The organism is Streptomyces sp. NPDC085946, from assembly GCF_044540485.1.
GTDB lineage: Bacteria > Actinomycetota > Actinomycetes > Streptomycetales > Streptomycetaceae > Streptomyces.
Window position 1 is genome coordinate 1 of sequence record NZ_JBITSF010000027.1, and the last position, 57671, is coordinate 57671.

Sequence of the window (57671 nt, forward strand, 5' to 3'; positions counted from 1 at the left end):
AGCCCCTCCTGGCCGAATACGGCTGCACCATTCCATCTTCGACAGCCAGATTCCGAACACCCGCTGACGTCACCGCGTTCCTCGCCAACAGCAGCACCATGAAGATCAAACCAACATGTTGATTCTCTGCGAGCCCTTAGCCCCGCAAGCCCCGGCCGCTCCGCCCGGGGCGGGAGTGTGTTGCCGGGTGTTTAGGGGTGGCGGACCATGCGCTGGTCGGTGTACTGGTCCGGGTCGGACGTGAACCCGTGACGGGCGTACCGGTCGCAGAGAGCGGAGGTCGGCAGTCCCGGCGGGCGCGGCCGGCCCTTTCAGGTGCGGCCGGTCGGCCGCCCCGCTCACGGCGTGGCCGGTCCCACTGAGGTGGGTGGCTGAGGAGCGGAAGGGCTCGCCGCCTATCCTCGTGTGGTGCAGCTGCCTCGGGATCCGTCGAGCGCCGCCCACGTCCTGGCGGCAGCGTTTCCGGCCTGTCTCGCCGATGACGTGCAGCGTGTTCTGGCCGTCATGCCAGACGCCAGTACCGCGCCGCTGCTGCCGTTCGAGGTCGAGGTCCAGGGCGAAACGGTCGCCATTCCCTCGCGCATCTACAACGACGAGCTGGACGCCGGCCTGGAAGCGCCTTTGACCGGAACTCAGCGGCTGGTCTTGCACTGTCTGTACTCCCGGCACAGTGACGGCCTGGTCCGTCAGCGCCACCTCGAGCAGCTCGTGGCGTCGAGCGAGCCGTGGGTGGTGCCGTTTGTAGTGCAGCTGGCCGGCGAATACGTGCTGGAGATCCTCGAGGCCATCAGTCGAGGGCTTTGCGAGCTTTCCAGCCCGGGCTCGGCCCAGCGCCAGCTCTACGGGGAGTTCATCGCCCGCAATCCGGCCTTCTTCGCACGCACAGAGCGACGCGTGGTCAGCTACTGGTCGTGCTACTACCGCTGGAAGTACGAAGCGTTCGGCACATATCCCGGATCCGTCCTGCTGGAAGCGTTCCGGGCAGCTGTGGCGGAACAGGTGGACCGGCCGTGGCCGCGGCACACACCGCCCCCGCTGGCCGACGCGCAGGAACGCGGCGCGGGGCGGTAGGCCAGCGCCCTTGCCCAAGGGGTACGGGCTGCTGGGAAGCGGGCGACAGGGCGGCCACCGGTGCTCTCGCCGCTGACCGGGGATGAAAGACGCGACGGGCAACCACGCGGCACGGGCGCGGCCCGGCCGCGAACTCCTCGGCACGCATGATGCGCCCGCCGTCCCGGCCGGCGGTAATCATCTGGCGATCGGCCGGGGGCGGCTGATCATGCCGGACACGGTGAGCGTGGCCTGGGGGCGTGCCGCTGCGCATTGTGTGATCCACGTGGTGGACTTGGCGGCCGCGTAAGCCCCAGCGGTCCACAGGCGGCACAGGGGCCAGAGCGGCAAACCGAAGGAGTGGATGGGGAGCTTCCGTGGTGGGTCTTTCGCCGGATCCTGGAGCCCTACGTGTGCCGGAGCGCTCTGAAGGCGTGGCCGCTCGGCTCGGGGAGGGGGCGGAGGGCGGCCCTCTTGACGCTCACCACGATGAGGCATGTGGCCAGGCAGTACAGGAAGGCCACTCCGGAGGCGGCCAGGCTGCCCAGGAGTGAGTTGGCGTTGGGTGCGGCGGACGCCGCGATGGCCGCGACCGCGTTGCTGCGTCGCAGGAAGAACATGGGTTTTCCGGTGTAGACGTGCAGCGGTTCGTTGCCCTCGTGGTGGCTGCCGTCCCGGGAGACGTCGACCAGTACCCCGATCGAGGCGAGGACGGTGCCGACGATGGAGACGAGCGTGATGTCGAGGAAGAGCAGGAGCAGGGCCAGCGCGGAGAGCAGCATGCACAGGTACGCGGTTCTCAGGGCGTCCTTGAACTCGCGGTCCGGCAGGCGGTAGCCGAGGTCGACCAGGATGCGGGCCATGCCCTCGTCCTCGCCGTCGTCGTCCGTCGGCCGGGCCGTCTCGATGGCGAACTGCTGTGTGGTGGAGGCGGTTCGCTCGTTCCGCACGCGTACGAGTTCGGTTCCTTCCCGGCCCTGGACATCCGCGGGGACGAGTCCCTCGGGGGTAACGAACTCCAACCGGTTCGTCAGCGCGCGGGGAAGGGCCAGGTCCAGGGAGATGACGACACGGCCCCAGCCGTCGCGGTGCGTGACGCAGTCCTCCTCGTACTGGTAGGTCACCTCGGAAGGCAGCCCCGGGTGGACGTCCAGCAGGGCGACGAGCGGGGTGTAGCGCATCAGGCCTTCGACGCGCTGCCGCAGGGCCTCCTCCACGTCGTCCGCCTGCCCTGTCCGGCGCAACAGGGCGGTGAGTTCCTCGGTGCCGCTGCGCCATCCCAGAGAGTCCAGCCGCCGGGACAGCTCCGCGCGCGTCGAGTTCTCGGGGGGCTGCTCACCGCCGGCTAGGAGTCGGCCGACGCCACGGGCCATGACGCGGACCGTCTCGTTCGCCGGGAGGACGGTCACCGGGCTGACTCCGCGTTCGCTGAGGTGGAGTACTTCGAGGCGGTCCCAATGGTCCTGCGGGAGAAGGTCCGCGAGGACCATGCTCCGCCGGCCGGGCCGGTCCTCCGTGGCCAGTTTGGTGGTCACCTGGTGGAGGGCCATGGATCTGGAAACGAGCTTCACACGATGGGTGCGGGTGGTGATGGTTCTGTCTGGATGAGCCAGGTCCTGCAGCAGTCGTAGCTCGCCGCCGAGGACCGGCATGCCGCGCGGGTCGACCGTCGTGGTGGCGTCGGGGACGACCAGCGCGGTCAGGGGCGTGACCGGGGCGGGTCGTTCTGTGTAGTGCACGACGAGGTCGCGGGCGAGCGAGACGAGTCGGGTGGCTGTCGGGTCGGAGGGGGTCCCGTGGCGTGCCAGGAGGTCGTCCAGGGCGACGATCGTGGACCGCTCCACGTGGGCCGGGGCGTTGAGGATCACCGCCACGGCCTGGATGATCCCGGCCAGCGACCGCGCCCCCGGCGCGACGGGTGCGTCGGCCACCTCTGCCGCTGCCCGGCCCGCGGCCTCGGCGTGGCCGGCGATCAGGGCCTCGTGCGCGAACGCCGCGAGCCGTTCCGCCACCAGCTCCGGCCGGAAAACGAGCAGGTGCCGGATCTCATACACGTACCAGATGAGCCGGTCGGTACGCAGCGGCTGCAGAGGCTGGTTGTAGTAGGTAAAGGCGATCCTGTGGGCCTCCTGGTACACGGCCGTCCGCTCGGTGCGCATACGGTCGTGCAACGCGGTGCGCAGCGCGGAGCGGATCGCGTACTGCGGGTCGCCGCCCGGTCCGCCGTACGGAACCCGGTCCCTGACGACGAAGGGGGAGGCTAGGACGTGTTCCGCCGGCACTCCGACATCGAGGTTCGCCGCCGTGTACAGCGCGATGTCCGTGCCGAACCACTGGTGCACGGCGAGCGCTTCGAGTAGCCGTCCCTCATCGGCGGGGAGCCGGTCGAAGTGCGCCAGTGCCCGCCGGAAGACGTTTTCCTGCGTCATGGCATCAGCCCTCCCTGTCGTGGCCGTCGTCACCGGTGGCGGTGGCCGGTCGGCCGTCCGGATGCCGCGGAGCGGGGTCGCCGGGTTCTATATGACACGCGAAGAACTCGGCGAGCAGCCCCGGCACGCCGCCGTGGCTGCGCTGGATCACCACGGCTTTGTCCCTGAGGCTGGCGAATCCGAGTTTCTCGATCCAGTCCTGCACGGCCTCCACGTCGAACGGCGGCAGCACCAGCGTCTGGACGGCCGTGGAGTACGGGGGGTGGGGCAGGCGCGGCACGCTCCGTCCGGCCAGGAAGACGCTGACCTCGCGTCTGGACAGCAGGTTCGGCAGCAGGCTCCGGCTGAGCCAGTCGCGCATCGGCCGGGCGCACGCCTCGAAGCTGTCGAGGCAGATCACGGGCCTGCGCGCATCGGCGACCAGGTTGTCCAGCAGAGCATCGCTTAGGGCAGCGAGGCGCAGGACCCGGTCTTCTCCCTGAGCAAGCAGTTGGATCGCCGAGTTCCGCACCCGGACGTTGGTGAAGGCGACCTCGGCCGATCTCGACTGCTCCGCGTGCCGGTCTCGCGTGGTCCGGTAGCCCGGTACGCTGATGTCTTGGCCCCGCGCCTGCATGGAAAGCTGTTCGAGCACGTCGTGTTCCACCGCCGTCCGTGACAGGTCGACGAAGTACACGCCATTCCCCGCGTGGCGGTCGTAGATCTCAAGCAGCAGGGACGACTTGCCGATGTCCTGCGGCCCTTCGAAGAACAGTGCCTGCCGTTCCCCGCCGCGGTCTTCGTCCCGGGCCGTGAGGCGGGCCGCGCTCTCCAGTTGCTCGGCACGGTCGATGTGCCGGTGAGGTGTTGCCGGTTCGTGCACCCGCTCTTCCCATCCCCCTCATGACACCGTGCACCGATACGGACCGCTACCGGGGATTCCTGCCTGTCGGGGGATCGGCGGGGTTCGTGCCCTCGGGCGGGACGGTTCCGTCGTCCGGCAGGATCTCCACGACGCTGTGCTTGAACCGGGCCCGACGGAACGATGTTTTCGCACCTTTCACCATCCGGAAGCGGGACCGCTTGGACTTGAAGCGGTCCACTTGCATCGTCTGGTTGGTGACGGGCTTGGCCTCCTGGCCGCCCTCCACACCGGCCCGCATGCCCAGACCCTGAATGTTGGCGCTCTTCAGCGAGCCTCGCCTCAGACCAAAGACGATCAGCGCCACGATTCCGAGCACGATGACGCCCACGACCAAGAGCTGCATGGGACTCAGATCCACCATTGACAACGCGCCTCCCCCGGCGTCCCCCTGACGTACTGTGAGTACCATCCCACAATGCGCAACAACCAAGCAGGGGTTGCGTGGAAATTTCCCTGCACCGCCAACCTCGGGAGGCCTTCCCGCGCGGCTGCGGAATCCCGCCCGCCACATGCCCGGTTAGAAGGACGCGTGGGCAGCGACGCCTCCTACCCCTGGTCGTTGACGTAGCCCTCGCGGCACTGCACGCCCCAGGCCGACGCGCCGCTACCTGTATCTCATGCGACAAGACCTCAGACAGCTACCTTGCCAGCTTCGATCTGCGCGCCTCGATGATCTGGATGAAGACCTCTCCGGGAGCGGTCCCTGACTGCGACCTAGAGGGCGTCTGAAAAGCCTGTCAGCGGGCAAGCCTCTGGTAGCGGGGTGGTGACGCGTGTTCGGGGGCTGGAGTGTACGGGCTGCGTACCCGTTACTCGACGGATCTGTCCGATCAGGAGTGGGAGATCCTCCGTCCGCTGGTTCCGGCGGTCAAACCTGGTGGGCGACCGGCAAAGCACACGCGACGGGAGATCCTCAACGCGTTGGCGTACTGGCTGCGGGCCGGCTGTGCCTGGAGACTCCTGCCGCATGACTTACCACCGTGGCAGACGGTCTACCACTACTGGCGACGCCGGCAGAAGGACGGCGTGTGGGAAGAGATGCTGACGGCGCTGCGTGAACGCGAGCGGGTGCAGCTCGGCCGGGATCCCACTCCCAGCGCGGCCGTCGTGGACAGCCAGAGTGTCCGGGCCAGTGAACGTGGCGGCCTGCACGGTTACGACGGCGGCAAGAAGGTCAGCGGCATCAAGCGGCACCTGCTCGTCGACACCCGCGGCACCATCCTGGTGACGTGCGTGAGCCCGGCCAGTGTGGGTGACCGCGATGGCGCCGTGGTGCTGTTCGCCCGGGCTGCCGATGCCTTTCCGCGCCTGCGGCACGTATGGGCGGACCAGGGCTGTCGCGGTGCCGACTTCCACGCCTGGGCTCTGGAGGCCACCGGTATCACCGTGGAGATCGTGCAGCGCCGTGACGGTGGTTTCCGTTCGACCTGGGCCCGGGTGGGGACACCGCCGCCGGCAGTGCCCCAGTTCGCGGTGGTCCCGCGTCGTTGGGTGGTGGAGCGGACGTTCGCCTGGCTGGGACGGTGCCGCCGCCTGTCGAAGGACTACGAGTACCTGCGGGTCTGCTCGGAGAACGCCGTCTACCTCGCCATGGCCATACTTCTGGTGCGCCGCCTCCCAAGACCAGCCCGCTGACAGGCTTTTCAGACGCCCTCTAACGTTCACCGCGCCACGTTGATGTTCGTACGGCTGGGCCCACAGACAGCTTGTCCCGAGCGAGTGGCTTCGAAGACGGCCGGTTGATGCCTTCATCGGGTGAGGAGACGGCGGTCACCTCCGCCGCAACTGGCCTCAGCGCTGGGCTCCTGGCCCCTCGTCCCGTCTGCTCGTCCACTCTCTCACCCGCTCGATCGTCTCGTCCGGCGTAGGCATCGCCGAGTACACGACGAACTCCTCGTAGTTCGGGTCATCGATCGGCAGCGGTGGCAGTGGATGCTCGCGCAGTCTGGCCACCAGATATCCGGCGGCCAGCAGGTCACGGGACTTCTCGATGTCGAGGTCGGTCTTGTCCGCGTGCCAGTAGGAGCCGTCGTACTCGATGGCGAGCTTCTGCTTTCCGGCCGTCTCGACCGTGATGTCGATAAGCCAGTTCGCGCGCCGGGTGAATGCCTCGTGCCGCACCGACTGGCCGGACGATGCCCGGCCGAAGGCGCGCTCTGCGGCGGCCCAGTGGTCAAGCTCTATACGGGACTTGCCGTGCTCCCGGCACTCGGGGCAGCCGCTGCCGTTCGCCCGTGAGGACAGGGCCGCCTGCCATGCGTGATCCGGGTTTGCGGAGCAGATCCAGGCAGGTGTGAACGAGGTCTGACCGGTCGGGCGCACCTGCCACGCGGACAACGGATTAGCCGGCGACCACTCCGCCGCCAGCCCGGGGAAGTGGTAGGCGAGCGAGTCGAGGATCGTGCGGCACTCCGGGCAGCGCAGACGCTGGCCTTGCTCCCGGCGGGCCGGTGTCTCCTGCCACTCGTGGCCACAGTCTGGATTCCGCCACCACACGAGCTTGCGCGAACCGGGCGACACCTTCGACAGCTGAGCCTTTCCGTTCTTGGTCGGGTGCCACTGTGCGGCGATCTCGGCGTTGAGCCCGAAGGCCTCGGGATCGGCCTCGATCGCCTCAAGGCGCGTCGCGCGTGTGTCCTGGCCATGGCAGGACGGGCAGCCGTTACGCAGATACGTGAGCGGAGACTGGCGAGGGCGGTGCCCTCGCGGGCAGCGCAGCTGACGCTGCGGGTAGTCCGCGACCATCACGATCTGGGGATCTGCCTCGTCGTCCCAGCTGGCAAGTAGTTCGGGCACGTCCGCGACCGGCGTCGTCTGATAGCGGGCGTACTCCGCCTCCCACTCAGCGCGTCGCTTCGGTTCGCACTCCGGGCACTCGCGCATGTTGACCATATCGAGGATCCGTTTCGTGAACCGTAGTCCGCAGTCGGGGCAGCGCCAGGCTGCCTCCCGCCGGGCCTTGACGGTGACGGTCTCCCAGGTGGCGGTGTCGTTCTGCTCGTGGTCCCACCAGTCGAGGACAGGCAGTTCGCTGTCTTTGAGGAGGTCGCGTTGTTTGGACCCGGCGGGCTTGGTCGTCTGCCGCTCACGCCGAGGGTTGATCTGGCACTGGCAGCCGAACCCGATATCTCCCAGCCGCGCGGCGCTCAAGCGACCGCAGTACCGGCACCGGACATGGTGCGGGTCGTCGGAGAAGGACGGGGCGGTCAGCGCGCTGAGGTAGTCGTATCCGTTCTTTTCAGCGTGCTCGCGCGCCTGGGCCTCCGGAACCGGGCTCAGGTCCGCGTACGCGCCCATGGCCTGCCGAGCCTCCCGCGCCCACTGCCGCCAGTAGCAGGCCCGGCAGGTCGCTTCCCCGTACGCGTTTTTTTCCAGGGTGTACTCGAAGCGATAGTGCGCCTCACAGCCGCATGCCAGGCACCGGGTCAGGCGCCACGCTTTCGGTTTCGTGAAGGGCTCCAGCGGTTCTAGGCCGCCCTCACGCAGAATCTCCGTGATGTGGGCGTCGCACCAGGTGCTCTTCGTGCGTGTGGAGAACGCGGCAGGCTGCCCGCAATCCGGCTCGGAACACAGTTGGGTTACCTTACGGGGCGGCATGGAACTCATGTGCGGATTTTCGCAGGTGTGCGGCGCCGGTGGCACAAAATGAGCGTTCCTTCCCTGCTGATACTTCAGTCATCAGTCACCATCCGAGGTCTGCTCAGCAGGAAGAACCGCAATGTCGGGCGGCGAGACCGTCACTCCCGCGGTGTAGAGGTCGTTGTAGGGATCCTTCCTGGGTCAGGGCTGCCGTGCTGCTGATCACTTGTTCCTTCAGCAATGACGGGAGCCTGCTCCGTGACAGACGGGGAGCATCCGGCGCTCAGGAAGACAAGCGTCGACGGCAGCGAGCCGCTGGAGGCGAACCAGACAGGGAATGATTCCAGGGATCAACTGCAAGGCAGCTGTCGACTGGGCCAGCGGCAGACCATTCACGGCATCCGACGGCTTCCTGCCTGCAACGAAGTCCGCCACGACTCTCTCTTCCGCAGCATGTCCGGCAGACGCCCCGCTGCACCACTCAACGTGCGCCGCCGCTACCGGGCCCCACTGACACTGCTCTATGTCATGCCGACACGGAGCTCGGGTAAAATGAGTAAAAATTAGCCTGTTGGCCCGTGAACCAGCAGGTCGATAAGGGTGCTCCCCACACACGTGGGGGTCTGTCCTGCATCGCAGGGGCCCTGATGGCCAGCCCACCGTGCTCCCCACACACGCGGGGGTCTGTCCTCGTAGCCCTGGACGACCTCACGGCGACCCTCGTGCTCCCCACACACGTGGGGCATTCCTTGTCACCGCCTTCGCCCTCGCGCCTCAGCATCTTCCCTGTGTTGTTGAGGTCTGTAAGTCCACGCGCCATCCCCTGCTGGTGCCTCCCCAAGCACGTGCCGCCTACCCGAGCAAGGAAGCAAAACAGCAGGTCAGATGCCCATCCCTATGGGCTTCTCACTTCGGTGCGCTAGAGCTTCTCATTCGATGTCACAAGGCCTCCTCACCAGCTGTCAATACATCAACGTCCTGACCAGCCAACATCGATGGCGTCTACGCGAGAACCATGGATGACATCGAAATGAGAAGTCGCACCTGGGAGTCCAGCTGCCGTATCGACCAGACGGTGCGCACCGACCGGGACGAGGCGTGGCACGTCGAGCGGGCCTGCATGTGGCGCACCCTGGTCGCCCTGGGTCTTCGGCGGATGCTGTTCGGCGTGGAGTCGGGCGTCGACTCGATCCTGACCCGCTTCAACAAGGAGACGACCGCCGAGCAGAACGCCCTGGCGATCCGGACCCTGTCCGTGCTCGGCGTCCCCACCCGCTACACGTACATCACCTTCGACCCGCTCATGAGCCTGGGTGAGCTGAAGGCCACCCACGCCTTCCAGGGGCGCACCGATCTGCTGCTGCGCCCGGAGCCCGGCCTGGGGTCGCGCCAGATCATCCGCGGCGTACGCGACGAGGAGTGGGTAGCCGCGCACACCACCGGCCGGCCGCTGCACACCGGGATCAGCTCCATGCTCGTCAGCATGGAGTGCCTGATCGGCGCCGCCTACACCCGGCAGGCGACCGCCGAAGGGCTCACCGGGCAGCCGGAGCCGCTCATGGGCCGCGTCGCCTGCCGCTACCGGGACTGGCGCATCGGCGTCGCCAGCGGCTGGGCACAGCGGTGGGTGGACCGCCACTTCGTCCTCGACTACACCTTCAAGAGCCTGGAGAAGGTCCTCGACGGCGCGCCCAGACACGTCGTCCGGCAGGCGCGCGTGGTGCTGAAGGACGCCGCCTACGAGGTCCTTGGCGACGTGATCGACGCCATCGAGCAGTACGACCTCGAGCGGCCCGAGCGCGAGGCGGCCCTGTCCGCGCGCATCCAGGCCGCGTTGGATGCGCGGGCCGGGATGTTGCGCGACCGGATGGCCACCACCGTGGCCGAGGTCGGCCGCCATCTGTCCGGTGAGCACGCGGCCACCCTCGCCCGGGAGCACGGCCGGTGGGCCTCGGCGACGAGCTGGGAGCTGATCAACGCGGGCGAGTCCTGTGCGTGAGCGCCCCGCCAGGGCCCGGGTGCCCCGCAACCGCGTTGCGGGCGGGGCGCTCGGCACCCCGCGCTCAGGCGCCGGTCTTCTCCGGGATCGGCACCCAGTTGAACTCCGGGCAGAAGCGGGCATAGGTGACCAGCTTCCACGTCGCGTACTCGTCGGTGCGGCCCCAGCTGCGCAGCAGGTGCTTGACCCAGGTGTGCGCGATGCGCTCGTCCAGGGTCATGGTCGTATCGATCTGGTCCAGCATCCGGCAGGCGACGGCGTAATCCTCGACCGTCAGCGCGCTCAGATCGATCTCGATGCCGTCCAGGGTGAAGGAGAACACCAGCCGCGAGGTGGAGAAGCGGGTCTTGCGCTCGCCCAGGAACGTCGTGTGGGGCGCCAGCACCTCCCGCAGGCGGTCGCGATCCTCGACCGGGTAGCCGATGCCCAGGTCCAGGTCGGAACTCTCCAGGTTCAGCCGGGTACCGAAGGAGCCGACGTCGCGCGGCTTGTGCCCGGTCCACCCCATGATCAACGCGGCCGCCTCGGCGCGCACCTGCTCCAGGCGTTCGTCATCGGCGCGCATCTGCTCGTAGAACGCGCGGGCGCGCGCGAACTCCGCCTCGGTGAAGTCGCCGCGGTCGACCCACCGCCGTTCGGCGATCGCGTTCAAGTCAAGTTCGGTGAAGGGAGGTTGTGTCGTCACGCGACGCACCATACTCACTCCCGCACGAGATTCATCAGTGTTTGCTACTAATTGAGAGTTAAGAGGTACTTCCTGTGAGTGCTCCGATTTCCCTCGCGCGCCGCACCCTGGCCGGCGGGCTGTCCGTTCACCCGATCGGGATCGGCGCCTGGGCCCTGGGCGGCTCCGACCACAACCTCGGGTTGCCGATGGGCTGGTCCACCGCCGAGGACGCCGCCTCACGCCGTGGTCTGGAGAGGGCCTACGAACTCGGCGCGAACCTCATCGACACCGCCGACGTGTACGGACACGGGCACTCCGAGCGGATCATCGGCGACTTCACCGCCACCGTCCCCCGCGACACCGTGGTGCTGTCCTCCAAGGTCGGCTACCACCGCGGCACCGCCCGCCACGCGTACCTCCCCTCGGCCATGCGCCGCCAGTTCGAGACCACGCTGGAGAACCTGCGCACCGACCGCCTGGACATCTACTTCTTCCACAACGCCGACTTCGGGCCCGACGACCGCTACCTGGAGGCGGCCGTCGCCCAGATGCGCGACTTCCAGCGCCAGGGCCTGGTCACCGCCGTCGGGATGCGCGGCCCGCACCGCTACGCCACCGAGCGGGTCACCGTCGCCAAGGAACAGCGCGGCGACAAGTACGCCCGCTTCGCCCACCTCGCCGAGCAGATCCGCCCCGACTACCTCGCGGCCCGCTACAACGCCCTGACCCCGCCGCCGGCAGCCGGCCGGCCCGACATCTTCGGCCTCGCTGCCTCCCTCGGCGCGAGCGTGCTGATCAACAAAGCGCTCGCCCAGGGGCTGCTCACCGGCAAGTACGACCCCGACCGCCCGCCCGTCTTCGCGCCCGGCGACCACCGGCTGCGCAAGGCCTGGTTCACCCCCGCCTCGCTGAAGATCATCCAGGACGGCCTGGCGCCGCTGCGCGAGCGGTTCGGCGATACCTCCGCCGTCCTGACTCGCGTCGCCCTGCAGTACTGCCTGCAGCGGGCCGACAACGCCGCCGTCCTCGTCGGCTTCACCCGCTCCGAGCAGGTCACCGAGAACCTGACCGCCATCGGCACGCCGCTCACCGCCGACGAACTCGTCTTCGTCCGCGACACCCTCGGCCGGCTCCAGCAGAACCTGGACGCGGCCGGCGAGGTGTTCCTCGACGAGAAGGGCGCCGGCCGATGACCTCTCCCGCCGAGCAACTGTCCCTGATCACCGCGGGCGGACCCGCCCACCGGCCGGCCACCGACGCCGTGCGGCTGCTGCTGTTCAACGCCCAGCACGCCTCCCCGGAGCGCTCGCGCCGCCAGGCCGAATGGATCGCCGGCCAGGAGGGCGCCGACATCGCCATCCTCACCGAGGTGTCCTCCACCCGGGGCGGCGACGCCCTCGTCACCGCGCTCACCGAGCGCGGATACGCCACCCTGATCGCCCCTCAGCCGTCCACGCCCGACTACCGCACGGTCATCGCCTGCCGTTCTAGCGACGTCCAGCCGGTCCCCAGTCCGGTCACCGTCACCCCCCATCGGGCCCCGGCGGCCCGCGTCACCGTCGGCGGCCACGACATCGGAGTGCTGGGCCTGTATGTGCCCTCCCGCGGCCCGAAGGACCAGCGCAACGTCGCCAAGCGTGCCTTCCAGGAGGCGGTCACCGAGAGCCTGCCACGGCTGCTTGCCGCCTTCCCGGGCATGCCCGTCATCGTGGCCGGGGACCTCAACGTCATCGAGCGCGGCCATCAGCCCCCGCACAAGGTGTTCGGCAAGTGGGAGTACGCCTTCTACGACTCGTTCCGGGCCGCCGGCCTCACCGACGCTTTCCGCCACCTCCACCCCGACGAGGTCGCCCACTCCTGGTTCGGGCGCAGCGGCAACGGCTTCCGCTTCGACCACCTCTTCGTCTCCACACCCCACGCCGAGCGTGTCCTGGCCTGCGACTACCACCAAGAAGCCCGCGAAGCGGGGCTGACCGACCACGCGGTCATGACGCTGCGCCTGGGCCTGCCGTCCACCCCGGGCGAACAGGGTGAAGTCCCAGCGAAGAGGGCTGGCTGACAGCCGACGGCCGCAGCGACCGAACGTCGGCGTTTCGGCCAACCTCCCCCGAGCCGCACGCCCTGCGCGGCAAGGGTCGATGCACTGCGCACCCTCGGAAAACCGCTGAATCACAGGGCGCACAACGCGTCCGAAAGGAACAGGTGCTCGAAAGCGTGCGGCGTCGTTGAGCACGGCGACGCCACCATCACGTCCACAAGACGGGAACACATTGACGCCAGTCGAACCAGGCGGCGACAGGATCCTCGCGGACCTGATCTGCCGCAAGCGCGGCCTGTACCGGGACATGTTCATCGCCCAGGCCGCCCAGTACGGAATCGCACCGCCGACCGGCGGCGTACCCGGCCCCCGAGGCGCCAAGCCGTCCGGCCACGGAACGGCGAGCTGAACCACTGGAGCTTCTTTCCCCCGCCTGCCCGCCCCCTGACACCGAAGGCGAGACGACGCCCATGCCACCCAGCTCCGCCGCGATCCGCAGGACCGTCGAGGCGTACCTCGGCCGGCACCCCGGCGAGCGTGACACCCTGGCCGACCTCCTCGCCGCGCTGGACCGGCCCGTCGACGCGACCGCCCGGACGACACTGCCCGGGCACGTCACGTGCAGCGCCGTCGTCATCGACCGGCAGGGCCGGGTCTTGCACATCCGGCACCGGGCCACCGGCGGTCTCATGCTCGCCCCTGGCGGCCACGTCGAGCCCGGGGACCGCACACTGCTCGCTGCGGCGCTGCGCGAGGTGGCGGAGGAAGCCGGGATCCCGCCGGGCGCCCTGTGTCTGACCCGGCAGCTGCTCGGCTTCCCGATCGACATCGACGTCCACGACATCGACGCCAGCCCCTCCAAGGGGGAACCGGCTCATCGCCACTATGACGTCCGCTATGTCTTCTACCTCGCCGGCGAGGAGCCGCCGATGATCGCGCTGCAGGACGAGGAGGTCTCCGGTGCCCGGTGGCTCCCGCAGCCGAAGGTCACCTCGCCGACACTGCGCGCGAAGCTCCTCGCGGCGGGCCTGGACGGCCTGCCGGAGCCGGTGAACGCTTCCGCGCTGATCCACGACGGGGCCGGCCGGTACCTGCTTCATCTGCGCGACCACAAGCCCGGCCTCATCTGGGAGTCGGGGGCGTTCGCCCTTCTCGGCGGCGGTCGCACGCACGACGACCAGAGCCTTGAGGACACCCTGCTGCGGGAGCTGTCCGAGGAGGTGCCCGACCTACGCCTCGAGGACTTGAAGCCCTACGCCGTGGAGGCCGCCAGCAGCATCGACGGCCTCAGCGTCCCGGTCCAGGTCTTCGCCGGCCGGTGGCGTGGCAACCCCGACCGGCTCCGGCTGCACGAGGGCGTGCTGATGCGCTGGTTCGCCCCCGACGAACTGGACCGGCTGCGCCTGAGCCCCGCCACCCGGGACCTGATTCGCCGGCACGCGGCCGAGAATCCCCCGGACACCGCGTCGGCCGTGGCTCCTGCCGTGTGGGACGGGGGCAGCCGGACGGTATTGAACGGCGTCGGGGTCCACCTCCACCTCGAAGACGCCGAAGGCCGGGTGCTTCTCGGCCTGCGTCACCCCGAGTCGAAGTACGCGGGCGGCACCTGGCACTACCTTGCCGGGCGGTGTGAGCAGGAGTCCGCGCTCTCCTGCCTGGTCCGCGAGGCGTGGGAGGAAGCGGGGCTGGTCATCGACGCCGCGGACGTGGAGCTCGTCCACGTCGTCCACGTCGTCGACGCCCCGGGCAGCCTGCCCCTGATGCAGCTCGTCTTCCGAGCACGCCGGTGGGAGGGCACCCCTAAGGTTCGCGAGCATGACAAGTGTCTGACCTGGCAGTGGTGGCCGCGGGACGAGTTGCCGGACCCGATCGTCTCCTACACCCGCACGGCCATCACCGCGATCGCCGAAGGCCGCCCCTATTCCGAGCTGGGCTGGTGAGCAGGGTGAGCACACCCGCCGGTAGCGGACCCGGCCGACGGTCCCAGGCCGAGTCCAGGTACGTGCTGCGGGGGCTCCTGGCGGAGCCGAGGGAGGTACCCCGTGCCGACCTGCGATGAGCCCCTCTCCGTCGCCGGCACTTCGCTGTGGCGGCACCGGGACTTCCGCCGGTACCTGACCGGGCAGGCCGCGAGCGTGGCCGGCAGCTCGATCACGCAGATGGTGCTGCCGGTGCTGGCCGTGCTCCACCTGGACGCGACCACCGCCCAGGTCGCCTGGCTGGCGTTCCTCGGGCAGCTCCCTCCCGCGTTGCTCGCCCTGCATGCCGGCGCGCTCGCCGACCGGTACTCCAAGCGCCGGCAGATGATCGTCGGGGACCTGGTGAGCGCGACGGTGCTCGCCACCGTGCCGGTCTCGGCCGCGCTGGGCGCCCTCACCCTCACGCAGCTCATGATCGTCGCCGTGGTGCAGGGGGCGGCGCGTGTGCTCCACGACGCGGCGGCCATCAGCCTGCTGCCCAGCCTCGTCGACCGGTCCTTGATCCAGCGGAGCAACAGCCGGGTCGGCGCACTGTTCGCGGTCGCCGCGACCGCCGGAAGCCACCTCGGCGCTGCGCTGACCGCGCTGCTCGGCCCTGCACGGGCCCTGCTCGGCGACGTCGCCTCCTACCTGATCAGCGCCGTGTGCACCGCCCGCATCCAGCCCGCCGAACCCGCCCGCGCCCGCCGGGAGACCCGCCGGCTGCGCGGCGAGATCGGCGAGGGCCTGCGGTACGTGCGCGGCGATGACCGGCTGTGGACCCTGACCCTGGTCAACGCCACGACCTCGTTCGCCCTCGGGCTGCTCAACACCCTCTGGGCGCTGTATCTGTTGAGGTCCCTGGCGATGAGTGCGACCGCGTTCGGCGTGGTGCTGGGCCTCGGCGCGCTGGGCGCAGCCGCCGGAGCGCTCACCGCACCGGCGTTGGCCCGCCGGTGCGGGCCGGGGCCGATGATGCTGGCCGCGCTCGCGATCACCCCGCTGACCCAGCTCCCACTGCTGCTCGCCTCCCCCGGCCGTGCCTGGCAGATCACGATCGGTGCGGCGCTCTTTGTGCAGCTCGCCTGCGCCGGGGCTGCGGGCACCACCCAGCGATCCATCCGCCAGATCGTCACCACGGCCGGGATGCAGGCGCGGATGCAGGCGGTGAGCACCTGGCTGACGTCCGGCGCCCGGCCCGTGGCCGCGCTCCTCGCCGGCGTCTTGGGCACGTGGATCGGTGTCCGGCCCGGCCTGACCGCCGGAACCCTCCTGCTCCTGATCCCGCTCGTCGTCCTCGCCCGCTCTCCGATCCGCGCGCTACGGCAGATGCCGGATCCGCCCGCCGCCTCTCTGCCGTCGCCGCCCGCAGCCCGGACGTCCCCTCCCCCCGTGCCCACCCCCGCCCGCACCGACGACACGCGGCACGAGCGCGCACTCGGAGGCGATGCCTCGTGAGCACGGTGCCGAACTCGGCGGCGATGCCCGCTGCTTCACCACTCGATCCCCTGGAGTGCACCGTGCTGAGCGACCCCACTGCGCCCGCCGCGCCCCTCCTTCCGGCGCAGCCCGCCGGCGACACCCCCAGGGCTGTGGCGGCCCGGGCGGCGATGGTCGCCCGGCTCGAGGAAAGCGGAGCGCTCGGCCCCGGACCGGTGCGCGAGGCCCTGCTCGCGCTGCCGCGCCAAATCCTGATGCCCCAGGCGTACGTGCGGCGCAGCGCCCCCGACGAGACGCCGCCGCGCTGGGATCTGCTCGACTTCTCCCGTCCGGCCGACCGGGCGGAGCTGCTGGAGCGGCTGCACAGCGGGGACAGCGTCGCGATCCAGCACGACGGAGAGCCGATCCTCGGCCGCATTCCCGGGCCGCGCCGCGGAGGCGTGATGACCGCCATGTCGAGCACGATGAGCCTGACCGCGGACCTGCTGCAGCAACTGGACCTGCGGCCCGACCAGCGGGTGCTGGATGTGGGGACCGGCGCCGGGGTGACCGCGTCGGCGGCCTGCTTCATGTGCGGCGACGCGGGCGTCGTCACCCTCGACATCGACCCACACGTCACCGCGGCCGCCCGCGAACGGCTGTCCGCCCTCGGCTACCGGCCGGCCGCGGTGACCGAGGACGGCACCACCGGGTGGGCCACCGCAGGGCCCTACGACCGAATCTTCGTCTCCTTCGCCGTCCGCCACGTGCCGCAGGCCCTGGTGGAGCAGCTGGCGCCGGGCGGGCGCGCGCTGATGACGCTCGGGACGTCGTCGCCGTCGTGGCCGGGCTTGGCCGTGATCGAAAAACGACGGGATGGGAGCGTGGAGGCCCAGCTACGGGCGGTCGAGTTCGGTCACCGGGCCGGTGCCGGCTTCGACCGGCTGTTCCTGTCCGCCGCCTTCCGCGCGCAGATCACCACGGCCGACGGGTGGACGCAGCGCAGCCGGCTCGCACCGCCGCCCGACACGGCGCGCGGCATGTGGCTGGCCCTGGACCACTTCTATCCGGGCCTGGTGCGCGACTTCGGCGCCGCGGAACTGACGATCGGCGCGCCCGAGTGCCGGTCGTGGATGCGCGTGCGGGCCGTCGGCCACCGCCGGTGGGACGTGACCACTTCGGGACCGCGGGACATCTGGGCACAGATCCAGGATGTCGCCGGCCGGTGGCGGGCGGCCGGTGCACCGGACGTCTTCCGGCTCCACTTCGACGCCGACGGCGGCCAGCGGGCCACCAGCCCGAACGGCGCACTGACCTGGCAGCTTTCCCCTGGCGAGCCTGGAGATGCACGATGATCCGCCCCGACCGACCAGCCTCTGCGGCGGTTTCGGACGATGCCCTGTTCGGGTCCGCGGCCGCCGGCTACGCCCGCTACCGTCCCGGCCTACCGGACGCCGCGGTTCACCTCCTGGCCGCCACCCAGCACGGTATGCCCGCCCCCGTCCTGCTGGACCTGGGGACCGGAACCGGACAGGTGCCCCGCGCGCTGCTGCCCGTCCTGCACCGCCTGGCGCACATCGACCTGGTCGACGTGAACGCCTCGATGCTGAAGTCGGCCCGCGCCGCACTCGAACCGGTCCGCGGAGCGTGCACGGCCGACGTCTTCACCGGCGCCGCCCACACCTTCGTCCCCGCCGCGCCCGGCCGGGCGCCCACCCTGATCACCTGCTGTCGGTCCTTCCACTGGATGGCCCGCCCGAGAGTCCTGTCCATGGCCGACCAGGTCGCCGCGCCGCACACGGTGGTGGCGATCATGGGCGACGGCAGCCTCTGGACCCATGAGGCCGACTGGACGGCCGCCCTTCGGGCACTGATCCAGAGCTACCTCGGCGAAGACCGGCGCGCGGGCACCCGCGGCACCTACGCCGAGCCGGGCCGCTCCTACGAGGACGACCTGGCCGACTCCGCGTTCAGCGCAGTGACCGAGCGCAGCTTCCTCGTCTCCCGCCTCTGGGCTCCCGGGGACGTCCTCGGCTACCTGCGCACCACCAGCTTCGCCCGCCCCGCCCTGTTCGCCGGCCGCCACGGCGAGTTCGAGGTCGCCGCTCTCCGTCTGCTCCAGGACCATGCCGGCGGCGTCCTGAGGGAGGACGCGGTGTTCAGCGTGCTGCTCGCGCGCCGCCCCGGCGGCGCTGCGTGAGCGGCACCCAGCGGCACACCGAGCCGCTCGACGTCCACCTGATCGCCGTACGCAACGGGGCGGCCGGGCAGCCGGAGGTGCTGCTGTCCCGGCGGGCCGGTGACGTGTACGCGGCCGGCTGCTGGCATCTCGTGTCCGGGCATTTGGACGGGCCGTGGGAGGACATGGTCGCCGCCCTGGTGCGTGAGGCCCGGGAGGAAGCCGGTGTCGTCATCGACCGGGCCGATGTCCGGGCGGCCGTCACCGTGCACCACCGGGCCCCTTCCGGCGGAGCCCGGATCGGGGTGTTCTTCGAGGTGAAGCGGTGGGAGGGCACCCCGGAGGTCATGGAGCCCCATGTGTGCGACGCCATGGGGTGGTTCTCCTTCGACGCCCTGCCGGAGCCGATGGTGGCGTACTGCCGCGCCGGCTTGGATGCCTACCGGGCCGGCGCACGGATGGCCGTGCACTTCCAGGAGCCCGGCGACCCGATCGCCTACGACCGGTCCGTCGACCGGCTGGTCCTGCTCCCTGAACCCGCCGCGCGCGGCGCGGTCCCGGACCAGGCGGTGCGCGCGTTCACCGAGCAGGCGGTCGGCCGGATCACCGAGTGGGGAGACGCGTCCTGGGCGCGGGGGGAGAGCCGCGTGTGGCGGGCGGCCGGCGCCGAGGGCGGCGAGTGGTACGTCAAGATCCACCAGAACGACCGGTTCCACCATCGTGAAGTGGACGCCCTTCGCAGCTGGGTCCCCGGCCTCAGGGCGGCCGCACCCCGGCTGGTGGCCGCAGACCCCACGCTGCGGGCCGTCGTGCTCACTGCGGTGGGCGGCCGAACCCTGCACGGCGCCATCCACCCGCCCGAGCAGCAGCGCCTCATCTTCCATCGCATCGGGCAACTCGCGGCGGCCATTCACCACAGCGCCTCGCCCCGGCCGGCCGTTGACGGCCTGCCGCTGGGGAAGCTGGAGCGCCACCTCGCGGGCGCCCTGCCCCACCTCGGCCCCGGCGACGAGAAGTTCATCCGCGCCACCGCCGAGAGGGCCGCCGGCCTGACCCCCTTGATGAAGGTGCACACGCACGGCGACTTCCAGCTCCGCAACCTGCGCTGGGACAAGACCGCCGACGCTCTCTACGTGATCGACTTCGAGCGGTCGGAAGACGGCCCGGCCGTACGGGACTTCGTACGACTCTCCGACGCCTGGCACGGCCGGCCCGACCTCTACCAGGCCGTGATGGACGGCTACGGTCGCCGCTTCACCCTGGACGAAGAAGCTCACCTCACGGTCCTGTCCGTCCTGGATTCCGTCTCCGGCATCTCCTACGGCGCCGCCCACAGCGACCCCGAGCTCATCGAGCGCGGCCGGCGCATGCTGGCCCGGCTCCGCACCGCACAACACCCCTGAACACCACACGCCTATATACGAGGAGCAGCACGTTGACGTACACAGCCCGCGACGAGTGGGAGAAGCACTTCAGCAACGGCAAGAACTTTCGGCAGGTCGGTGAGCGGGAACGGGAGATCCTCGCCGAGCACACCTCCGCCCCGGATGGCGGTGGCCGGGCGCTCGACGTGGGCTGCGGCACGGGTGAGCTGGCCGCCTACCTCGCCTCCCTCGGCTACACCGTGGACGCGTGCGACTTCGCCGACAGCGCGCTCGCCCGGGCCCGCGAGGAGCACGCCGGCGTCGAGGGCGTGCGCTGGCTGCACCTGGACATCGAGCGTGACGACCCCGCCCCGCTGGATGAAAAGGGGTACGACCTGATCACGCTGCGCCTGATGTACCCGTTCGTGCAGGACAGGGGGCGCGTCCTTCACGGGCTGGGTGAGCGGCTGCGGGACGGCGGCGCTCTCGTCGTCATCACCCCGGTGGCGGAGAGCACGCCCGAAGAGCGGCGCGGCATCGCCTTGGACGAGGACGAGATCGCCGTGCTCGCCGCCGGCTGGGAGACGGTGGAACGTCTGGACGCGGACGGTCTGGCCGTCCTGGTCCTGCGCGGCCCCTGCCACGCCGCCACGAGGGCCGTCGAGAAGCGGCCGACCACCGCCCATGCCTTGACCGGCGCCCTCGCGGTCGTCACCGACGGCGCCGGCCGGGTCCTGCTCGGCCGCTCTCGCCGCGGCACGCTCGAACTGCCCGGCGGCAAGACCCGCGGCCCGGAGGGCTTCGCCGCCGCGGCCGTCCGCGAGCTCGCCGAGGAGACGGGCCTGGTCGCCGACCCGGCGGATGCGTACGTGGTGACGATGCTGGTGGACGACAGCCACGGCATCCCGAGGCTCACGGCCGTCGTCCGCATCACCGCGTGGACGGGAACCCTGACCAACGCGGAGCCGGAGCTGTTCGACCGCTGGGAGTTCTTCGACCTGCACACTCTCTCCTGTGTGGACGAGGTCTTCGTCCCGGCCGCACTCGCGATCGACAGCGTGTGGCCCGGCGTCATCCCGAACTTGCCGCCTGTGGTCTCCTACCCGCTCGCCGCCGAGCGGCCGCCCGTGCCGGGCGAGCCGGGTGAGGCCGTCCGGCTGCGCCAGGCGATGGCGCAGACGGTGATCGACGACGGCTGGGCCCCGTCCGAGCCCGTCCGCAGCGCGCTGCGGACGGTGCCGCGCCATCGTTTCGCTCCGGAAGTGAACCTGGCGGACGCGTACGACGGCGGCGACCGGGCGGTCATCACCCGACGTGACGAGACCGGGACGGCCATCAGCTCGGTGTCCGCGGCCTGGCTCCAGGCCGACATGCTCGAGAGCCTGTGTCTTGGGCCGGGTGCGATCGTGTTTGAGGCGGGGTCCGGTGGTTACAACGCCGAGCTGATCGCCCACGTAGCCGGACCCGACGGGCGCGTGGTGAGCGTCGACATCGACCCGTGGGTCGTACGCCGCACCCGCGCGTTCCTCACGGAGGCCGGCAGCGGACGCGTCACCGCCGTCAAAGCCGACGCCCCACTCGGCGCGCCCGCCCACCTCGTCCCCCGCAGCGGCTTCGACGGCAGCATGATCACCTACAACTGCTGGGACATCTCACCGGCTTGGCGCGAGCAGCTGGCCGAAGGTGGGCGTTTGGTCCTGCCGCTGGAGATGGGCGGCTACACCAGGGCGATCACGTTCGAGCGGCGCGGCGAGGTGTTGCACACTCGCCGCTTCACCTCCTGCGGCTTCGTCCGCGACCAGGGGCAGCAGGCCCGTCCGGCCCCGATCGTCCCCTTGCTCGACGGAGCGCTGGCACTGCGCTTCGACGACGGTCCCGTCGCCCGCACGGAGGGCTTGGAGGAGGCGCTGCGCGGGCGGCGGCACGAGGTCGCGACCGGCGTGACCATGGGGGCGAACTCTTACTTCGGCTCCCTGCAGCTGTACGCCGCCACCACCCTGTCGAGCTTCTGCCGGCTGGCCGTCCACCTAGAGCCCGCTGAAGAAGTGACCGGCATCGCGAAGGACCGCGACGCCCCCGCGATCATCGGTGAGGCGTCGTTGGCCTACTTGTTCCACGTCCAGACCAAGGACGGCGACAGCCCGCAGGGCAAGGAGTGGGAGTGGGTCGTGCGCGCCTTCGGCGAGCAGGGACCCAAGCTCGCCGAGCGGCTGGTGGCCACGGTCCAGGCCTGGGACCGTCACATCCGCGCCGACGCCAACGACGAGCACGCCGATCCCCTTTTGACGGTCTTCCCGGCCGGTACACCCGACGATGCGCTGCCCGCCGGCGACGTTCTGGACAAGCTGCACTGCCGCTTGGTGTTCCGGTGGCCGGGGCGTGACGTGGTGCTGCCCGGTCCTGTTGAACATCCTGTGGCCGACGTCGTGGCGGAGGGGGTGTGACGGTGGAACAGGCCGTGCGACAGGCGGTGTTCGCCGCTCCGACGGAGCGTGACGAGCTCCACCGGATGCGTCGCGCGCACGCGGCCGCCGCGCAGCAGTTCCGGGTGTCCGCGTCGGGTCCGGAGGTGTGGGGGTGGCAGGGCCGCACCCTGGGGCGCCGGGCCGGGGACTGCTGGCTGCGCATCGTCTCCGCCGAGGCCGACAAGGCGGGCGGACGGCTATGGGAGGGGACGGCGACCGCTGACACGCGCGTGCCCCGGTCGGTACCGCGGCCGCGGCTTCGCGGCGTCCTCGACTGGACCGCACCGGACATCGCCTACCGGGCCGAGCTCACCGAGTACGTGTCCGTCCCACCGGTCACCAGCGGCACTCCCGTCCTCAACCAGGACATCGCTCTGCCCGACTCCTGGTGGGCGGAGCTGAAGTCCGCGCTCGGAACGCTCGCGACGGTGCCCACCGACCGGGAATCGGTACGGCAGAACTGGATCGACCGAAACTTCCGCCGCTTCCTCGGCATCGCCCCCGTCCAAATCCGGGAGACGACGACCGGGCACGCCGATCTACACTGGGCGAACCTGACACGAGCGCCCCTGGTCCTGCTGGACTGGGAGAACTGGGGTCGGCTTCCCGTCGGCTACGACCTGGGCCTGCTCCACGCGTACTCGCTGGCCGCGCCGGCGACCGCCGCCCGGATCCGCCGCGAGTTCGCCCACGTCCTGGACACGGATGCCGGCCGGACCGGGGAGCTCATCGCCCTCGGGCAGCTCCTCCAGGCGTGCTCCCGGGGCGTCCACCCTCACCTCGCCCCGCTCGTCGCCCGCCAGGCCGAGCACCTCACCAACATCCCCGTCCCCACGCCCTGAACAACCCCGACGGCCTGGAGGAACCCCATGCCCCGCCCACGCGTCGACGTCGTCGTTCTGACCATGAACGATCGCCCTGCCGAGGAAGCAGCCGCGCAGGCGACACTCCTTGCCCAGAGCGGCGTCGACGTGCGGGTGGTGGTCGTCGGCAACAGCTGCAAGCCCGAGGTCGTACCGGCCACCACTGACAACTCCGTTCCGCCAGAGGGCGAACCAGCTTTCCCTGCCCCGCTCCGCGGGAGTTTCGTTTCCTCCCCGGCCTGAAGACCGGGGTATCCACGAAGGAGTCCTGATGACCACCACGCCCTCCCCGGACGCGCCGCCCAGCACGAGGATGACCGGCAAGGAGTATGGGGCCTTACGCGCTTCGGCCGCCCTGTGGGCCGGAACGTCCGTGCTGATCACCGACGAGCGCGGCCGGGTCCTGATCCAGCGCGTCGACTACCGCACGACCTGCCTCCTGCCGGGCGGCGCCGTCGATGCGGACGAATCCCCGGCCCAGGGCGCCGCGCGGGAACTGCGCGAGGAACTCGGCGTCACTACGACAGTCGACTGCGGGCTCGCCGTGGACTGGGTCAGCGCCGACAGCCTCAACGTGCCCGCTGACATACGTTTCCCCGGCGAGATCCTGCACGTCTACGACGGCGGCACGTGGGCCAACGAGCAGATCGCCGCCATCCGGCTACCCGACCGCGAGATCAAGTCCGTCGAATTCGTCGACCCCGCCCGGCTGCCGGACCTGATGTCTTCCGGCGACGCCCGCCGGGCCCTGTCCGCCCACCTGCTCCAACGGCAGCCTCACAGTGGTGGCGCTCGCCGCGGAGGCCGGTGTTCACCGCATGGCTCTGCAAAAGCGCCACGCCGACCTCAAGGAGGAGTTCTACGCGCGGGTGCGTACGGAAACGCACCAGACCCCGGAAGGCGAAAAGCGACTCCGCAAGGAAGTTGTCCGCCTGAAGGAAGCTCTCAAGGACTCCCGGACTGCCGAGGCCGAGTCCCGGCATCGAGCGGAGCAGATGGCCCTCGCGGCAGCCGTCCTCATCCTCCGGCAACCCGATGCCCATGACCAACCTGCCCCCGACAGCCGCCGCGGGCACATCGCCACCGCCGGCACACGGGCCGTGGACGAGCCACGACTGCACCTGCTCGGCTACGGTGACTGGACCGGCCCCGCCTCCGCCACCCTCATCGGCGTCGGCCGCCCCGCCCGCGAAGCGGCCCGCGAGATCGCCGACCTACTCGCGTAAAGATCTCCACTTCCTGAGGGCAAGGCCCATGCGGAGACTGGGGAGCAGACCGCATTCAGGGCTGCCGAGCGAGGATCATCGTGCACCCGAGCATGCGGCCGTGGCCGAACCGAAAAGACGAACGGGCGGGGTGAGCGCCGTGGACGAACCAGGCCCACTGGACCGGCAGGCTGTTCATGACGAGCTGGAGCGCGTCCGGTCCGACTTTCACCAGCTCCTTGGCCAAGCGGGCGCCGAGCTGCGCCGTCCGACGGACGGGACGCGGTGGACCAACGAGCAGCTGCTGTTCCACATGCTCTTCGGCTACATGCTCGTGCGCGCGCTCCTGCCCCTGCTGGGCGTCTTCGCCAGGCTGCCGCGCGCCGTCAGCAGGGCATTCGCCGCTTGCCTGGACGCTGCGGCCAGACCGTTCCACGTCATCAACTACCTCAGCGCCGTAGCCGGCTGCCGCTACTACAACCACCGCCGGATGGGAGCGAAGATGGACCGCACGCTCGCTGCCCTGCACCGGCGCCTGGACGGCGAGAGCGCCGCCTCCCTGCGACGCGGCATGCACTACCCGCCCCGGTGGGACCCCTTCTTCCACGACTGGATGACCCGCGCGGAGCTGTACCGCTACCCCACCCAGCACTACGACTTCCACCGCGCCCAGCTCACCCTTCGACCTGCACACGACTGACGCAGTCGCTGCTAAGCAGGTCTGTCTGGTCGCGGTCAGGCCGTGGCCGGCGCGATGGTCAGCAGCTTGCCCATCGCGGCCAGCACGGAGGGCTCGACGCGGTAGTACACCCAGGTGCCGCGCCGCTCGGAGGTGAGCAGGCCGGCCTCCTTGAGCTTCTTCAGGTGGTGGGAGACGGTCGGCTGGGAGACGCCGACGTCGGAGATGTCGCACACGCACGCCTCGCCGCCCTCGTGGGAGGCGACGGCGGAGAACAGCCGCAGGCGCACCGGGTCGCCCAGGGCCTTGAACATCCGCGCGGCCGTCTCCGCCTCCTGAGCGGTGAACGGGCGCTCGGTCAGCGGCGGGCAGCACGGCGCCGCACCCTGGCCGTCAGGTTCGAGCAGCGGCAGCACCTTCGCATTCGACACGCGTCTATGTTGACATACGTCGAACCAAGAGGGCGAGGGTCAGCGGCGCCCCAGGCGGGCGGCCAGATGGCGGGCGATGCGGGCCGCGTCCCGGCCCGCCCCGCGAAGGGAGTTCGACGACGACTCTCCGCCGGTCAGCACACCCTGCAGTTCAAGGTCGTCGGGAAGAACGCCTCGTCCGGCAACCACTGGATGGTGTTCGACCGCTTCGAACTCTCCCCCCTGTCATGACCCGGATCACTTCCCGCACCATCTGCCGGTCTGCTCGGCGACTTGCCGGCGGCACCCACTGGTGCCGCCGGCAAGTCGCCGTTCGTGGCGTTTCAGGTGCGAGGAGAGACCTCCGACACGCGGTCCTGTGGTTGGGTATTTCCGCAGGTCAGAGTGCTGATCGCTGCCTCCGGGCCAGCAAACGGTCAGCAAGCCGGAAGGTTTCCGACTTGCTGACCTGCACCGCGGTAGGGGGCCTGCTCGGAAGGCTTGACGTGTGGCTCGACAGCTCGCTCGTGGGACGGGGTCGTCCAGGTCATCGGGGTGCGGGTGCCTTCCCGCCGTGCAGTCGACGGCTACCCTGGTCGTGCCGGACGGAGCGTACGTCCGCCACGACCAGGGCGCCCGCGGGCCGCTCCCGGGATCCCGGTGCCTGGCCCCGTGTTGCGCCGCCTACGGCACGAGCTTCCAGTCCTGGGAGCCGTCGGCGGTCGCGTACTGCAGGGTGAGCGGTGCCCCGTCGGATGCGCCGGTCAGGTACAGGGCGGGGTTTTTGACGGACTGCAGCCGGTAGTACCCGTCGCCGGTTTCGACGAGGTTCCAGCTGCCGGTGGCGCTGTTGTCGACCCACTGGCCGATCCGCTGCCCGGCCGTCGCGCTGCCCGTCCAGATGGCCGCCGCGCGACCGCCCGACTTGTTCAGCAGCGTCCGTCCGCCGTTCGGCTCGGCCACGACGTGCCAGTACTGGGTGTCCGGATTCGCGGCCGAACCGGCGCGCTCCAGGCGGACGTCGGGTACGTCACCGTTGCCGATGTTGGCGTCGTTGGTGTTGTCTCCGGTGCCGATCACCTGGCCGGTCTTCCGGTTCACCACTTGGTGGTAGACGCCGTCCGAGTGGCCGAGGTCGACCTCGGCGTAGCGGAGCGTCGACGTGCCCTCGTTGTTGAGCACCACGATGCGGCCGGTGCCCTCGACATACTGCAGGTTGCGGCTGTATCCGGCCGGTGAGGTCGTCTGGTACTCCTTCCACACGCCGTCGCTGCGCCCGCTCTCGTTCACCCAGACGCTGCCGCTGCTCATGGCGTTGTAGACCAGGCGCCCATCGGGAAGACTGATGAGGACCGGGCTGCCCCAGATCGCGAGGGGGCGGGAGCCGGCGTCGAGCGGCAGTGAGGTGACGTCCGTGCCCGTGGAGGAGTCGCGGTGGAACTCCAGCGGGTTGTCGGCGATCAGATATCTGGTGGTGGCTCCGCCGCCCCAGTACTCGAAGGGCATCATCCACTTGCCGTCCGTCGTGGGGACGACGTTCGCCATGCCCGGCCGGCCGCCTCCGATCACCTTCTTGCCGCCGCCCATGTCCTGGGTCTGTCCGGCGACGTCGACGACAGGATCGCTCCACTGCGCGCTGCGGCCGTCCCAGGTCTTGTGGACGAGGATCTGGCCGTGCGAGTCCGGGGCGGTGTCGTTCGCGGGGTCCAGCACCGGGATGCCGGTCGCCGGGTCGAAGCCGAGGTAATCGTTCTCGTCCGAGTAGTAGCAGACGAGCTTGCCCTGGTAGACCATCAGGTACGGCTCCCACAGGGGGTCCACCTGCTGGTGCGTGTTCGCGCGGGCGACGTTCTTGCCGACGGCTCCCGCGCTGCCGCCCTGCCAGCCGCCCGTGGCGATGACGTTGACGACTCTCCAGGTCTTGCCTTCGTCGGCGCTGGAGTACAGCGCGATCGCCATGTCGCTGCGGTCTCCGTCGTTGGACGGCGTCCAGTTGGGGTCGGCCGCCTTGCGCTCCTTGTAGTAGGCATCGTCGCCCGACACCACGCTCGCGAGGAGCAGGGTGCCCTGCTTCAGGTCCCCGACGTCCTGCGGAAGCGTGTAGAGGTACGGGTTGGTCCAGTTGCTGGTGTACTTCGCGTACGCGGGGTCGTCGGAGAGGTACGCCGGAGCCTTGACCTCGGACAGGGGCTGCCAGGACGTGCCGTGGTCGTCGCTTTTGTAGACCGGGAGGGTCTGCTTGTCCGCGCTTCCTGTCTCCGCCACGACCGTGGACTTCTCGAACGACGCGACCAGACGTCCGCTCGGCAGTTGTGCCGACTTCGGGTAGACCGCGCAGTTGCCGCGCCCCTTCAGGCACGGTTCGCTGCCGAGCTGGTACAGGATCCCGCCCGTGGGGTTGTACGCCTGCGCGCTGACCATGGGCAGGGCGAGCATCACGGATGCCGCGGTGAAGACACCGACGGTCCGGCCGAACAGCTTTCTCTGCATGAATCCTCCTTGAAGGGACGGATCAGGAGACCAGGACGCGTACGTCCCAGGGACCGAGTTCCAGAGCCGAGCCGGCGTCGACGCGGGCGCCTGTCAGGGCGTCGCGGAAGTCCGCCGGGGCAGGCACCCGCGTGGGCTCCCAGCTCCAGTTGTGCACGATGTGGACGCGGCGTCCGTCGGTCGCGGTACCGGTGGCCGCGGTCACGGAGGCGGGCAGGCCGTGCCAGCCGCTGCGGGCGGCCGGGGCGAGCCACTCGGCTAGCGCCCGGGCGAGGCCGCGGCCCGGCACCGTGCCGACGCAGGTCACGCGGCCCTCGCCGTGACGGCGGGTGGTGATCGCGGGCCACCGGCCGAAGTGCGGGTGCTCGTAGTGGGCGAGGACGTCCGCGTCGACGACGGTGAGGCCCTCGATCCACTGTGCCGCCACGGCGTCCGCGGGCACGTCGAGCAGGCCTCCGGGCACCGCGCGGACCGGGACGTCGCCGGTCAGGTTGCTGAATTCGTCGTAGCGGACACCCGCTGCGGTGACGAGACGTCCGGGCGCCGGTTCGTGGCGGGCCCGGGCCTCGTGGTCGGCGTAGGCGGTGCGCGGACCGAGGACCAGGTGGCCGCCCGCCCGGGCGTACGCCTCCAGCCAGTCGAGCGTCCCGTCGTCGACCACGTACAGGGCCGGTGCCACGAGGACCGGGTGACGCTGTGCGGCCTCCTCGGGTGTGAGCCCCCGAGCATCCCCGCTGCCGTGCGGATCGTGCAGCTGGCGGGCGTGGACGATGCGTACCTGGCGGCCGGCGTCGAAGGCGCCTCGGTAGAAGGGGTCGAAGAACCGGTGGTAGGCGTCGGCGTCCGGTTCGCCGTCACCGTTCGCGAGCGGCGGGTACTTCTGCATCAGCCACTTGCTGGGTGTCGAGTAGACCATCGTGATGTCGGCGTCCGGCTCCAGCCCCGCGACGAGCGCGCTCGCGGTGTCGAACTCCGCGCCGAGGCGGGCGATCTCGGCGTACGCCCGGCCGGGCCGGCCGCTGTGCGGGAGGACACCGCCCCAGTAGGTCTCCGCCCCGAAGCGCAGGGTCTGCCACTGCCAGTACTCGATCATTTGTGCGCCGCGTGCGACGTGCGCCCAGGCGGCCTGCCGCCACTGGCCGTCGTAGCCGGGCCGGTTGTCCCAGGCGAAGCCGATGCTCTGGGCGTTGGTCTCGGTCACCAGGAACGGCTCCTGGCGTGAGGAGAACATCCAGTCCGCCGTCCGGTACATCGCCCACACCCCGGTGGTCTTCCACTTCTGTTCGTGGGTGTCGGGAGTGGGGTCGGGCAGCAGCAGACCGTCCTGCATGTCGTAGTACGGATTGCCGGAGGCGACGTCGAGGCGGTCCGTCATCGCGTCGTCGTCCACCCCTTGGCGGGTGTAGGAGATGCACGTGGTGACGAACTGGCCGGGGCGGGCGTACTCACGGACGATGTCCGCCTGCCAGCCGATGAACTCGGTGACCTGCCGGGCCTGGAACTCCCGCCAGGCGACGTCGTACTGGGGCTGTTCGTTGCCGTCCGGCGTCCACAGGTCCGCCCACGTCGACAGGCGGTGCGACCAATAGACCAGGCCCCACTCGCGGTTCAGGGTCTCGACGTCCCCGTACTTCTCCCGCAGGTGGTCCACGAAGCGCTGGAAGACACCGTGGTTGTGCAGCAGGTGCAGGCCGGGCTCGTTGTCGACCTGCCAGCCGATGACGGCCGGGTGGTCGGCGTACCGGGCGGTGATCTTGCGGATCACGCGCTCGGCGTGGAACCGGAACGCCGGGTGGGTGATGTCCACCTCCTGGCGGGCACCCCAGCCCAGGCGCCGTCCGGTGGCGGTCTCGCCGGTGATCTCCGGGTACTGGCGGGCCAGCCACGGCGGGACGGCGTACGTCGGGGTGCCGATGATGACGGAGATCCCGCGTTCGTGGGCGCCGTCGAGCACCGGCTGGAGCCAGTCGAGGTCGAACCGTCCGTTCTCCGGCTCCCAGGTCGACCAGACCGACTCACCCACCCGGATGACGGTGAAGTGCGCGTCGGCCATGAGGTCGAGGTCCGCCTTGAGCTGTTTGTCGGGCTGGGTGCCGCCGTAGGCGGGCGTGTACTCGTGGTAGTACGCGGCGCCGAACAGGACACGGGCGGGCAGAACCGCCATGGAGGAACCTCCGAGGGGGAGTGAAGGGGGCTACTGCTTGACGCCGCCGGCGGACAGGCCGCTCTGCCAGTACCGCTGGAGCATCAGGAAGGCCACGACGAGGGGGATGACGGAGATCAGCGAGCCGGTCACCACGAGGGGGAGCATGTCGCTGCTGGCCCCCGCCCCGCCGTTCTGGGCCTGGTCGGCCCAGGAGGCGAGGCCGACGGTGACCGGGAAGAGCTGCGGGTCGTTGAGCATGATCAGCGGCAGGAAGTAGTTGTTCCAGGTCGCGACCAGCGTGAAGAGGATGACGGTCACCAGGCCGGGGGCCAGCATCCGCAGGGCGATCCGCACGAAGATCCGCAGCTCTCCGGCTCCGTCGATCCGGGCGGCTTCCAGGATGCTGTCCGGGACGGCGTCGGCTGCGTAGATCCGCATGAGGTACAGGCCGAACGGGCTGACGAGAGAGGGCAGGACGATCGCCCAGGGGGTGTTGACCAGCCCCACCTCCGCGAAGAGCAGATAGGTCGGGATCGCCAGAGCCGTGGTCGGGATCATGATGGCGCCGAGTACGAGGTTGAAGGCCGCGCCGTTGCCGCGGAAGCGGAACTTGGCGAACCCGTAGCCGGCGGCGCTGGCCAGGAGCGCGGCGCCGAGCGCGCTGCCGACGGAGTAGAGGACCGTGTTGAGGAGCCAGTGCAGGAAGACACCGTCGTCATGGGTCAGGGTCTGTTTGATGTTCGCCGGCAGGCGCGGGGCGTCCGAGAACCACAGCCCGAAGCTGTTGAACAGGTCCTGGGTGTTCTTGGTCGAGGCCACGAGCAGCCAGAACAGGGGCAGCAGGAAGTAGGCCAGCACGGTCAGCATGACGATCGTCAGCGGGGTGCTGCGGCGACGGCGGGCCGATCGCCGCCGCCCTCGTGCGGGAGGAACCGGTTTCGCCGGTACGGCGGTCATCACGGGCTCGGTCGTCGTCATGAACTCCTCCTGCGGTTCGCGATGATCAGCACGGCGTAGGAGAAGATCACGATGACCAGTCCGAGGAGGAAGGAGACCGCCGCCGCGTAGTTGACCTGCTGGCCGGTGAAGGCAAGCGTGTAGGCGTAGAGATTGGCGGTGTACGAGCTGTCGATGACGCTCGGCGCGACGGTGCGCAGCAGTTTCGGCTCGTTGAACAACTGGAAGCTGCCGATCACCGAGAACAGCAGGGTGAGCATGAGCGCCGGCCGCAGCGCGGGCAGCTTGACGGACCAGGCGATGCGCCAGGCACCGGCGCCGTCCATCGCCGCCGCCTCGTACAGCTCCGTGGGGATCGTGCGGAGGGCGGCGTACAGGATGATCATGTTGTAGCCGACGAATTCCCAGGTCACGACGTTCGCCAAGCTGCCTAGCATCCAGCTGCTGCTGAGGAAGTCCGGCACCGGCAGGTCGAGTTCCCTGCCCAGTTGGGCGAAGGGCCCGAAGTCGGGGCCGTAGAGATAGCCCCACATGAGAGTGGCGACGACGCTCGGGACGGCATACGGAACGAAGATGCCGAGCCGGACCACCTTCGCGAGCCGGAGCAGGCCGCTGTCGAGAGCAAGGGCGAAGAGCAGGGCCAGCAGCAGCATCACGGGGACCTGGATCGCGAAGAACGCCGCGACACGCAGAACGCCCTCCCGCAGGAGCGGGTCCTTGACGGCGGTCAGGTAGTTGTCCAGGCCGACGAAGGTCGTCCCGCCGATGAGCCGGTTCTCGAACAGACTGAGGTAGGCGGCGTAGCCGAGCGGGGTCAGGAACAGCAGGAGGAACAGCACCATGAACGGTGCGATGAACAGCGGGCCTGCCGCACCGTGGCGCAGGCGGCCGAGCCGGCGCTTTGGTCCTGCTCGGCGCGTGCCCTTGGCGGAGGCCGCGGTCATGGCAGTCATCAGCGGGCCTTTCTTGAGGTCGAGAATGTCAGGTCGCGGGTCCCGGGCCGACGGTCAGCGCCGTGGCCCGGGACCGGCCGCCGGTGCTAGGCCACGGTGAAGCCCTGGCTCTTGGCGTAGGTCGTGAGCCGCTTCTGCCATGCGTCGAGGGCGGCGCCGCTGTCGGTCCTGTCGGCGAGGGACTTGCCGACGGTCTCGGTCCAGTCGGTCGCGGCCTGGTCGAGGAACGGCGGCCACTCGAAGGAGGTGCTGACCGTGTCGCTGATGTCGGCGAACAGCTCGTTGACCTTTTGACCGCCGTAGAAGGACGGGGTGGCGCCGGTGAAGGAGGGGTCCGCGAGCAGCTTCTTGGTCGCGGGGAAGAACGACTGCTCGGTCGCGAACATCTTGGCGCTGGCCGGGTCACTGTTGAGGAACTGTGCGAACTGCGCGGCCGCGATGGGGTTCTTGGTCGACCTGATGACCGTGCTGGTGGAGCCGCCCCAGTTGCCGGAGGTGGGGTTGGCGGCGTCCCACTGTGGAAGCGGGGCCGCCCGCCACTTGCCCGCGGTGGCCTTGGCCGAACCGGAGAGAAAGGCGGGACCCCAGGCGGCGGTGATCCAAGTGGCGTACTTCCCCTTGTTGAGCCCGGAGTACCAGGCGTCGGTGAAGTCCGGGTCGGTGCTGATGACGCCTTCCTTGGCGAGGCCGCCCCAGAACGCGGCGAGTTCCTTGGAGACGACGTCGTTGACGTCGATGGCAATGTGGCTCTTGCCGGTGAGGTCATAGGGCTTGGCCCCCGCCTGCCACAGCAGGCCGTGCCAGGCGGCGGCCTCGTTCGCCGCGAGGTTGGTCAGGTAGACGCTCGGGTCGGCCTTGTGGAGCTTACGCGCGGCGGAGGCGAACTCCTCCCAGGTCGCCGGCGGCTTGATGCCGTGCTTGTCGAAGATGTCCGCCCGGTACAGCATGCCCATCGGGCCGGTGTCCTGCGGGATCGCCCAGATCTCGCCCGTGTCTCCGCCGACCTGCTGCCACGTCCAGTCGACGAATGTGTCCTTCAACCGCGAGGCGCCGTAAGGTGCCAGGTCCAGCAGGCTGTCGGTGATCGTGAAGGTCGGGATGGCCTGGTACTCCATCTGGGCGATGTCCGGAGCACCGCTGCCGGCCTTGATGGCCGTGCGCAGCTTGGTGTAATGCGTCACGCCCTGGCCGGCGTTGACGACCTTGACCTTGATGGCCGGGTACTTCTTCTCGAAGAGGGCGATCTCCTTGTCGATGTTCGGGACCCAGGTCCAGAACGTCAGTTCGGTGGGGGTTTTCATGGCCTTGTCGATGTCGGCCTGGGGCACCGGCTTGGAGGAGTCGCCGGAGCTGCCGCCGTCACCGCCGCCGCAGGCGCTCAGGGCAGCGCCGAGGGACACGGCCCCCGTGGCGGTGAGGAACAGCCGTCGGCTCATGGGGGAGGAGGTAAGTGATCTGGACATGGTGAACTCCCGCCGATAGGCGCGGTGAGGCATGCCTGTGAGGGCATGCGGTACGGGTGAGGAAAGACGATGATCAGGAGATCGATGCCGGTATGGGGGGACACGGCTTCGATGGCTGCTCGCACGTGCGGCACTGGGGGGAGTCCGTCCGCGGAAGACGCTGGACGGAGTCGGCAGGAGTGCGGGAACAGCGAGGTGAGACGGAGTTGGTGCGGTCCCGCGTCACGGAAGCTCGCACATCAGTGGGTCGCGGAGACGGGAAGCAGCAATGAGGGGGCTGGGTGTGGTGCGGCGGCTTGCCGGGAGATCGCGCAGGCGGTCACCCGGCGGCTTGCTCGGCCACTGATCAGGGGTGTTCGGACAGGTTTCCGCTCGCCGACGGCTTGGTGTGCCGGGCTTCACTGGAAGGGCCGGCTCCGCCACGCCCGCGGCCCGAGGTGGTCAAGAAGGGCGCGGATGCGGTCGAGGCGCGCAGGACGAGGTCGACCGGCGGATCTTGCGCCGGAGGCAGGTCCACGTCGGGCTTCTCGATGGCGTGTACGAGACGTCTGAGTCCTTCCTGGGCCACGGCGTCGAAGGGCTGGCGCATCGTGGTCAGGGGAGGGGTGATGTAGGCGGCGACAGGGACGTCGTCGAAGCCGATGACACTGACGTCCTCCGGCACCCGGCGGCCGGCTTCCGTGAGCGCGTGGATCAGCCCGATGGCCATGTCGTCGTTGGCCGCGAACACCGCGGTCACATCCGGGTCGGCGGCCAGTTCGCGGCCAACCGTGTATCCGGACGCGGCCGACCAGTCGCCCTCGACGACCGGCGGCTCGCTTCGGCCCCGGGCGGCCAGCGCCGCCCGCCATCCTTCCAGCCGGTCCCTGGCGGCGTACCACCGCTGTGGCCCGGCGAGGTGATGGACGGTCGCGTGTCCGAGATCAAGGAGGTGATCGGTGGCCGCGCGGGCCAGCAGATCGGCGCCCACCCCTGCGGCCAGGGTGCGCGCGGCCTCGACGGGCGCGGGTGCGCCGAGGACGAGGACCGGCACGTCGACACCGACCGGGACCGCTCCGCCACCCCCTTCCTCGTCGATCGGCTCGGAGATGACGATGCCGTCCACGCCCTGCTCGAGGAGCGAGGTGACGGCTCCGGCAATGCCGCCTGGATCGCCTTCCAGGGTGTTGACCACGCGGAGCGCGTAACCCGTGCCCCGGGCGGCTCGCTCGATGCCCATGAGCAGTGACGCGGGCCCGTACAGAGCCGTACCTAGCGTCACCACACCGATCGACCGGGTCCGTCCCGAGGCCAGTGCCCGGGCCGCGTGGTTCAACCGGTAGCCGATCTTCTCGGCTGCCGCGAGAACGCGTCGGCGCGCGTCGGCGGAGACGTACGGCTCGTTGTTGAAGACCCGCGACACCGTTTTCTGCGATACCCCGGCCAACCGGGCCACATCCACGCTCCGGGGCGCGCCGGTACCGCCGGCCCATCCTTGCGGTTGCGTCATGATGCCTCCGATGGCCGAGCCCCCGGCAGAGGGCCTGTAGGTCTGACTGCGCAGCCATGTCTACGCAGTCAGACGGTAACCGTCAAGCCCCCGGAACATTTTCGTAACGCAACCTGGACCCGGACCGGCACCTGTGCCCTCCCGCTACGATCAACCGGGCAAGCACCCGCGCGGCACCACGTGCGTCCCACCAGGTGCCGCCGCCCTGCTCGCTGCCGCGCACAGCCCTTCACCTGCGACGACGCACATGCGTCACGCATCGCGCAGACGGCCGTGCCGCCCGGTTTCTCCGCGGCGGCGTTGCCTCGCGCCTGCGGTTCTTCCGCTTCCCGGCGCCTCATCACCCGGACGTCTTCACCTGGACGTCTCATCACATCGAAGGAACAGACAGCCGATGGCCATGTCCACTGCCAATTGGGCGAGAAACATAGAATTCAACGCCGAGCGATTCCACGAGCCCGTGTCCGTCGACGAGTTGCGGCGCATCGTCGCCGGCAGCGCCTCATTGAGAGTCCTCGGCACCGGGCACTCGTTCAACGCCATAGCGGACACACGGGGCGACTTGGTCTCCCTGGCCCGTCTGCCGAAGGTGGCGGAGCTGGACGAGCAGGAGGCCACGGTCACCGTGAGCGCAGGGCTGCGGTTCGCGGAGCTCACCGAGGTGCTGCACCGGTCGGGCTTCGCCCTGCACAATCTGGGCTCGCTGCCGCACATCTCGGTCGCGGGGGCGTGCGCCACCGGCACCCACGGTTCAGGGGTGGGCAACGGCTGCCTGGCGTCGGCGGTCCGTGCGATCGAGCTGGTCACCGCCGAAGGTGAGCTGGTGACCATCGAGCGAGATGCTCCGGACTTCTCCGGTACGGTCGTCTCCCTGGGCGCCCTCGGGGTGGTCACCCGGATCACCCTGGACCTGGTGCCGGCGTTCGAGGTGCGGCAATGGGTCTACGAAGGACTGCCGACGGCCGCGCTGCGTGAGCGGTTCGACGAGGTCATGGCGGCGGCTTACAGCGTCAGCCTCTTCACGGACTGGCGCACGGACCGGATCAACCAGGTCTGGGTCAAGCGGACGGCACCCGAGGAGGCACCCGAGCGGTGGCTGGCCGCCCGGCTCGCCGACGGCCCACGTCACCCGGTGCCGGGCATGCCCGCCGAGCAGTGCACCGAGCAGCTGGGCACGCCCGGCCCCTGGCATGCACGGCTGCCCCACTTCCGGATGGGCTTCACCCCGAGCAGCGGCGACGAACTCCAGTCGGAGTACTTCGTGGACCGCGCGGACGCCGTGGCGGCTTTCGACGCCGTGAACGCGATCCGTGAGCGGATCTCCCCCGTCCTGCAGGTCGGTGAGATCCGTACGGTCGCGGCCGACCGCCTGTGGTTGAGTCCGGCGTACGAGCGGGATGCCGTCGCGTTCCATTTCACCTGGCGCCCCGACGCGGTACGCGCGACGGAGGCGGCCCGGGCCGTCGAGAGGGCTTTGGCGCCCTTCGCCGCCCGACCGCACTGGGGCAAGGTCTTCACCGCCGATCCGGAGACCCTGCGAGGGCTGTACCCCCGCCATGACGCGTTCCGGGGGCTGCTGGCACGGCTCGACCCGTCGGGGAAGTTCCGCAACGAGTTCGTCGAGCACTACTTTCCCACTGGGCAGGACCCGGCACCGCACCTCGCACGCGGGACGAGAAACCCAGGACAGAACTCTTGACGGCTCCGCTCTGACTGCGTAGACATGACTGCGCAATCAGACATGACTGCGCAGTCAGGCGTTGATGCCGCCCACAGGCCGCTCCGCCGTGCGAGGTTCCCGACTTCTCGGACCGGCGCCGCGGCACGCATCCAGGCGGACAACCGCCAGTCAAGTCTCGACTAATGGTCGACATATCGAACAAGGGGGCGTCATCGTGGTGAACGCCGGACACGCTGAGCACCAGCATTCCGATCGCTACGTCGTAGGAGTCGACTTCGGGACGCTGTCCGGACGGGCCGTGGTGGTCCGGGTCGGTGACGGCGCGGAGGTGGCGGCAGCCGAGTACGCGTACCCGCACGCGGTCCTCGACCGGGAACTGCCCGACGGAACCCCGCTGCCCGCCGACTGGGCCCTGCAGGTCCCCGCCGACTACATCGGAGTCCTGCGGCACGCGGTCCCGGAAGCGCTGTCCCGTTCCGGCGTACGGTCCGAACAGGTGATCGGCATCGGCACCGACTTCACCGCCTGCACGGTCCTGCCAGTGCTCGCCGACAGCACTCCCATGTGCGAGCTTCCCGGCCTCGAGAGCCGCCCGCACGCGTACGTGAAGCTGTGGCGTCACCACGCCGCGCAGGGCCAGGCCGACCGGATCAACGCACTGGCCGCCGAGCGCAAGGAGCCGTGGCTGGAGCTGTACGGCGGAAAGATCTCCTCGGAGTGGGAGTTCGCCAAGGCGCTGCAGGTGCTGGAGGAGGACCCGGAGATCTACCACCGCACCGAGCGGTGGGTGGAGGCCGCCGACTGGATCGTGTGGCGGCTGTGCGGCACATATGTCCGCAACGCCTGCACCGCCGGGTACAAGGGCCAGTACCAGAACGGCGCCTACCCCGCGCCCGACTACCTCGCCGCCCTGAATCCCGGCTTCGCCGGCTTCGTGTCCGAGAAGCTGGACCAGCCCATCGGCCGGCTCGGCGACCTGGCAGGGCGGTTGACGGCCGAGGCGGCGGCCTGGACGGGTCTGCCGGAGGGCATCGCGGTGTGTGTCGGCAACGTCGACGCCCATGTCACCGCGCCCGCCGCCGCCGCGGTCGAGCCAGGCCGGATGGTGGCCATCATGGGCACGTCCACCTGCCACGTGATGAGTTCCGGCCGGCGGGCGAGCGTTCCGGGCATGTGCGGTGTGGTCGACGGCGGCATCCTGCCCGGGCTATGGGGCTACGAGGCCGGGCAGAGCGGTGTCGGTGACATCTTCGCCTGGTTCCTGCGCACAGGGTTCCCCGCCGAGTACGCCGAACGTGCCAAGCTCCTGGGACAGATCCCGCACGAGTATCTGACCACCCTCGCGGCGCGGCAGAAGGTGGGCGAGCACGGCCTGATCGCCCTGGACTGGCACAGCGGCAACCGGTCCGTCCTGGTGGACCACGACCTCAGCGGCGTCGTGGTGGGCCTCACCCTGTCCACCCGGCCCGAGGACGTCTACCGGGCCCTGCTGGAGGCGACCGCCTTCGGCACCCGCACCATCATCGAGGCGTTCGAGACGTCCGGCGTCCCGGTCGAGGAACTGATCATCGCGGGCGGTCTGACGAAGAACGCGCTGCTCATGCAGATCTACGCCGACGTCACCCGCCGCCCGCTCAGCGTCGTCGACTCCACGCAGGGGCCCGCTCTCGGAGCGGCGATGCACGCCGCTGTCGCGGCGGGCGCCTACGCCGACATCCGGGCCGCGGCCCAGGCGATGGGCAAGGTGCGCAAGGCCGTCCACTTGCCCGACTCCGAGCGGGCCGAGGCATACGACCGCCTCTACGCCGAGTACCGCCTGCTCCACGACTACTTCGGACGCGGCGCCAACGAGGTCATGCACCGTCTGCGCCGACTGCGCGCCGAGGCGTCCGCGTGAGCCGGACCGTGAACCGCCCGTGCCCCACAGCCCTGTGAGAGGAAGCATCATGACCACAGCAGCCCAGCCGTACGACAGCCACGAGATCTGGTTTCTCACCGGAAGTCAGGGGCTGTACGGCGACGACGTCCTGCGCCAGGTCGCCGATCAGTCCCGGAGCATCGCCGAGATCCTGGGAGCCCCAGGCAAGATCCCCGTGCGTCTCGTGTGGAAGCCGGTGCTCACCGACGCCGAGTCGATCCGCCGGCTGTGCCTGGAGGCGAACGCGTCGGACGCCTGCGTGGGCGTGATCGTGTGGATGCACACGTTCTCCCCGGCGAAGATGTGGATCGCGGGGCTCAGCGCCCTCGACCGGCCGGTGCTGCACCTGCACACCCAGTACAACCTGTCGCTGCCCTGGTCGAGCATCGACATGAACTACATGAACCTCAACCAGGCCGCTCACGGCGACCGGGAGTTCGCCCACATCGAAACCCGGCTCGGTATCGACCGGAAGATCGTCGCCGGGCACGCCACGGACGCCCGGGTGGTGAGGCGGATCGCCACCTGGGCCCGCGCCGCCGCAGGCCGTCACGCCTCCCGCACCCTGCGCCTGGCCCGCTTCGGCGACAACATGCGCGACGTCGCCGTGACCGAGGGCGACAAGGTCGAGGCCCAGATAAGGTTCGGATTCTCCGTCAACACCTACGGCGTCAATGACCTGGTGTCGGTCATCGACGAGATCGAGGACAAGGCGGCCGCCGAACTCGCAGCAGAGTATTGCGAGTTGTACGACGCCGTCCCGGCGCTGCGCCCGGACGGTGTCCTGCACGAGTCACTGGTCTACGCGGCCCGGCAGGAACTCGGCCTGCGTGCCTTCCTCACCGACGGCGGCTTCACCGCCTTCACCACCAACTTCGAGGACCTCGGCGGCTTGCGCCAGCTCCCCGGCATCGCCGTCCAACGGCTGATGGCCGACGGGTACGGCTTCGGCGGCGAGGGCGACTGGAAGACCTCCGCCCTGCTGCGGGTGATGAAGGTCATGGGTGCCGGACTGCCCGGCGGCACCACCTTCATGGAGGACTACACCTACCACCTCGGCCCCGGCACCCCGCGCATCCTCGGCGCTCACATGCTGGAGGTCTGCCCCTCCGTGGCCGCCGCCCGGCCCAGCTGCGAGATCCACCCCCTCTCCATCGGTGGCCGCGAGGACCCGGTCCGCCTGGTCTTCGACGCCGCCGAGGGCCCCGCCGTGGTCGTCGGCCTCTCCGACCTGGGCGACCGCTTCCGGCTGACCGCCAACGAGGTCGACGTCGTCGGCCCGAGCGAGCGCCTGCCGCGGCTCCCGGTGGCCCGCGCCGTGTGGAAGCCGCGCCCCTCGCTGGCTGAGTCCGCCGAGAGCTGGCTCCTCGCCGGCGCACCGCACCACACGGTGCTCAGCTCGGCCGTCGACGCCGAGACCCTCGCCGACTACGCCGCCATGGCCGGCGTGGAACTGCTGACGATCGGGGCGGACACCACATACGACCAGTTGGCCAAGGAGATCCGCTGGAACGCGGCGTACCAGCGACTGGCTCAGGCCCTGTGACATACGACCGGCACAGCCCTGTGAGATACGACCGGCACGAAGGAGACATGCCCATGACCACCACCGTGCGCGACGGCCTGAGGCAGGAGGTGCTGGAGGCGAACCTCGCCATCCCCCAGATCGGGCTCGCCACCCTGACGTGGGGAAACGTCAGCGGAGCCGACCGCGATGCGGGCGTCTTCGTCATCAAGCCCTCGGGCGTGCGCTATGAGGACCTGACGATCGACGACCTGGTGACGGTACGGCTGTCCGACGGCGCGGTGGTCGAGGGAAACCTGCGTCCTTCCACCGACACCGAGACCCACCGCTGCCTGTACCTCGCGTTCCCGTCCATCGGCGGGGTCACGCACACCCACTCCACCCACGCCGTCGCCTTCGCCCAGGCACGCCGGGACGTCCCCGTCCTCGGCACCACCCACGCGGACACCTTCAACGGGCCCATCCCGTGCACCTCTGATCTCACCCCGGAGCAGTGCAAGAAGGACTACGAGTACAACACCGGCCGCGTCATCGTGGACCTGCTCGACGGGGACGACCAACGGGCCCTGGAGGTTCCCGCCGCGCTCGTGGCCAACCACGGACCGTTCACCTGGGGCACGTCGGCCCGCAAGTCCCTGGAACACGCGATCATCTGCGAGGCCGTCGCCGACATCGCCCTGCACACCCTGTCCCTGGCACCTGAGGGACTGCCACCCCGCCACCTCCTGGAGAGGCACTACACCCGCAAGCACGGTCCCGACGCCTACTACGGCAACCCGGGAAGGGCGGCGTCCAGGTGAGGTCCGGACCCGCCGGCCCGGCCGTCGAGCGGCTCCTGGCCCCCTACCGGCCGGCGGGCCCGAGTCGGCGACGTGGGCGCGCTCGGCGCCGCAGGGGAACCGGCCCTCGCGTACGGGGGCGGTGACGGAGTCCATCGGCATCAGGCGGCTTCACCGAGACCGGTGGTGCTCAGGTCAGGTCAGGTCCGCTCCTGCTCCCGCAACGCGGTGAAGTCGACGTCGAGTTCCGGGTGGTACGCGTCAGGCTCGATGCCGAGTTCGTGCGTGCCGCACTCGCCGAACCGCCTGATGTGCTCGGTCAGGTACGGCGAGACGTGGGCACCCCCGGCTCAGCTGTAGTAAGCGGTCCTCTCCACGCACCCCCCGGAGACCGATCCGACGGCCGTCCCTGCGGTGTCGACCGCGAGCGCGGCGCCGGGCCCGCGGGGCGCGCTGCCCCCGACCGCCACCACGGTGGCCACCGCGAAGTCGCGGTCCTGCCTGACCTACCGGTTCAGCTCCTCGGCGATGTCCAGCATCTTCCGATCTCCTGGTCGGTCCGGGCCGACGACGCCCGACGAACAGCGGCCAGCCGTCCGGTGATCAGTTCCTCAGCCTCCGCCACGATGCGTCGCACGACGTCCCCGACGGTCGGAATGTCGTCGATGAGGCCCTGGGCCAAGCCGGCACTCCAGATGCCGGCGTCCAGGTCCCCGACCTCGAACACCCTGCGCCCCCGAGCGCCAGCGACCAGGTCCCGTACGTCCGAGAACTCCCCTCCATCGCGGAGTATGTCGACGACCTTCCGGCTGACGGAGTTGCTCGCCACCCGGGCGGTGTTGCGCAGGGGGCGGAAGATCAGCTCGGTGTCGAGTTCGCTGTTGGCGACAATCTGTTCCTTGACGCGCCGGTGCACGGGGGATTCCGCGGTGCATAGGAAGCGGGTGCCCATGTTGATGCCCTCGGCCCCCAGGGCGAGGGCGGCCACCAGGCCGCGGCCGTCAGTGAACCCGCCGGAGGCTATCACCGGAACGGATACCCACTGCGTGGTCGCGGGAATGAGGACCAGGCCGGGGATGTCGTCCTCACCGGGGTGGCCGGCGCACTCGAACCCGTCGATGCTCACCCCGTCGACGCCGATCCTCTCGGCCTTCACCGCGTGCCGGACGCTGGTGCACTTGTGTAGCACCTTCACCCCGTGGGCGCGGAACTCCGGGAGGTGTTCCTCGGGGTTGAAGCCGGCGGTCTCGACGACCTTCACGCCGGATTCGATGATCGCGCGCCGGTACTCGCCGTACGGAGGCGGGTTGATCGACGGCAGGATGGTCAGGTTGACGCCGAACGGCTTGTCCGTCAGCTCCCGGCACCGCGCGATCTCCTCGACGAGCGCCTCTGGCGTCGGCTGGGTGAGCGCCGTCAGGAAACCGAGCGCGCCCGCCTTGGCCACCGCGGCGACGAGTTCGGCCCGACCCACCCACTGCATGCCGCCCTGGACGACCGGGTGTTCCACACCGAACGTCTCGCAGAATCGTGTGGTCAGCATCGCGACCTCTACAGTCCGTAGGTCTTGCCGATGATGTCCCGCTGGATCTCGCTCGTTCCGCCGTACACCGTGGAGACGACGGTCGAACGGAACAGGGCTTCCATGCCGTACTCCGTGGCGTAGCCGTAGCCGCCCATCATCTGCATGCCCTCCAGGGTCACGTGCTTGGCTAGCTCGGTGCACTTGAGCTTTGCCATGGACGCTTCGCGCGCGAACACCCGGCCGGGTTCGGCGTCGATCGCGGCGGCGACGTCGTCGAGAAGCAGTTGGGCACATTCGAGTTCGGTGGCCATGTCGGCGATCCGGTGCTTGAGCGCCTGGAAGGAGCCGATGGGGCGGCCAAACTGTTCGCGCTGGCGGACGTAGGTGAGGGTGTCGTCGAAGGCCCGTTGCGCGACGCCCAGCATCAGGGCGGAGAGGATCATCCGTTCGAGGTTCAGTCCGGTCATGAGCTGCGTCCAGCCCTGTCCGGGCTCGCCGACGACCGCGGAGTCCGGTACGAAGCAGTCTGTGAAGTAGAGATCGTTGACGTCCTTGCCGCCCATGGTGTCGATGCCCCTGACCTGGAGGCCTTCGGCGTCGGCCGGCACCATGAACTGGGTGAGCCCGTGGTGTTTCGACACGCCCTGCTCCGTACGGGCGATCAGCAGGATGTGGTCGGCGAAGTGCGCGTTGGAGCACCAGGTCTTCTGGCCGTTGACCAGGTAACCGCCGCTGGTGCGTTCGGCACGACAGGTCAGCGCGCCCACGTCGGAGCCGGCGCCCGGTTCCGACATCGAGATGGCCTCGACCCGGCCGGCGGCCACGCCTTCGAGGACGGTGCGCTTCTGCTCCTCGGTGCCGAACTTCTCGTAGGCGGAGGCCGCGATGACGGTGGTCCCGAAACCGCTGATGGGCGCCAGCCCGTACGAGGTCTCCTGGAGGAACAGGCAGAGATCGGTCATCCCCTGCCCCGCGCCTCCGTACTCCTGCGGGATGGCAATGCCGAGCCAGCCCAGCCCCGCCATCTTCTCGTACAGCTTCTGGTTGTGCTGTTCCTGACCGTTGGCGGTCAGTGTGTCGCGCTGTTCCTTGGTCCCGCATTCGCGGCGGCAGAAGTCGGCGATCGCCTTGAGCAGATCGCGGCGCTCGTCCGACAGGACTCGGGGCATGAGGTTCTCTCCTCGGCAAGTGCGGCTAGAGGTTGTCCCGTAACTGCTGGTCAGAGGTGGGATGATCTTGTTGTGGCTGGTGTGATCACGGCGTCGGAGCCCTCGTGGATAGGGCCGTTCACTGGGCTGAGTCCGCGGCAGTTCAACAAGCTGATCACTGCGCTGCGGCGTGAGGGAGCCGATCCGGTCCGTAAGGGCCGGCCGTGGTCGCTGCCGTTGGAGGACCGGGTGCTGCTGGTGGCCGCGTACTGGCGCACCAACCTCACCCTGCGCCAGCTCGCTCCACTGTTCGGCGTCTCCAAGTCGGCCGCCGACCGGATCGTCGCCCACCTCGGACCAGCTCTTGCGCTCCAGCCCCGGCGGCGGTTCCGCAAGGACACGGTGCTCATCGTGGACGGCACGCTGGTCCCCACCCGCGACCGGGCCGTGGCTGCCTCCGGCAAGAACTACCGCTACTCCACCAACCACCAGGTCGTCATCGACGCCGACACCCGCCTGGTCGTCGCCGTCGGCAGGCCGCTGCCGGGCAACCGCAACGACTGCCGGGCCTGGGAGGACTCCGGCGCCAAGGCCGCCGTCGGCACCACCCCCACGGTGATCGCCGACGGCGGCTACCGGGGCACCGGCCTGACCATCCCGCACTACCGCCGGCACAAGGACGAGGAACTGCCGACCTGGAAGGAGGAGCACAACGCCTCCCACCGCAAGGTCCGCGCCCGCGTCGAGCACACCTTCGCCCACATGAAGAGCTGGAAGATCCTGCGCGACTGCCGCCTCAGAGCCGACGGCGTCCACCACGCCATGCTCGGCATCGCCCGCCTGCACAACCTCACCCTCGCCGGATGACAGGCAAACGAGCAGCTCAACCGGCATGTCACAGGGCATTTACGGGACACGGTCTAGGTGCTGCAGAGACAGAACGGCTGCAGTACTCGCGAGACATCGGCTGCCGTTCCCGTCGGCTGCATCTCGCGTCGGAGATGTCTATACGGTTCCTGGACAAGGCAGGAAGCGCAAGAGCAACGTTTCGAAACTTTTTTCGTGCCGGTGGGAAGGGTCGGACCGGCACCGCACAGCGCTCGGCCTCGGGCCGGCCTGGTCGCCGCCTACGACGGGGACGGCCCGCGTTGTGCCGCGAAAGAGAGGCGCAGCTCCCCATCGGCAGATCCGCGGCGCGGCACAGCCTGTCGATCGACACTGCGCGTGGCCGTCCGTCGGCTGCGGACGACCGTGCGGCCCCGCGCCTTCCACCGTCCCGATCTGCGGGTGCAGGTGGGCACGTTCCCGTACGCCGACCGCGCGGACGGCCGGAACCCGGGCCGTCGGACGGGCGTTGCGCCATCTCTTGACGGCTACCGGGCCGGTTCCTACAGTCCAGTCCATCCAGCGTTACTTGTTTTCGCGCAAAATTTCGGAGCGACGTGCAGTCCGCCTTTCCCGGCCCTGTCGAGAGGACCGATGGAGCACCATGAGCTATGCCAGACGACGGGCGTTGATCGTGCGCGGCGGTCTGGAGGGCTACAGCCCCGTCCAGACCACTGACCTCTTCCTGCCCTTCCTCGACCGGCACGGATTCGACGTGGTCATCGAGGACTGCCTGGAGGTCTACGAGGACGAGAAGTTTCTGGCCGAGACGGATCTTGTGGTCCAGTGCTGGTCCGGGGGCGAGATCACGCCCAAGGAGAGCGCCGGACTTCGGGCCGCCGTCAGGGGCGGCATGGGACTCGCGGGCTGGGGCGCTGGGCTGGTGGACGCATTCCGGGAAGACTTCGACTACCAGTTGCTCGTCGGAGGGAGGTTCCAGCTCGACCCGTCGGAGTCCGGCCGTCGCCGGGTGCGACTGGCCGCGGAGCACAGCGACCACCCTGTGATCAGCGGGTTGTCCGACTTCGAGGCCCGCTCCGAGCGGTACTGGCTGCTCAGCGATCCCCTGATCGACGTTTTGGCGACCGTCACCGTCGACGGCGACGAGAACCGGCCGGGTGTCACGTCCGTACCGGCGGTATGGACGAGGACGTGGGGGCGCGGCCGGGTCTTCGCCTCCGTCTTCGGCCACGCACCCAACGACTTCGACACCCCGCAGGTGCGCGCGCTCACCGAGCGCGGGCTGCTGTGGGCCAGTCGGTGAGGCACGCTGAAACGGCGGACGAAGCGGCGGAAGTCGTGACGGAGGCCGCAACGCCGGCAACCGTGTGCCCGAGGTCCGTCCTGACGGACGCCAAGCGGGTCGTCCACGCCGCTTCCAGGGGCGCCCTGATGTCCTCCACTATGATTTTCTAGCTTCAGTATCGGTTGTTTCGAAACTTTTGCATTTCGAGTGCCAGTACTCGTCCAGCGCCCCCAGCCGGCGACGGCATCCCTCCCCCAGCGGGATCTGCCGTCGCTCGTCGCCCGCATCGCACCGTGGAAGAGAAGCCATGTCAACAGCCACACCGAGACCCTTGCGGGTCACCGTCTGGAACGAGGGACGGTACGAGCAGCAGAACCCCGAGGTCGCGGCGCGCTACCCCGAGGGCATACACGGGGCGGTGGCGGGGGCCGTCGCCGAGCATCTGGGCGGGACGGCCGAGGTGCGGACCGCGACGCTGGACGAACCGGAGCACGGGCTGACCGAGGACGTGCTGGCCGCGACGGACGTGCTGACGTGGTGGGGGAACCTGGCACACCGCGAGGTGTCGGACGAGGTGGTCAAGCGGGTGCACCGCCGGGTGCTGGCCGGAATGGGCCTGGTCGTGCTGCACTCCGGGCACTTGTCGAAGATCTTCACCCGGCTCATGGGCACGACCTGCACGCTGCGCTGGCGCAGCGGACGCGATCGCGAAGTGGTCTGGACGGTGGCCCCCACGCATCCCGTGGCGGCCGGCGTACCCCACCCGTTCGTCATCGACGAGCAGGAGATGTACGGGGAGTACTTCGACATCCCCGTCCCCGACGAACTGGTCTTCCTCAGCTCCTTCAGCGGCGGCGAGGTGTTCCGCAGCGGCTGTGCCTTCCGGCGCGGCCACGGAAAGATCTTCTACTTCAGTCCCGGGGACCAGGACTATCCCGTCTACCACCATCCCCACGTCCGCCGCGTCATCGCCAACGCGGTGCGCTGGGCGGCGCCCGAGGCCGACCGGACGGTCCCCAGGCTGATCCACAGCGAATCCGGCTGGTTCGAACGGGGCGGCGACCAGGCGTGAGATCCCAGACCTTCAGAACGATCCCGTCCGACCGCGGTCCCTTGCGCGTCCTGGTCGTGGGGGCCGGCCGCATGGCCCGTGTCTGGATCCGGGCCGTCCTGGCCTCGCCGGACACGGAACTCGCGGGCGTCGTCGACCGCGTCCCCGCCCACGCCGAGGCCCTCGTGCACCGGTTGGGCGTGCCGGGAACGCCCACCGGTCACGACCTGGCCTCGCTGGCGGCGGCCACGCGTCCCGACGCCGTCGTGGACGTGACCGTCCCCGAGGCCCACCTGCCCGTGACACTGGCGGCACTGGCCCTCGGACTGCCCGTCCTGGGCGAGAAACCCGTAGCCGCCACGGTGCCCGAGGCACTGCGGCTGGCCGCCGCGTCCGAGGCGGCGGGCGAACTGTTCATGGTCAGCCAATCGCGGCGGTACAACCGGCACCTAGACGCCCTCCGGGACCGCGCGCACCTGCTCGGCCGGCCGGGCATCCTCACCACCGACTTCTTCCGGGCCCCGCATTTCGGCGGATTCCGCGAGACCATGGCCCATCCGCTCCTGCTCGACATGGCGATCCACCCGTTCGACACCGCCCGCTGGCTCCTGAACGCCGATCCCGTGTCGGTGCGCTGCGAGGAGTACAACCCCTCTTGGAGCTGGTACGCGGGCGACGCCGCCGCCACGGCCGTCTTCGAGATGGCCGGCGGCATCAGGTACGTGTACAACGGCAGTTGGTGCAGCGGTGGCTTGGAGACCTCCTGGAACGGGGCCTGGCGGCTCAGCGCCGAGCTAGGGTCGGCCGTCTGGGACGGCGAGGGCCCGCCCGAGACCGAGCTTCACGAGTCCGAGGGCCGGCTGCCGCCGCAGAGCGGGACCGGGAGCGACGACGGCGTTCCGGAAGGAGTGGCGGGCGCGCTGGCCGAGTTCGTCCACGCACTGCGCACCGGCGTCACGCCCACCGGGGAAGTGCACCGCAACGTGCTCAGCCTCGCTATGGTGACGGCCGCCGTGGCCTCCGCGCGAACGGACCGCCGCGTGCACATCGAGCCGCTCCTCGACGAGGCAATGGCCGAGGCGCTCGCTACCGCCACCGGACCGGAAGCGGCACGTCTGCGTGCCTGGCCGTCGGTGGGCGAAGCTCTGGCCGTCACACCGAAAGGACTGAACCGTGCTGGATGACATCACGTCGGCGGACAGCGGTCTGCGAGCCGCGAACCGGCTGCCGCGGCCCACTCTGGCCCAGATCGCCAAGACGGCGGGAGTGTCGGTGTCCACCGTCTCCAAGGTCCTCAACGACCGGACCGACGTCTCGCAGGACACGCGCGCCAAGGTGGACTCGGCCCTGCGTGAGCACCGGTACGTCCGTCGCGGCATCTCCGCCGAGGGACCGACCGTCCGGACCGTCGACCTGGTGGTGAGCGGGCTCGACGGCTCCTGGCCCGCCAGCGTCGCCAGCGGCATGGAGGCGGCGGCGTACGAGGCCGGCGTCCACGTGGTGATCTCGGTGGCGCGCACCTCCCCGCCCGTCGGCAGGCACCGGGGGCGGGACTGGGTGGACCGCATCCTCGAACGCGGCAGCGCCGGGGTGGTTCTGGGCCTGATCGAACCGACGGAGGACCAGCTGACGAGGTTGCGGCGGGCACAGGTACCGTGCGTCGTCATCGACCCGCTCAGCGACCCGTCGCCCGATGTGATGTCCGTGGGCACGACGAACTGGGCCGGCGCCTACGAGGGGACCGCTCACCTCCTGGAGCTGGGTCACCGCCGCATCGGACTGGTGACGGGTCCGCCCGACCACCTCTATGCCCGAGCCCGGCTTGCGGGCTACCGCTCGGCGATGGCCGCCGCGGGCGTCGAGGTATCGCCGGAACTGCTGCGGCACGGCACCTACGAGCGGGCCAGCGGCGCCGAGCAGGTCAGGGCTCTGCTCACACTGCCCGAGCCCCCGACCGCCCTCTTCATCTGCTCCGACCACTTGGCCATCGGCGGGTACGAGGCGCTGGCCGAGGCCGGTCTGCGCGTGCCCGACGACGTCAGCGTGATCGGCTTCGACGACCTGCCCGAAGCCCGCTGGGTCCATCCCGCCCTGACGACCGTGCGCCAGCCGCTCAAGGAGATGGGCCGAAGCGCCCTGCGCACCCTGCTCAGACTGATCGACGGTGAGGAACTGGAGAGCCGCCGGGTCGAGCTGGCGACCACCCTCGTGGTCCGGGACAGTACGGCCGCACACAAGAAGGCGTAACGGTCGGCGCACGACCGCGCACAGTTGTTCCAACCGAGGCAGCTCCCGTCTCCTTTCCGGTCGACGGCAGCCGATGCGCGTCGTCGCATTCGTGGTGGGTCCCCGGTTCACGGAAAGCGTCTGCGGATGCGTGCAGCCCTCCACCGCCTGATGCCGGACCGCGTCATACCTCTCGGAGCAGTGGCGCGAGGCACCGGCCGAGCCGGGTGATCAAGATTGCGAGCCATGCCCCTGGTTGCGGTGACCACAGCGCGATCTTTCACCGAATCTCGTCCGATATGGGCTGCAATTTGGATCACAAGAAGGGTTTACGCAAAGCCTTAAGCAAAAGTATCGAGGTCTGTATGCTTATACCTGGAGAGAGCCATCACAACATGAGGAGACGCGGAGTTGACCATGGAACCGGTAGGCGCGGGCGCCCTTCTGGCGCTACTGCGCAACGGCCAGGCGCAGACCCGCGCCGAATTGGCGCAACTCACCGGTCTCTCCAGGTCCACGGTGGCCCAGCGCATCGATGCCCTTCTCGAGCACCGGTGGATCGTGCCGAAGGAGGACGCGGTCTCCTCGGGCGGCCGACCCGCTGTGTCGTTCGCCTTCAATGCCGGCGCCAGGGTCGTGCTCTCCGCCGACGTCGGCACCAGACAGACTCGGGTCGCCGTGACCGACCTGGCAACCCAGGTGCTGGCCGAACGCAGCCAGGACATGGCCATCAGCGAGGGACCCGAGTACGTCCTGAAGTGGCTTGTCCAGGAGTTCGAGAACCTGTTGGCTGAAACCGGACACAGTTTCGCCGACGTATGCGGGATCGGTATCGGCCTCCCAGGCCCCGTCGAGCACACGACCGGCCGGCCCGTCAACCCGCCGGTCATGTCCGGCTGGGACGGCTTCGATGTACCGGGCTGGTTCGAACACAGATCGGGAGCGCCCGTCCTGGTCGACAACGCCGTCAACGTGATGGCTCTCAGCGAGCACGAAGCGCTCAGTCCCCAGGCCGAGCACCTGCTCTTCGTCAAAGTCGGTACCGAGATCGGCTGCGGCATCATCACCGAGCACCGCCTCCACCGCGGCGCCCAGGGGGCGGCCGGAGACATCGGCCACATCCAGGTCACCACTGCGCCGGAGCGGGTCTGCCGCTGCGGCAATATCGGCTGCCTGGAAGCCGTCGCCAGTGGATGGGCGATCGCAGAACGGCTGCGGGACCTTGGCGAGGACGCTGCCGACAGCCAGGACGTGGTCAGACTGGTCCGGGCCAGAAACGCCGCCGCGATACAAATGATCCGTCAAGCCGGCCGGGACATCGGAGACGTACTGGCATCGCTGGTGAACTTCTTCAACCCCGGCGCGATCGTCATAGGCGGTGACCTCTCCGACGTCGGCGAGCACCTCCTGGCCGGCGTGCGGGAAGCCATCTACAGCCGCTCCCTCCCCCTGGTCACCCAACACCTGAACATTCGTGTCCGCCAGTTGGGGGACCGCGCCGGCGTGATCGGAGCGTCCCTCATGGTGATCCAGCACGCGCTCAGCCCCGCTGCGGTCGACCGCGCGGTGGCCGACGGATAGGCCCACCACTCGTCCGCTTTCGACGTGCCTCTCCCCCCGGAGGACCAAACGGTTCCGGCCCCGCCGCGGTGAGTCCGGAACCCGCCGACATCCTGGCAGTTGAGAGAGCCCGATCATCGGCATCGAGAAGCCCGCCGAGCGCCCGCAGCGGAGTTCCCGCTGCCATGGGCGGCGAGGCTGCCCATGCTTCTCACGGCAGGCCCTACTTCCGGGTGGCTCCGTTCCAGCAGTACCGGATTGGGGTCCCCGGCGACACAGCTTCGGCCCTGACTTCCGACCGTCAAGACCCGACCATAGGTTTAAGCACTGCACCCTTTTGCTTGACTCTGAACATAAGTTGGCGGATCATATTACTTAACACGGGCAACCCCCCGCCCGAGTTCCAGCCGATGGCCCTCGACATCGGTAGGCCACGCCGAGGCACTTCAACCCGAGCCGTACAGGCACTCCCGGGCCCTCCGATCCGGAACCTTGCGGTTGCCACCCTCCCGGATGAGGTGCCCGGCGTGGCTCACGGGCCCTAGTCCCGCGTGACCTGCTCATGAGATCGCCCCGCCGACGAGTGGCCGGTGCCGACGATCGAATCCGGCCGGTTGGTGACCACCGCGCGCTACCAGGTCGGTAAGTATCTGCGCAGTCTCCTGCACGGCCTTCTCCTCGATGTCGACGAAGGCGGCGGCAATACCGAGGCGGCGAAGGCCCGGGCGGCTGCCAGGACCATGCCGGAGGGCCTGCCCGTGATGAAGGCGGTCCGGCCCGTTAAGTCGTAGGTGGGGTTCGAGAGGGTGCCCTTCGGCGAGGCCGAGGATCAGCAGGCCTTCGGAGGCGGACGGGCCGTCCTTGTTCGAGCCGGAGCGGCCGAGCGCCTTGAGGTGGGGCATGTGGTCGAGCAGGCGGGGGGTGAGGCCCACGACGTCGAGGACGAGCAGGGGGGTGGGGCCGTCGTGGGCGCCGGTGGCGTGCGCGGGGGTGCTCATGGGAGTTCCTTCAGGCCGAGGTCCGTCAGGAGGTCGCGGGCGAGGGCGAGTTCGGCGGCGATGCCGTCGGCGAGCTGGGCGCGGCCCCGGGGGCGCAGTTCAGGCGGGAGGGCCTGCCAGGTGTACGTCTCGACCTCCAGATGGTGCGTACGCGCGACGGGCCCGCCGACCAGATGGGCCAGGCAGTCCCGGAGCGCGGGTCGCGTGGATGTCAACGGCCCGGTGGAGACCGCGTGCAGGGGCATGTGGAAGTGGGTCCGCCAGGGTGCGTTGACCGGCAGGCCTCCGAGGCGGAGGGCCTCCCCCACATCGTCGACGCCTCGGATTCCGGTCTCCGTCCTCACCCGTGTCTGGTGCAAAAATCGGGGCTCGTCGAAGGCCGCCAGCGCTCGGCGCGCCTCGGGCAGGTGCGGCTCCTCCACATGCAGGGCGGCCGACAACTGAGCCTTGACGATGCGGATGTCCGCGGCCTGGAGCGCGCCGAACGCGGTCGCCGGGATCTCGAAGGAGGTGGCGAGGTGGCAGGTGTCGACACAGACACCGATCCGGTCGTGGCCGACTTCGGAGAGAGGGCCGATCGCATCGGCCGTGGTCTCCACAATGCAGCCCGGCTCCGGCTCCAACCCGATGCGAATGGACCGTCCGGTGAACCGCTCCATGGTGTCGAGGAATTCGGCCAAGGAGGAGAGCGCCCTCTTGGCGACCACGGCCGACGAATGGTCGAATGAGGTCCGCCAGGCGAGGGGAAGGGTGGAGATGCTGCCCTCGGCGACGTCGTCCGGCAGGAGTTCGGTCAGCAGGCGGGCCAGGTCGGCGGTGTACTGGAGGCGTTCGGGGTCCGCCCAGTCGGGCTTGTAGACGCGGTACTTGACCTCGCCGGAACCGAAGCCCTCGTAGGGGAAGCCGTTGAGGGTGACCACCTCCAGGCGTCGGTGCTTCAGCTCTGCCCGGAGCGTCCGCAAGGCGGAGGGGTCGTTGATCAGCGTGTGGGCGGCGTCCTTGGCGAGCCACAGTCCGATGCCGAGGCGGTCGCGGCCGAGGCGGAGGCGGACGGGCTCGCAGTGGTCCCGGAGCTGGGCGAGGACGCCGTCGAGGGTCTCGGCGGGGTGCACGTTGGTGCAGTAGGCGAGGTGGACGGTGGTGCCGTCCGGATGGCGGAAGCGCATCGCTCACTCCCCGCCGCGCAGGATCGAGTTGCCCTCGTGGGTGGCGCCCGTCTCGGCGACGGAGAGGTTCAGCCGGCCGCTGAGTCCGTAGAAGGCGACGGGGTTGCGCCACAGCACCCGGTCGACGTCGTCCTCGGAGAAACCCTCGGCCAGCATCAGGTCGCCGACCCTGCGGGTCTTGAGCGGGTCGCTGCGGCCCCAGTCGGCGGCGGAGTTCACCAGGACCTGCTCGGGGCCGTAGGAGCGCAGGACGGCGACCATCCGCTCCTCGTCCATCTTGGTGTCCGGATAGACGGAGAAGCCCAGCCAGCAGCCGCTGTCCCTGGCCTCCTTGACCGTGGTCTCGTTCAGGTGGTCCACCAGCACCCGGTCCACCGGCAGGGCGGACTCGCGGACGACGTCGAGGGTGCGGCGCAGACCGGCGAGCTTGTCGCGGTGCGGGGTGTGCACCAGAGCGGGCAGACCGTGGTCGGCGGCCAGCTGCAGCTGGGCGGCCAGCGCGGTGTCCTCGGCCGGGGTCATCGAGTCGTAGCCGATCTCCCCGACGGCGACGACCTGGTCCTTGACCAGATAGCGGGGCAGCTCGCCCAGCACCGGCACGCAGCGCGGGTCGTTGGCCTCCTTGGGGTTCAGGGCGACCGTGCAGTGGTGGGCGATGCCGTACTGGGCGGCGCGGAAGGGTTCCCAGCCGAGGAGGGAGTCGAAGTAGTCGAAGAAGGAGGCCGGGGAGGTGCGGGGCTGGCCCAGCCAGAACGACGGCTCCACCACCGCGCGCACGCCCGCGGCGTACATCGCCTCGTAGTCGTCGGTGGTCCGCGACGTCATGTGGATGTGGGGATCGAAGATACGCATCAGAAGTCCTGGGTGGTGAGGCGCAGGGCGCGGTCGAGATCCGCCGGGACGGGGCGCCCCACCGCACGGCGCTCGGCCGCGAAGTCGGTGAGCATGCGTGCCAGTTCGCCGTCTCCGGCCGCGCGACGCTCAAGGCCCGACACCTCGGCGAGGGGCACCCCGGTGAACAGGCACTTCAGGACGGCGTGCCGCCAGCTGTGGGCGTCCAGGTGCCGGGCGGCGTACGGGCCGACGGCGGCGGCGACGAGCCGGGTGTCGTTGGTGCGCAGGGCGTCCTCAACCAGCGGGAGGGCGTCCGGGCCCGTCACCAGGAACGGCAGGGCGTGCAGCACGGCGCGGCGTTCGGCGCCGGAACTGCGCGTGTACATCCGGGTCAGGGCGCCCACATCCGGCTGTGCCGCGTGCAGGAGAAGGACACGGGCGACGTCCTCGAGACTCCCGCAGTGCCGGCCTGCCTCCGCGAAGCGCAGTTCCAGAAGGGACACGGGGCGTCGTGACACGTGGTCCGCAGCGGCGACATCGAGTACCGCGTTCGCCAGCCAGGCCCGGGCCGGGGCGTCGAGGCGTTCCCACAGGACGGCGAGATCGTCGGTGAGCGATGGGGTCATGCGCGTGCTCCTTTCCCGAGGCCGCGCAGAAAGCGGAGGGATTCCTCGGCGAGCCCCGGGCCGGCATGGGAGTGCCGCGGCAGCTCCACGGTGACCAGGCCCTGGTAGCCGGACCGCGTGAGATCGCTGAGTGCCTCGAGGACCGGCGGGAAGTCGATCTCGCCCTCCCCGAACGGGAGATGTTCGTGGACGTCGCGGCGCATGTCCTCGATCTGGACGTGACGCACCCACGGCGCCGACGCTCGGACGCACTCGGCGGGAGACGCCGCCTCCAGACACTGGCAGTGGCCGATGTCCAGGGTCAGACCGAGCGCATCCGGACTGCCGAGCAGGCGGCGCAGGCGGTGGAAGTCGTCCAGGGTCGCCAGCAGATGTCCGGGCTCGGGTTCCACGGCGAGCGGAACCCCCAGGCTCCGCGCCGCGGCGAGGACCGGCGCCAGTTCGTCGGCGAGCCGATCCCAGGCCGTGTTCCGGTCGAGACCTTCGGGGAGGATGCCGCTGAAGCAGTGCACCGCGTGCGCCTCCAGGTCACTGGCGGCCTGCACGGCGCGCACCAGGAACCGGGCCCGGGCAGCGCGACCGTCCGGATCCGGGTCCAGGAGCGACGGGCCGTGCTTGCGGCGCGGGTCGAGCACGTAGCGTCCGCCGGTCTCGACGGTCACCGTCAGTCCTAGCCGCGCCAGCGTTCGGGACAGGCGTCCGGCACGGACGCTCAGGTCCTCCACCACGGGGTCGAGGTGCATGTGGTCGAGTGTGAGACCGACCCCGTCGTAGCCCAGATCGGCGAGAAGGAACAGCGCATCGTTCAGCCGCAGGTCCGTGAGGCCGTTGGTCCCGTAGGCCAGGCGCAGGGTCATGTCGGGCTCACCTTCCGGGAGAAGCGGTGTGCCATCGGCAGCAGCGCCATCACCGCCCCGCCGAGAACCGGGGAACCGGCGCGGGCGGCGAGAACTGCCTGGAGGGGGATGAGCGCGCCGATGCCGCCTCGCACTGCGCGTTGAGTGAAGGCGGGTGAGGAGTTGAGGACGGCATGCGCGTACGGACGGGTGGCCGTCGCGCCATAGGCGGTGGCGAGGGCGAGGACGGTGAGGGCGTGCGACGGGCTTCGGCCTCGTGCCGACTCGCCGCTGCGCGGGGCGATCGCCCGATGCTCGGGTGCGGTCAGGACCGCTCGTCCCACCGCGTCCGGTCCACCCACGGCGTCCGGCCCGCGCAGGCTGCGGAAACTCTCCCACCCGATGCCCGCGCCGATGACGACGCTCGTCGCCAGCGCGGCGAGGGGAGCAGCGCCGGAACCGCCTGTCGTCTCGTGCCGGGAGACCTGAGTCACGGCGTAGGTGTGTGCGGCGAGAGCGGCCGTGGAAAGGAGTACGGCGGGCCGAGGGCGTCCTCCGGCCGCCACCGCGCCCAGCAGCAGGTCCAGGCCCCGGGCGGCGGCCATGGCCGCCGGTCCCGCGAACGTGTGCTTGAGCTTCAGGTCGTACGCCCAGACGGTGGCGGCCAGCGCCCCGGCGACCGTGGCCGCCGGTCGGCTCGCGCGCGCCGCCAGCACCAGGCCCGCCCCCGTCAGCCCGATGGCCGCTCCCAGAGCGGCCGCCGGGCGTATCCGACCCGACGGGAGGGGCCGGTCCGGACGCTCGCGCGCGTCCTCGTCCTGGTCCGCCCAATCGTTCAGGGCCATGCCCGCCTCATAGAGGCACAGGGAGCATCCGACGGCGAACATCGCGCGTCGGTCGACGCGCACACCGGCTGCCGCCGCCCCGGCGAGCGCGTCCCCGGGGACCGTGAACAGTGCCGAGACCCGGAGCAGCCGGGCCCAGTCACGCGCTCCACTCATGTCCCCGCCGCCCGCAGCCGCTCCGCGAAGTCGAGCAGCGCCGTGTACTGTTCGGCGAGCGACGAAGGAGCTCCCGGAGCGGGGTCCTTGAAATAGAAGGCCAACTCGGGCAAGGGGCCGGCGAGCCCCGCTTCGTGCGCGCGGGCGACGAGTCGGACCAGGTCCAGCACGAGCGGTGCCGCGAGGGCCGAGTCGCACCCCTGCCAGATGGTCTGGAGCACCATCCGCGTGCCGAGGAAACCCTCGAAGGCGACGTGGTCCCAGGCCGTCTTCCAGTCGCCCATGGACGGCACGTCGTCGATGTGCACCACGCCCTCGGGGGTCGTGCCCAGGGTGTCGGCGAGGACCCGCTCCTTCCCCGCGTTCTTCGCGGCGGCGGCGGCCGGGTCGGCGAGCGCCGCGCCGTCGCCGCCGCCCAGCAGGTTCGTTCCCGACCAGGACCGTACGGTGAGCGCACGCTGCGCGAACATCGGGCCCAGCACCGAGCGCAGCATCGTCTGCCCCGTCTTGCCGTCCCGCCCGGCCACCGGAACGTCGTACGGTCCGGAGAACGCCGGATGGTGCAGTCCGGTCGACGGAGTGAAGTTCACGTACGAGGCGCCGGCGCCCAGTGCCGCGGCGGCGTACAGGGAGCTGGCCGGCAGCCGCCCGTCCCCTTCGCGGACCGCCGGCTCGGTGGACGCGACGTTGACCACCACGCACCGGGCCAGGTTGTTCCGCGTCCGGAAGGAATCGATGTCCGCTGCGAACTGGCTGATCAGCGCATCGTCGCTGCGCGGATCGGCCGCGAGCGGGCCACCGATCCGGATCTCGGCGTCCGCGGCGACGAGTTCACCGCCCACGGCCGCAGGCAGGTCGTACGGGAGGACCCCTTGTGCGGCGAGTTGCTCGGCCCGTTTCGGGAGCGGGCAGGAGACGACGTCGTGGCCGCCGAAGACCAGTGACCCAGGCTCCGGCAGACCGCAGCCGGCGAAGCGCGGACTCAGGGTCACCATCCCGACGGCCGGCTGCAGCCCGCCCGCGACGGCCGCGCATCCGGCGACCACTGTGGTGGCGACGGAGCCGCGCGCTCCGATCAGCCAGACTCCCGTACGTGGCACTGCCCGTGTCGACGTTGTCATCGCGAGCGCCTCCTTGCTGTTCCTGTGCGTGTGATGAGTGGATGGCCCGTGCCGAGGACGGTGACTCCACGCTCGGCACGGACCCGTTCATGGCGCCGGAGCCACCGAGCACGCGGGACGCCCGGCAGCGGACCGGCGCCCTGGCCCAGGACGCGCCTGTGGAAGGCGGAGAGGGGTCCTGGGCCAGGGTTCTGGGAGGTACGGGGCAGGAGCGATGCTCACCACTGCCGGCTGCCCCTCACCGTGGCAGGCCCACGGACGGAACCGGGTTCCGTGCCCCGGATGCGGTTCGGCGTCCAGGCGCCTCCCCGTGTGTCGTCGATACACCGGGTCGTCCTCCGTGCCGGAGCGGGAAGGCCGGCATCCGTCACGATGCACCATCCTTCGAGTGAGTCGATGGTGAACATAGCTTTCTTCTGCATGACTTGAAAGACCTTACGCAGCAGAAGACTTAACTTTCGCTTCCTATAAGACAAAGTCGGGTTACCTCCCCCTCAAGCGAGGGGACTCTCCCCAGGGCGAAGCGGAGCGATCCACTCCGACTACACCGGAGCCCGCGATTTGTCTTTGCTTCGTCGAAAGTGACTGTTCCGTTGTCGTAAGTTCTTCCCCGACCAAGAAAACGCTGCTAGGTTTCACCGCGCCAGGAACGGAAGAACGGGTCGGCGGCAGGAGGGCGACATGAGGCGCACGACGTCTTGGCCAGCCGACGCCCATCAGGGCTTACACCACGGACCGCCCGCAACATCGGCCGCGACCATGCCGATCCCCACGGACAGCCGTGCGGCCGTGACACCGGCTTCCTGAAAGCCCACGTCGGAGATGCCGCGCTCGCTCAC

Annotated in this window: 48 protein-coding genes and 2 pseudogenes (1 of these 50 running past the window's edge); 27 read left to right on the plus strand and 23 right to left on the minus strand. The window is 69.9% G+C overall.

Going from position 1 to position 57671, the window contains the following annotated elements; all coding sequences use genetic code 11:
• The first annotated feature begins 408 nt into the window (after nt 1-408).
• The gene (locus ACIF8T_RS34320) at nt 409-1071 is read left to right on the plus strand and encodes a hypothetical protein (RefSeq protein WP_400040602.1); all 663 of its coding nucleotides are present in this window, start codon (nt 409-411) and stop codon (nt 1069-1071) included.
• A 386-nt stretch (nt 1072-1457) separates the two neighbouring features.
• On the opposite strand, the gene ACIF8T_RS34325 is transcribed toward ACIF8T_RS34320, so the two are convergent.
• The 3 genes from ACIF8T_RS34325 to ACIF8T_RS34335 are packed head-to-tail and all read right to left on the minus strand — an operon-like array spanning nt 1458 to nt 4726.
• A complete protein-coding gene (locus ACIF8T_RS34325; protein WP_400040604.1) occupies nt 1458-3479 on the minus strand; it encodes a hypothetical protein in 2022 nt (673 codons plus the stop codon).
• Nucleotides 3480-3483: 4 nt separating this feature from the next.
• Nucleotides 3484-4341: a hypothetical protein gene (locus tag ACIF8T_RS34330; protein WP_400040606.1), complete on the minus strand. Its 858-nt coding sequence runs from the start codon at nt 4339-4341 to the stop codon at nt 3484-3486.
• 46 nt (nt 4342-4387) lie between these two features.
• The gene (locus ACIF8T_RS34335; RefSeq protein ID WP_400040608.1) at nt 4388-4726 is read right to left on the minus strand and encodes a hypothetical protein; all 339 of its coding nucleotides are present in this window, start codon (nt 4724-4726) and stop codon (nt 4388-4390) included.
• 446 nt (nt 4727-5172) lie between these two features.
• Between ACIF8T_RS34335 and ACIF8T_RS34340 the strand changes: the two genes are divergently transcribed.
• Nucleotides 5173-6018: an IS5 family transposase gene (locus tag ACIF8T_RS34340; RefSeq protein WP_400040610.1), complete on the plus strand. Its 846-nt coding sequence runs from the start codon at nt 5173-5175 to the stop codon at nt 6016-6018.
• Nucleotides 6019-6174: 156 nt separating this feature from the next.
• On the opposite strand, the gene ACIF8T_RS34345 is transcribed toward ACIF8T_RS34340, so the two are convergent.
• The gene (locus ACIF8T_RS34345) at nt 6175-7989 is read right to left on the minus strand and encodes a zinc-ribbon domain-containing protein (protein ID WP_400040611.1); all 1815 of its coding nucleotides are present in this window, start codon (nt 7987-7989) and stop codon (nt 6175-6177) included.
• 1003 nt (nt 7990-8992) lie between these two features.
• Here ACIF8T_RS34345 and ACIF8T_RS34350 point away from each other — a divergent pair.
• Nucleotides 8993-9961, plus strand: coding sequence for a hypothetical protein (locus ACIF8T_RS34350; RefSeq protein ID WP_400040613.1), 969 nt, complete (start codon nt 8993-8995; stop codon nt 9959-9961).
• Nucleotides 9962-10025: 64 nt separating this feature from the next.
• Here ACIF8T_RS34350 and ACIF8T_RS34355 read toward each other — a convergent pair whose 3' ends face one another.
• Nucleotides 10026-10646 (minus strand): hypothetical protein, encoded by a 621-nt coding sequence (locus ACIF8T_RS34355; protein ID WP_400040615.1) that lies wholly within the window; start codon nt 10644-10646, stop codon nt 10026-10028.
• Nucleotides 10647-10720: 74 nt separating this feature from the next.
• On the opposite strand from ACIF8T_RS34355, the gene ACIF8T_RS34360 reads away from it, so the two are divergent.
• The 13 genes and pseudogenes from ACIF8T_RS34360 (at nt 10721) to ACIF8T_RS34420 (ending at nt 24819) form a co-directional block, all read left to right on the plus strand.
• Nucleotides 10721-11821, plus strand: coding sequence for an aldo/keto reductase (locus ACIF8T_RS34360; RefSeq protein ID WP_400040617.1), 1101 nt, complete (start codon nt 10721-10723; stop codon nt 11819-11821).
• The gene (locus ACIF8T_RS34365; RefSeq protein WP_400040618.1) at nt 11818-12687 is read left to right on the plus strand and encodes an endonuclease; all 870 of its coding nucleotides are present in this window, start codon (nt 11818-11820) and stop codon (nt 12685-12687) included. The genes ACIF8T_RS34360 and ACIF8T_RS34365 overlap by 4 nt, the downstream gene beginning before the upstream one ends.
• Nucleotides 12688-12898: 211 nt before the next feature.
• Complete coding sequence (locus tag ACIF8T_RS34370) at nt 12899-13075, plus strand: hypothetical protein (RefSeq protein WP_400040620.1); 177 nt, start codon at nt 12899-12901, stop codon at nt 13073-13075.
• A gap of 61 nt (nt 13076-13136) precedes the next feature.
• Nucleotides 13137-14606 (plus strand): NUDIX hydrolase, encoded by a 1470-nt coding sequence (locus ACIF8T_RS34375; RefSeq protein WP_400040621.1) that lies wholly within the window; start codon nt 13137-13139, stop codon nt 14604-14606.
• A gap of 102 nt (nt 14607-14708) precedes the next feature.
• Nucleotides 14709-16082: an MFS transporter gene (locus ACIF8T_RS34380; protein ID WP_400040623.1), complete on the plus strand. Its 1374-nt coding sequence runs from the start codon at nt 14709-14711 to the stop codon at nt 16080-16082.
• Complete coding sequence (locus ACIF8T_RS34385; protein ID WP_400040625.1) at nt 16079-17398, plus strand: methyltransferase domain-containing protein; 1320 nt, start codon at nt 16079-16081, stop codon at nt 17396-17398. Before ACIF8T_RS34380 ends, ACIF8T_RS34385 begins: the two co-directional genes overlap by 4 nt.
• Before the next feature lie 134 nt (nt 17399-17532).
• Entirely contained in the window at nt 17533-18243 is a 711-nt protein-coding gene (locus ACIF8T_RS34390; protein ID WP_400040627.1) for a class I SAM-dependent methyltransferase, read from the plus strand.
• Nucleotides 18240-19625, plus strand: a complete 1386-nt coding sequence (locus tag ACIF8T_RS34395; RefSeq protein WP_400040629.1) for a phosphotransferase — start codon at nt 18240-18242, stop codon at nt 19623-19625. Before ACIF8T_RS34390 ends, ACIF8T_RS34395 begins: the two co-directional genes overlap by 4 nt.
• A gap of 32 nt (nt 19626-19657) precedes the next feature.
• Nucleotides 19658-22030 carry a methyltransferase, FxLD system gene (fxlM, locus tag ACIF8T_RS34400; protein WP_400040631.1) on the plus strand — a complete coding sequence of 791 codons (2373 nt, stop codon included), beginning with the start codon at nt 19658-19660 and terminating at the stop codon, nt 22028-22030.
• Nucleotides 22027-22893, plus strand: coding sequence for a hypothetical protein (locus tag ACIF8T_RS34405; RefSeq protein WP_400040633.1), 867 nt, complete (start codon nt 22027-22029; stop codon nt 22891-22893). Before fxlM ends, ACIF8T_RS34405 begins: the two co-directional genes overlap by 4 nt.
• A gap of 334 nt (nt 22894-23227) precedes the next feature.
• Nucleotides 23228-23959 (plus strand): NUDIX domain-containing protein, encoded by a 732-nt coding sequence (locus tag ACIF8T_RS34410; RefSeq protein WP_400040708.1) that lies wholly within the window; start codon nt 23228-23230, stop codon nt 23957-23959.
• Nucleotides 23960-23981: 22 nt separating this feature from the next.
• Nucleotides 23982-24140 (plus strand): annotated as a pseudogene (locus tag ACIF8T_RS34415) (pyridine nucleotide-disulfide oxidoreductase); the annotation flags it as partial.
• Nucleotides 24141-24279: 139 nt separating this feature from the next.
• Complete coding sequence (locus tag ACIF8T_RS34420; protein WP_400040634.1) at nt 24280-24819, plus strand: DinB family protein; 540 nt, start codon at nt 24280-24282, stop codon at nt 24817-24819.
• A gap of 35 nt (nt 24820-24854) precedes the next feature.
• Here ACIF8T_RS34420 and ACIF8T_RS34425 read toward each other — a convergent pair whose 3' ends face one another.
• Nucleotides 24855-25229, minus strand: a complete 375-nt coding sequence (locus ACIF8T_RS34425) for an ArsR/SmtB family transcription factor (protein WP_400040636.1) — start codon at nt 25227-25229, stop codon at nt 24855-24857.
• 66 nt (nt 25230-25295) lie between these two features.
• Between ACIF8T_RS34425 and ACIF8T_RS34430 the strand changes: the two genes are divergently transcribed.
• Entirely contained in the window at nt 25296-25460 is a 165-nt protein-coding gene (locus ACIF8T_RS34430) for a hypothetical protein (protein ID WP_400040638.1), read from the plus strand.
• A gap of 432 nt (nt 25461-25892) precedes the next feature.
• Here the strand turns inward: ACIF8T_RS34430 and ACIF8T_RS34435 are convergent, their stop codons facing one another.
• The 6 genes from ACIF8T_RS34435 to ACIF8T_RS34460 form a co-directional block, all read right to left on the minus strand.
• Complete coding sequence (locus ACIF8T_RS34435; protein ID WP_400040640.1) at nt 25893-27698, minus strand: RICIN domain-containing protein; 1806 nt, start codon at nt 27696-27698, stop codon at nt 25893-25895.
• A 22-nt stretch (nt 27699-27720) separates the two neighbouring features.
• Entirely contained in the window at nt 27721-29862 is a 2142-nt protein-coding gene (locus ACIF8T_RS34440; RefSeq protein ID WP_400040641.1) for a beta-galactosidase, read from the minus strand.
• A gap of 30 nt (nt 29863-29892) precedes the next feature.
• On the minus strand, nt 29893-30822 hold the full coding sequence (locus tag ACIF8T_RS34445) for a carbohydrate ABC transporter permease (protein ID WP_400040643.1): 930 nt from the start codon (nt 30820-30822) through the stop codon (nt 29893-29895).
• Nucleotides 30819-31745, minus strand: coding sequence for a carbohydrate ABC transporter permease (locus tag ACIF8T_RS34450; RefSeq protein ID WP_400040709.1), 927 nt, complete (start codon nt 31743-31745; stop codon nt 30819-30821). Before ACIF8T_RS34450 ends, ACIF8T_RS34445 begins: the two co-directional genes overlap by 4 nt.
• Nucleotides 31746-31840: 95 nt before the next feature.
• Entirely contained in the window at nt 31841-33217 is a 1377-nt protein-coding gene (locus tag ACIF8T_RS34455) for an ABC transporter substrate-binding protein (protein WP_400040645.1), read from the minus strand.
• A gap of 346 nt (nt 33218-33563) precedes the next feature.
• Nucleotides 33564-34706: a LacI family DNA-binding transcriptional regulator gene (locus tag ACIF8T_RS34460; RefSeq protein WP_400040646.1), complete on the minus strand. Its 1143-nt coding sequence runs from the start codon at nt 34704-34706 to the stop codon at nt 33564-33566.
• Nucleotides 34707-35100: 394 nt separating this feature from the next.
• Between ACIF8T_RS34460 and ACIF8T_RS34465 the strand changes: the two genes are divergently transcribed.
• From ACIF8T_RS34465 to araD, 4 genes are all read left to right on the plus strand, one after another.
• Nucleotides 35101-36405 (plus strand): FAD-binding protein, encoded by a 1305-nt coding sequence (locus ACIF8T_RS34465; protein ID WP_400040648.1) that lies wholly within the window; start codon nt 35101-35103, stop codon nt 36403-36405.
• A 196-nt stretch (nt 36406-36601) separates the two neighbouring features.
• A complete protein-coding gene (gene araB / locus ACIF8T_RS34470; protein WP_400040650.1) occupies nt 36602-38284 on the plus strand; it encodes a ribulokinase in 1683 nt (560 codons plus the stop codon).
• A 49-nt stretch (nt 38285-38333) separates the two neighbouring features.
• On the plus strand, nt 38334-39851 hold the full coding sequence (gene araA, locus ACIF8T_RS34475; RefSeq protein WP_400040652.1) for an L-arabinose isomerase: 1518 nt from the start codon (nt 38334-38336) through the stop codon (nt 39849-39851).
• A 53-nt stretch (nt 39852-39904) separates the two neighbouring features.
• Complete coding sequence (gene araD / locus ACIF8T_RS34480; RefSeq protein WP_400040654.1) at nt 39905-40630, plus strand: L-ribulose-5-phosphate 4-epimerase AraD; 726 nt, start codon at nt 39905-39907, stop codon at nt 40628-40630.
• 338 nt (nt 40631-40968) lie between these two features.
• Here the strand turns inward: araD and ACIF8T_RS34485 are convergent.
• The 3 genes and pseudogenes from ACIF8T_RS34485 to ACIF8T_RS34495 form a co-directional block, all read right to left on the minus strand.
• Nucleotides 40969-41148 (minus strand): annotated as a pseudogene (locus ACIF8T_RS34485) (XdhC family protein); the annotation flags it as partial.
• A complete protein-coding gene (locus tag ACIF8T_RS34490) occupies nt 41124-42152 on the minus strand; it encodes an NAD(P)H-dependent flavin oxidoreductase (RefSeq protein WP_400040656.1) in 1029 nt (342 codons plus the stop codon). The gene ACIF8T_RS34490 and the pseudogene ACIF8T_RS34485, both read right to left, overlap by 25 nt.
• Nucleotides 42153-42160: 8 nt before the next feature.
• Nucleotides 42161-43303: an acyl-CoA dehydrogenase family protein gene (locus tag ACIF8T_RS34495; RefSeq protein WP_400040658.1), complete on the minus strand. Its 1143-nt coding sequence runs from the start codon at nt 43301-43303 to the stop codon at nt 42161-42163.
• Nucleotides 43304-43375: 72 nt separating this feature from the next.
• On the opposite strand from ACIF8T_RS34495, the gene ACIF8T_RS34500 reads away from it, so the two are divergent.
• The 6 genes from ACIF8T_RS34500 (at nt 43376) to ACIF8T_RS34525 (ending at nt 50271) form a co-directional block, all read left to right on the plus strand.
• Entirely contained in the window at nt 43376-44149 is a 774-nt protein-coding gene (locus ACIF8T_RS34500; RefSeq protein ID WP_400040659.1) for a transposase, read from the plus strand.
• 622 nt (nt 44150-44771) lie between these two features.
• Nucleotides 44772-45431, plus strand: a complete 660-nt coding sequence (locus ACIF8T_RS34505) for a ThuA domain-containing protein (RefSeq protein WP_400040661.1) — start codon at nt 44772-44774, stop codon at nt 45429-45431.
• A 289-nt stretch (nt 45432-45720) separates the two neighbouring features.
• Nucleotides 45721-46485, plus strand: a complete 765-nt coding sequence (locus tag ACIF8T_RS34510; protein WP_400040663.1) for a ThuA domain-containing protein — start codon at nt 45721-45723, stop codon at nt 46483-46485.
• A gap of 71 nt (nt 46486-46556) precedes the next feature.
• Nucleotides 46557-47648, plus strand: a complete 1092-nt coding sequence (locus tag ACIF8T_RS34515) for a Gfo/Idh/MocA family protein (protein ID WP_400040665.1) — start codon at nt 46557-46559, stop codon at nt 47646-47648.
• 40 nt (nt 47649-47688) lie between these two features.
• Nucleotides 47689-48711 carry a LacI family DNA-binding transcriptional regulator gene (locus ACIF8T_RS34520; protein ID WP_400040711.1) on the plus strand — a complete coding sequence of 341 codons (1023 nt, stop codon included), beginning with the start codon at nt 47689-47691 and terminating at the stop codon, nt 48709-48711.
• A 396-nt stretch (nt 48712-49107) separates the two neighbouring features.
• Nucleotides 49108-50271: an ROK family protein gene (locus tag ACIF8T_RS34525; RefSeq protein ID WP_400040713.1), complete on the plus strand. Its 1164-nt coding sequence runs from the start codon at nt 49108-49110 to the stop codon at nt 50269-50271.
• Between the two features lie 539 nt (nt 50272-50810).
• Here ACIF8T_RS34525 and ACIF8T_RS34530 read toward each other — a convergent pair.
• From ACIF8T_RS34530 to ACIF8T_RS34565, 8 genes are all read right to left on the minus strand, one after another.
• Nucleotides 50811-51248 (minus strand): hypothetical protein, encoded by a 438-nt coding sequence (locus ACIF8T_RS34530; protein WP_400040717.1) that lies wholly within the window; start codon nt 51246-51248, stop codon nt 50811-50813.
• Nucleotides 51245-52414 (minus strand): metabolite traffic protein EboE, encoded by a 1170-nt coding sequence (eboE, locus tag ACIF8T_RS34535; RefSeq protein WP_400040667.1) that lies wholly within the window; start codon nt 52412-52414, stop codon nt 51245-51247. The genes ACIF8T_RS34530 and eboE overlap by 4 nt, the downstream gene beginning before the upstream one ends.
• 3 nt (nt 52415-52417) lie before the next feature.
• Nucleotides 52418-53266 carry a TatD family hydrolase gene (locus tag ACIF8T_RS34540; protein WP_400040668.1) on the minus strand — a complete coding sequence of 283 codons (849 nt, stop codon included), beginning with the start codon at nt 53264-53266 and terminating at the stop codon, nt 52418-52420.
• Nucleotides 53266-53874: an EboA domain-containing protein gene (locus tag ACIF8T_RS34545; protein WP_400040670.1), complete on the minus strand. Its 609-nt coding sequence runs from the start codon at nt 53872-53874 to the stop codon at nt 53266-53268. The genes ACIF8T_RS34540 and ACIF8T_RS34545 overlap by 1 nt, the downstream gene beginning before the upstream one ends.
• Nucleotides 53871-54731: a sugar phosphate isomerase/epimerase family protein gene (locus ACIF8T_RS34550; protein ID WP_400040672.1), complete on the minus strand. Its 861-nt coding sequence runs from the start codon at nt 54729-54731 to the stop codon at nt 53871-53873. Before ACIF8T_RS34550 ends, ACIF8T_RS34545 begins: the two co-directional genes overlap by 4 nt.
• Nucleotides 54728-55711, minus strand: coding sequence for an SCO3242 family prenyltransferase (locus ACIF8T_RS34555; protein ID WP_400040674.1), 984 nt, complete (start codon nt 55709-55711; stop codon nt 54728-54730). The genes ACIF8T_RS34550 and ACIF8T_RS34555 overlap by 4 nt, the downstream gene beginning before the upstream one ends.
• Entirely contained in the window at nt 55708-56832 is a 1125-nt protein-coding gene (locus ACIF8T_RS34560; protein WP_400040676.1) for an inositol-3-phosphate synthase, read from the minus strand. The genes ACIF8T_RS34555 and ACIF8T_RS34560 overlap by 4 nt, the downstream gene beginning before the upstream one ends.
• A gap of 716 nt (nt 56833-57548) precedes the next feature.
• Nucleotides 57549-57671 carry the 3' end of a hypothetical protein gene (locus tag ACIF8T_RS34565; RefSeq protein WP_400040677.1) on the minus strand. Its footprint extends 153 nt past the window's final position, so 123 of the gene's 276 nt are visible here — the last part of the coding sequence; its start codon lies beyond the right edge, outside the window — the gene reads right to left on this strand; the stop codon is at nt 57549-57551.

Bases quoted from the DNA above. Each gene is read 5' to 3' on its own strand.
- ACIF8T_RS34325 (WP_400040604.1), bottom strand. From the start codon at position 3,479: ATGACGCAGGAAAACGTCTTCCGGCGGGCACTGGCGCACTTCGACCGG.
- ACIF8T_RS34335 (WP_400040608.1), bottom strand. From the start codon at position 4,726: ATGCAGCTCTTGGTCGTGGGCGTCATCGTGCTCGGAATCGTGGCGCTG.
- ACIF8T_RS34345 (WP_400040611.1), bottom strand. From the start codon at position 7,989: ATGAGTTCCATGCCGCCCCGTAAGGTAACCCAACTGTGTTCCGAGCCG.
- ACIF8T_RS34350 (WP_400040613.1), top strand. From the start codon at position 8,993: ATGAGAAGTCGCACCTGGGAGTCCAGCTGCCGTATCGACCAGACGGTG.
- ACIF8T_RS34365 (WP_400040618.1), top strand. From the start codon at position 11,818: ATGACCTCTCCCGCCGAGCAACTGTCCCTGATCACCGCGGGCGGACCC.
- ACIF8T_RS34375 (WP_400040621.1), top strand. From the start codon at position 13,137: ATGCCACCCAGCTCCGCCGCGATCCGCAGGACCGTCGAGGCGTACCTC.
- ACIF8T_RS34390 (WP_400040627.1), top strand. From the start codon at position 17,533: ATGCCCGCCCCCGTCCTGCTGGACCTGGGGACCGGAACCGGACAGGTG.
- ACIF8T_RS34410 (WP_400040708.1), top strand. From the start codon at position 23,228: ATGACCGGCAAGGAGTATGGGGCCTTACGCGCTTCGGCCGCCCTGTGG.
- ACIF8T_RS34430 (WP_400040638.1), top strand. From the start codon at position 25,296: ATGGCGGGCGATGCGGGCCGCGTCCCGGCCCGCCCCGCGAAGGGAGTT.
- ACIF8T_RS34435 (WP_400040640.1), bottom strand. From the start codon at position 27,698: ATGCAGAGAAAGCTGTTCGGCCGGACCGTCGGTGTCTTCACCGCGGCA.
- ACIF8T_RS34440 (WP_400040641.1), bottom strand. From the start codon at position 29,862: ATGGCGGTTCTGCCCGCCCGTGTCCTGTTCGGCGCCGCGTACTACCAC.
- ACIF8T_RS34445 (WP_400040643.1), bottom strand. From the start codon at position 30,822: ATGACGACGACCGAGCCCGTGATGACCGCCGTACCGGCGAAACCGGTT.
- ACIF8T_RS34450 (WP_400040709.1), bottom strand. From the start codon at position 31,745: ATGACCGCGGCCTCCGCCAAGGGCACGCGCCGAGCAGGACCAAAGCGC.
- ACIF8T_RS34455 (WP_400040645.1), bottom strand. From the start codon at position 33,217: ATGTCCAGATCACTTACCTCCTCCCCCATGAGCCGACGGCTGTTCCTC.
- ACIF8T_RS34460 (WP_400040646.1), bottom strand. From the start codon at position 34,706: ATGACGCAACCGCAAGGATGGGCCGGCGGTACCGGCGCGCCCCGGAGC.
- ACIF8T_RS34465 (WP_400040648.1), top strand. From the start codon at position 35,101: ATGGCCATGTCCACTGCCAATTGGGCGAGAAACATAGAATTCAACGCC.
- araA (WP_400040652.1), top strand. From the start codon at position 38,334: ATGACCACAGCAGCCCAGCCGTACGACAGCCACGAGATCTGGTTTCTC.
- araD (WP_400040654.1), top strand. From the start codon at position 39,905: ATGACCACCACCGTGCGCGACGGCCTGAGGCAGGAGGTGCTGGAGGCG.
- ACIF8T_RS34490 (WP_400040656.1), bottom strand. From the start codon at position 42,152: ATGCTGACCACACGATTCTGCGAGACGTTCGGTGTGGAACACCCGGTC.
- ACIF8T_RS34495 (WP_400040658.1), bottom strand. From the start codon at position 43,303: ATGCCCCGAGTCCTGTCGGACGAGCGCCGCGATCTGCTCAAGGCGATC.
- ACIF8T_RS34505 (WP_400040661.1), top strand. From the start codon at position 44,772: ATGAGCTATGCCAGACGACGGGCGTTGATCGTGCGCGGCGGTCTGGAG.
- ACIF8T_RS34510 (WP_400040663.1), top strand. From the start codon at position 45,721: ATGTCAACAGCCACACCGAGACCCTTGCGGGTCACCGTCTGGAACGAG.
- ACIF8T_RS34515 (WP_400040665.1), top strand. From the start codon at position 46,557: ATGGCCCGTGTCTGGATCCGGGCCGTCCTGGCCTCGCCGGACACGGAA.
- ACIF8T_RS34525 (WP_400040713.1), top strand. From the start codon at position 49,108: ATGGAACCGGTAGGCGCGGGCGCCCTTCTGGCGCTACTGCGCAACGGC.
- ACIF8T_RS34530 (WP_400040717.1), bottom strand. From the start codon at position 51,248: ATGAGCACCCCCGCGCACGCCACCGGCGCCCACGACGGCCCCACCCCC.
- eboE (WP_400040667.1), bottom strand. From the start codon at position 52,414: ATGCGCTTCCGCCATCCGGACGGCACCACCGTCCACCTCGCCTACTGC.
- ACIF8T_RS34540 (WP_400040668.1), bottom strand. From the start codon at position 53,266: ATGCGTATCTTCGATCCCCACATCCACATGACGTCGCGGACCACCGAC.
- ACIF8T_RS34545 (WP_400040670.1), bottom strand. From the start codon at position 53,874: ATGACCCCATCGCTCACCGACGATCTCGCCGTCCTGTGGGAACGCCTC.
- ACIF8T_RS34550 (WP_400040672.1), bottom strand. From the start codon at position 54,731: ATGACCCTGCGCCTGGCCTACGGGACCAACGGCCTCACGGACCTGCGG.
- ACIF8T_RS34555 (WP_400040674.1), bottom strand. From the start codon at position 55,711: ATGAGTGGAGCGCGTGACTGGGCCCGGCTGCTCCGGGTCTCGGCACTG.
- ACIF8T_RS34560 (WP_400040676.1), bottom strand. From the start codon at position 56,832: ATGACAACGTCGACACGGGCAGTGCCACGTACGGGAGTCTGGCTGATC.